Raw genomic sequence first — 53,121 nt, forward strand, 5'->3', positions numbered from 1 at the left:
TACCTGTTTTTGTTGAATTTTGGATAAAGAAAAGCCCATTGAATCAAACCATTCAATGGGCTGCGACACTTAGGAGGTGCCGTTCTAAGTACAGATTGGTGGAGTCGGGGGGAGTCGAACCCCCGTCCGAAAAACCTACATCCGCGGTACTACATGTTTAGTCATCTCTATTAATTTAACTTTTTATTAAGCCGAGTGACAGGCCGAACAAAAGCGTGCTCGATTGAGTTTAGCACTTTCTCTACGAGCGAAGAGTCCATGCGATCCTGATATTTAATGACCATACAATATTAGAGACCCTCAGGCAGGGTTCTAAATGATGGCTAGCAAGCCTAAGCTGCTAGAGAGTAGTTAGAGTCGTTTGCAACTATAACAGTGCGGCTTTTTACGAGGCCAACCGCCCCTCGACATGCACCTAGGGTTTCGTGAATCTCGTCGAATCCTAAATCGACCCCAGAACTAAAATTCTACGCCATTAGTGTAGAATTGCAACATATTAACGAACTTTGTGCTTCATCATACGTTCTTTGTCTATTTTCCATTCACGATCTTTCACATCTGAGCGTTTATCGTGCTCTTTTTTACCTTTGGCCAGACCAATGTTGACTTTAACCCACGCCTGTTTCCAGTACATAGATGTTGCCACAATAGTATAACCTTGGCGTTCAACTTTACTTGCAAGTACTTCTAATTCACGCTTGTTTAATAACAGCTTACGAATTCGAGTCGGATTACAAACAACATGGGTTGACGCAGCTTCAAGTGGCATGATCTGCGCACCAGACATAAATGCTTCACCGTTCTTAATAAACACATAACTCTCGGTAATGTTTACTTTACCGGCGCGTAATGATTTAACTTCCCAACCTTGGAGTTCTAATCCTGCTTCCAAGCGATCTTCGATTTTATATTCGAAACTCGCCGTTTTATTTCTCGCGATGGTGTTTTCGCTTTTTTTTGGTTTTTTCTTAGCCATAATTTATCTTTATGCACCCATCATTGACGGAATTTAATGTTATAAATCTTATAACAAAATCGAATTTTATCCTAGTACTAGTCTTACTTTGCGCGGAATAACAAATGAATTTTATGCAGATAAATGCTAAAATCGCCTACTTATTACTACTGGCGGAAAGATATTGAGCTATTAGTAAGCGATTTAATTTTTTGATTGTTGTTTTCAATATAGGGACTCGTATGCCACGGATAACGCGCAGCGCACTGTTAATGTATAGCGCTGACCAAATGTTTAATTTAGTTAACGATGTTAATGCATACCCAGATTTTTTACCCGGTTGTACTGGTACACGCATTTTAGATGAACATGATAATCAAATGACAGCGGCTGTTGTTGTCGCTAAAGCCGGTATCAGCAAAACATTCACCACTAAGAATACCTTGATACCTGGGCAAGAAGTCAAAATGGACCTGGTTGATGGGCCATTTAAAAAATTGACTGGCGGTTGGACGTTTAAAGCGTTAGATGAAACCGCATGTAAAGTAACCTTGGATTTAGAGTTTGTATTTAGCAGTAAATTAGTGGAAGTTGCGTTTGGACGTATTTTCACTGACTTAGTGAATAACATGGTGCAATCTTTTACCGAGCGTGCAAAAGAGGTTTATGGTGTCGACCAAAATTAATGTTGAAGTGATTTATGCCTTACCGAAAGAACAAATTACCTTCACGGTAAGTGTAGAACAAGGTGCAACTGCGCAGCAAGCGATTGAAGCATCAGGGATATTAGCTAAATACCCAGAAATAGAACTGAATAAGAACAAATTAGGCATTTACAGCCGTTTAATCAAACTTGATACTGTGCTGCAAGCCGGTGAACGGGTTGAAATATACCGACCGTTAATTGCCGATCCAAAAGAGATGCGTAAACGCCGAGCGGTGAAAGCTAAAGAAGAAGGGCGACTGCATGAAAAGACTGGTCAAAAAATAAAATAATGCCATAGGCATAATAAAAATCACAATCTAGCGCAGGTTGTGATTTTTATCATCTAACATTGTCGATTAGCTTGATCTCTCGCTCTCGCTCGCTTTATCTATCTAGCGGTGTGGCAAAGTTCGGGTTTAGTGGGTAATCACCAACCACAGTTTTCAAGTTATCACCTGCAAACGTTAATACCAGCTGTTTAGTTGTTACTTCGCCTCGGCCTGACGTGAAATGATACAAATAATTCCACACATCATGGTCGAACGAATCAACTAACATTGGGCTACCAAGTACAAACGTTACTTGTTCTTTAGTCATATCCACACGTAATTTGTCTACTTGGCGATCTTCAACATAGTTACCTTGTGGGATATCTATTTTATAAACCATTTTTTCTAGAATTGAGCAGCCCGATAAACTAAAGATAGCTAAGCCTGCAATAAGTAAGTGTTTTAAGCGCATAAGTATTTTGCTAATTAAGTCCATATAGAAAGGTAAATAATAACTCGGCTGGCGAGTGAAGTAAATCGGTGTATTTAGCCGACTTACTTAACGATACGCTGATTAGAAGGTAAAAGCAGGCTTTAGTTCCCTGCGTTATGGCTATTGTGAGAGGTTACACTAACATTTCGGCTGCGTTATTGAGGGTTGATGCTGTGATCTTATCGCCGCCGAGTAACCGTGCTAACTCTTCAATACGCATTTCCTTCGTTAAGGCTTTCATACTGGTTTCGGTGGTTTTACCGTCGGTGGTTTTACTCACAAACATTTGCTGATGCCCTTTTGATGCTACTTGCGGTAAATGGGTGACACACATGACTTGGGTTTTATCGCCTAATTGGCGCAATAGCTTGCCGACAATGGATGCTGTTTTTCCAGAGATACCCACATCTACTTCATCAAAAATTAATGTTGGGGTTGAGATCTTTTGTGCGGTGATTACTTGGATGGCTAAGCTGATACGTGATAGTTCACCACCCGATGCTACTTTACCAAGTGCTTGTAAGGGTTGTCCTGGGTTGGTTGATACCAAGAAATTAATGTTGTCTAAACCTTGTGGGTTAGGGGTTTTATGTTCACTGCTTTCAAGGGTCATCTCAAAACAACCGTTCTCCATGCTCAGTTCATGCATACTGGCGGTGATCAGCTTGTTTAACTGTTTGGCGTATTTTTGGCGGCTAAGCGATAGCTTTTCTGCTTGTTGATGATACTTGGCTTGTGATGCTTGTAATTCAATTTTAATGCTGTCGATACGTTCATCATCACCGGCGATATTGTCGAGCTCTGCTTTTAACATGTGATGGTGTGTGGCTAAATGGTCTGCTGGTACTTGATGTTTACGGGCGAGTTCGAGGGCTTTACCTAAACGTTCATCTAAGTATTCAAATTGTTGCGGATCACGGTCAAGGTTATCGGTATAGCTGCGTAACTCGTTACCGGCTTCTTCAACCAGTACCACAGCATCTTGTAAAGTATCTATGATCGATTTTAATTTCGGGTCCATGTCGAGCAAGTTTTCTAAACGATGTGTAACGACTTGCAACATGTTGCAGATCGCATTGTCTTCATTTTCATACAGAGTATCGACACAGCTCATACACTCTTGTACTAACTCAGTGCTGTTTGCTAACAGCTTGTGTTCTGCTTCTATTTGACTGTACTCACCCTCAGCAAGGGCAAATTCGTCAAGTTCTGATACTTGATATTGTAATAGTTGCTGTCTCGCCGCACGCTGTTGTTGATTTTGTAGTAGTTTTTTTTCTTCATTAGATAAATTGTGCCAAGTGCGGTAACTATCACGTACGTTGGTTTGTAATTTTTGATGACTGGCATAGCCATCCAGGATCGCTAATTGAATTTCAGGCTTTAGCAAGGCTTGGTGTGCGTGCTGGCCGTGTACTTGCACCAAAAATTGCGACAGGGATTTAAGCTGCTGTAAGGGCACAGGTATACCATTGATATAACCCTTAGAGCGACCTTCTGCGGTGATAACACGGCGCAGGATACATTCATCTTCATTATTTAATTCGTGCTCGACCAACCATTTATAAGCGAGAGAATTTGCTTCAACGGTAAAGATCGCGCTTATTTCCGCTTTCTTTTCACCGGGACGAACGGTACTGGCGTCAGCTCGAGAGCCTAAAGCAAGACCCAATGCATCGATAGCAATGGATTTACCGGCACCGGTTTCACCCGTTACTGTGGTCATTCCCGATTTCAGTTCAAGTTCTAAAAATTTAACGATAGCAAAATTATGAATAGTGAGTTGCGTTAGCATACGTATCCTGTTTATTTTATCAGGCTGGTTTTATATACAGTATATATGTGCAAGCTGGTAAGTGTAAATACTTTGCGTTTAGTTGCGTGGTTTATTTTTAATTTGTGATCTAGATTGGGACGATATTGTGGTGAGAGAGGATAAGGCTTAACGGCGAGTTAAGCCTTATCCTGCTGCGTTCAGGTTAGAATAATTTACTGCCCCAACCTAATTTTTCACGTAAAACGTTAAAGTAATCATAGTTTTTTGGATGGATCAAATGCAGGTGGTTTTTATCACGTTTGATGATTATTTCATCTCCTGGCAGTACACCAATGTGGACATGACCATCACAACTGACCATCATATTTTCTTCATTGTTGAGCGACACAACCAATCTCACTGTGCTATTTGCACTTATTACGATAGGGCGACTAGATAGCGTATGTGGGAACATCGCCATTAAGGTAATCGCTTCTAAATTTGGCGATACAATGGGGCCACCTGCGGACAATGAGTAAGCCGTTGAACCTGTTGGCGTTGATACGAGTAAGCCATCGGCACGTTGACTGAGCATAAAGCTATCATCGATATACACTTCAAACTCAATCATTGCTGGGATCTTACCCGGATGTAAGATTGTTTCATTAAATGCCAAGTTGGTGGCTTTTAACATGCCATAACGGTAAATCGAGGTATTTAATAAAATACGTTTTTCCGAAATGTATTCGCCTTTTAGGACGCCTAATAAGTGTTCATCAAAAGCTTCGGGGTCGAGATCGGTTAAAAAGCCTAAATTACCACGGTTAACACCAATTACGGCGATATCAAAGCGTGATAATACGCGGCCAGCACCCAGCATATTACCGTCGCCCCCGACAACCACGGCTAGATCAGCTTCTTCACCTAAGTTCATCAGTGGACGAGATATGACATCTTTCATGCCAAGATCTTGAGATACGCGACTATCAACAATCACGTTATATTGATGTTTGGTCAAAAAATTGTGTAGGGCAATAAGGGTTTTGGTTGTTTCTGGATGCTTGGGTTTTCCGATTAACCCGATAGTTTTGAATTCTCTCTTCATTGCCATGATTCCACTAAGTAAGTATAAAGCCAGTATATACTTAAGCGAGTTCAAGATTCAAAGTATAAACGCGATATATATGGTGCTTAGTAAGTCATTTAACTTCTATTTTTGGCACTATTTTACGTTAGAGATTAACAAGAGATGAATTTGACTTGAATCTCGTGTTAGGATCCCCATTATATTTCGGTATAACCCATTAATTGTAATATAGTGTACTTATATAAAGTATGCTGAATTGAATGTCGGAGAAAGTAATGAGCAGCGAAGAGCAAAAAGTACAGGCTGAAAAGCAAGTTGAAGAGCAGTCAGTAACAGAAGCTGAAGTACAGCCTGTCGTTGAAGGTGTTACAGCTGAAGAAGTGACAGTTGAAGAAGCGACTGTGGAAATTGATGAGTCTGTTGCACGCATCGCTGCATTAGAAGCTGAACTTGAAAAAGCAACAGCATCAGCAGCGGAATTTAAAGATGTTGCATTACGTGCTAAAGCTGACGCTGATAATATACGTCGCCGTGCTGCGATTGATGTTGATAAGGCAAAAAAATTCGCGTTAGAAAAATTTGCCAATGAACTGCTGCCTGTTATTGATAACATGGAGCGTGGTCTACTACATGTTGATAAATCAAATGAAACATTACTACCGCTGATTGAAGGTATTGAGCTAACCGCTAAATCACTGGAAGCTGCATTAGAAAAATTTGGGGTTAAATCTGTTAATCCTGAAGGTGAAAAATTCAACCCAGAGTTACATCAGGCAATGAGCATGATTGAAAGTACTGACGTTGAACCAAATACAGTGATTTCTGTGATGCAAAAAGGTTATGAACTCAATGGTCGTCTAATTCGACCTGCCATGGTTATGATCTCAAAAGCGGCTGCAACACCAACAATTGATACGCAAGCTTAATTGCTAATGTCGTACCAATCACAATAAATAGATGATCAAATATTTAATGCCATTGGTATAAGCAACATCTGCATATGAAAATAGAGCCATCTGGCTCTATTTTTTTATCTTTTTTTTGTATTGAATAGTCGTCAGGCTATTTACATTAATACCAATGGCATTAAATATAATATTAACCTGCCGGATAGAAGGCACCTAAAATGGCTAAGCGACTTGCGCCTGTCACCGCAGGTAAGTTACCAGGCTGCTTATGCATATGCTGTTTTGCTAACCAAGCAAACGCAATTGCTTCAACCCAATCAGGCGCAATGCCAATCTCGGCAGTTGTCATTACCGGGCTGTTGGGTAACAGCTGGGCTAAATCCGCCATTAATAATGGATTAGCAGCGCCGCCACCACAAATATACACTTCAGTGCTTATACTAACCTCGCCACTGCTATTAACGCGACCACTTTGGAGCAATTTAGTGACTTCATTGGTTATTGATACGGCGGTAAAACGGGTCAAGGTGCGTTGTATGTCCGCATCTGTATATTCTCGCGCACCGATTGTCAGATATTTGCCGAGCCAAGCTAAGTTAAACAATTCTCGACCTGTGCTCTTCGGCGGATTCAACGTAAAGTATTCATGCTGTAATAGTGAGGTTAATAAAGGTTCTATAATAACCCCTGAACTCGCCCATTGACCATCGATATCATAGTGACGGTCACTGTCACTGTTAGCGCTAAACCAAGCATCTAATAAGGTATTACCTGGGCCGGTATCATAACCAATACTGGGCTTAGCCTGTTGCCGACTCGGTAAGTAAGTAATGTTAGCCAAGCCGCCAATGTTAACAATAGCGCGGTTGATGGTCTGATGCTGAAATACCGCTTGATGAAACGCGGGGACCAAAGGTGCACCCTGACCGCCAAGTGCCATGTCTTTGCGTCTAAAATCAGCCACAGTATCAATATTGGTTAAGGTGGCGAGGATATTGGCATCACCGATTTGCAAGGTAAAGCCATGTTCTGGGTGATGGCGTATGGTTTGGCCGTGTGAACCAATGGCGGTAACATCACTGGCAGTATAAGACGTTTTGGCCAGTAACTGCTGACAGGCGAGTGCGAAGGCTTGAGCAAGTGGTTGTTCTATGATCGCGAGCGCCGATATCTCATTATTGTTAGGACGACATAATTGATGTAGCTGTGCAGTCAGTGTCGCAGGCATAGGCTGTAAATGCTGGGCGATCAGTTGGCACTTACCGTCTTCAAACTCAACTAACGCCGCATCAATACCGTCAATGCTGGTGCCTGACATCAGGCCGATATATAACTCACGTTTGTTGCGCATTGTTGATCCCTAAGTTCAGTGATATATCGTTATAGTGCGATTGAACTGTATAATTTCGCATTATTTTCCAATTGCTCTATGATGTCTTTTGCTTCGGAAACAAACTTGGTCTTTTCACTACCGCGTAATGACTCTGCTTTTGGTAGCGACACTGTTTTTGGATTTTTGTGCTTACCGTTCACTAAGAATTCATAATGTAAATGGGGGCCAGTTACGCGCCCCGTCGCCCCTACCGTACCAATTTTTTGATTCTGTTTAACCCGCTGGCCTTGTCTAACACTGCGCTTATTCATGTGCAGGTATTTAGTGACAATATTAGCGTTATGTTTAATAAATACATAGTTACCATTAAAGCGATTATAAGCCGATGCGATAACTTTACCGTCACCCGCAGATACAATCGGAGTACCTGTTCTTGCTGCGTAATCAATACCATTATGCGCACGTATTCGACCTGTTACGGGATGACGACGATTACGGTTAAAACTAGAGCTGATATATTTAAAGTTGACTGGCGCCCGTAAGAAGGCTTTACGCATAGAGCGTCCAGACGGGGTATAGTAGCTGCCATCTTTATGGCGTATCGCTTGAAATTTATCACCTTGGTTGATGAACTCTGCTGCAAGGATGTTACCTGTCGAAACAAAGTATCCATCAATATATTGTTCTTCATAAATAACCGCAAAACTGTCGCCTGCACGAATATCGAGGGCGAAATCGATATCCCAACCAAATATTGTGGCTAAGTTCATGATTTGTTTTGCAGGCATCTTGCCTTTAACTCCTGCATTCCAGAAGTTACTGGTGATCTCTGCGCGCGTGAATGTTTCTCTGATGTCTATTTTATTTTTAACGGTGTTGGTCGTGTAACCATCAGCTGTTTTATTGATGTATAACGATTCCGTGGGGCTATAAGGGTAAATAAGCTCAACAAATTGGCCATCATTATTCGTTGTGATGGTTAGTTTTTGCCCAGGGTAGATACTACGCAAGCGTTTTGCCGATGACAATTTGTCTATTTCATAGATGGTTTTTGTCGATAAATGGCTACGTTGACCAATTAACGATAGATTATCACCTGCGCGAACGATAATTTCCTCACTGGTTAATCGTGATTTAATCGGCTGATTTTCTGCCGAGGTAATGCGAGGTAATTTTAAACTGTAACGATCACCCACTTGGTAGATATAAAAAGAGTCTGCATCTGATGATAGTGGTGGGCTGGTAGATACAGGCAGGAGCAGCAGTGTAATGATCAAACCCAAAATAACGACAATGAAGGTTCGGTGTTGCTTTGGTAATTGCTTAAAACGGTTACCGAATGACATAAGAAAGCACTGCCTTGTGGGAATTTAAAATAAGTCACATATTCTAACAAATACTAAGGACTGTGCAAAAAATAATTTATAACGCTGTGCTTCTGGTTTTAAATGCATCAACAAAAGTAGCCGGGAAACAGTATTTGTAATTAAATTAACGGTATTGCCAGTGGGCAACGGTTTTCAATTGTTACGCTATCCAGTAGTATAGAGTGATTATATTTAGGTAATAAGTGTGGAGCTTGAAATTATGACGCAAATCAATGATGCGTTACGCGAAATTAAACGTGGTACAGAAGAAATCCTAGTTGAAGAAGAGCTAGTAGCAAAACTTAAAGAAGGTCGTCCGCTAAGAATTAAATTAGGTGCTGATCCAACTGGTGCTGACCTGCATTTGGGCCATACTGTTATCTTAAACAAGTTACGTCAATTCCAAGACCTTGGTCATGAAGTTATCTTCTTGATTGGTGATTTCACTGCAACTGTCGGTGATCCGTCAGGCAAAAACTCAACACGTCCACCATTAACACGTGAAGATGTACTGGTTAATGCGAAAACATATACCGACCAAGTATTCAAAATTTTAGATGAATCAAAAACCCGCATTGAGTTTAACTCAACGTGGTTAAATGAATTAGGTGCTGCGGGCATGATCCGTTTAGCGTCGCAGCAAACTGTTGCGCGTATGCTAGAGCGTGATGACTTCAAAAAACGCTATGCGTCTGGTCAAGGTATCGCGATCCACGAATTTATGTACCCATTATTACAAGGTTATGATTCAGTTGCACTGAAAGCTGATGTTGAACTTGGCGGTACAGATCAAAAATTCAACCTATTAATGGGTCGTGAATTACAAAAAGCGGAAGGTCAAAAACCACAGACTGTGATTATGATGCCACTGCTTGTTGGTCTAGACGGCGTGAAGAAAATGTCTAAATCATCGAACAACTATATTGGTGTAACAGATACGCCAAATGACATGTTCGGTAAGATCATGTCGATCACGGATGAATTGATGTGGAACTACTTCGAATTATTATCATTCCGTCCATTAGCTGAAATTGAAAAATTCAAAGCTGATATCGCGGCTGACGCTGTTAATCCACGTGATGTGAAAATTTCATTAGCCAAAGAAATCATTGCCCGTTTTCATGATGAAGCGGCTGCAGAAAGCGCGCATAATGATTTCACTCAGCGTTTTTCTAAAAATGCGATCCCAGATGAAATGCCAGAATTTGAATTTGCAGAGAGTGATGCAATGGCTATCGCGAATTTATTAAAAGAAGCGGGTCTGGTATCGGGTACATCAGAAGCGATGCGCATGATCAAGCAAGGTGCGGTTAAAATTGATAGCGTAAAAATAGATGATACTCGACTTGTTCCTACTGCGGGTACCGCGGTATACCAAGTTGGTAAACGCAAGTTTGCTCGTATTACATTAGCTTAATATTGACTCGCTAGTCGTTATAAGCAAATGCTTAAAAAGCCCGTTATGATTGTGGTCATAACGGGCTTTTTAACGATTAACTTACGTACTACTCACGGTGATGTTTTAAAACAAACATAGGTAAGCGTAAATGCCAATGCACTGCGGCCATTCGGAGTGTAAATACCCCCGTCATGGCGAGTAACATCGCTAAACCTTCAGTGATGCCAATGAGTAATGCGCCAGTATAAACCACGCCACCAAGCACAGACGCAGTCGCATAGATATCTTTCTGTAATACCATAGGCACGCGACTGGCTAACAGATCTCGAATAATACCACCTGCAACACCGGTGATCACACCCATCACTACCGCTGTCATCCCCGGCGCGCCATAAGCTAAGGCTTTCTGTGTACCCAGTACGGTGAATAAGGCTAAGCCTGCTGCATCGGCAAGAGGTAATAATATTGGTGGCATGCGATGATTACGGTTAGCAAACAAAATGGTTAACATAGACGTCAGAATAATAACGGTGAGGTAAACGGGGTCGTGTACCCAAAATGCAGGGCCGACATCTAAGATTGTATCACGTATTGTGCCACCGCCAATTGCGGTTACCGCAGCCAATACAGTTGCGCCAAATGGATCCATACGCATCTGTCCAGCGACTTGCACGCCTGATATTGCAAACACGGCGGTGCCCGCTAGATCGAGTAAATAAATAATATCCATGTTCATCATCAGAAAACTTATTGATCCTTGCTCTATACCCGAACTAATTCAAGATGCTATCAGAGACTAGCAGGGATATCAGAACAAGGCGCAATATGTAGATAATGGTTATTCCATTTTTAAATATTGCAACGCTGAGCTGTCATTCCTGCTTGCTGATTATGCATCTTGAAGCAGCTTGGGTATATCTGTCCATAATTAAGAAGTGCAGAGTATACGGATAGAGAAAATTATTTCTTGTAGCTATATCGAAATTCTAACAAATAAAGTTGCAGAATATAAATAAAATTTGAACTATTGATGAGATAAAGTTCAAGGATATATCCCTGTTCGTTGCTGAGATAGCATCTTGAAGTAGCTTGGATATAAATATTATATTTCAGATGAAATAAAGCGGGAAGTGATAGAAATGGGGTTATCTACAGGCATAAAAAAACAGCATAGAGAAGTTTTCGACTATTTATAATATATCATTATAAAACAAGAAACTTTTCCATGCTGTTTTTGGAACTTTAAAACTATAGGCTAGCGATTGATGGTAGAACACCACTTGTGATAGCTAAAGTAGTTAAAACAGTAAAAACTGCTACAAATTCTTTCATGATAATGTCCTTGGGGTTACTGTATTGACTACATTATGCACACATTTTATTCACTTGGCTAGCTTTTTATAAGAAAACTGTAACTTTTAGTGCTTTGGGCTCGCTTGGAGACTGAAGTGCTGATTAGTGTGATTATTTCTATTGTTGTTGGTCGATTACCTAGAAGTACGTCCTATTGTTGTTTTTGAAGGGTATAAATCACATGTAAAAGTGTTGTTTTAGTTGTCACGATCGTAACTTTGCTCGGGTTGGGTGAAATGAGGTGTAGTTTGCGTGTTAAGTTGAATTTTAAGGCGAATGGACAATGCTCAAATATAGATCTCATTAATAAGATTAAATGTGTTTAATGGTTTGAATAGGGTGAAGTGTCGTCATATTCGTATTACAATAGTGGCATTATGATTGTAAACATTGTCGGCGCTGTAAAATGCAGTAATGTCATGATAATGAATTGATTGAAAGGCTATAAGCATTATGAGTAATATGATCCCAATGACTGCACGTGGTGCAGAAAATTTACGTATCGAATTAGAACATTTAAAAACGGTTCGTCGACCTGAAATTGTAAGTTCGATTGCGGTAGCGCGTGAGCACGGCGATTTGAAAGAAAACGCGGAATACCATGCTGCACGTGAAGAGCAAGGTTTCTGTGAAGGCCGTGTTCAAGATATCGAATGGAAACTGTCTAACTGTCAGATTATTGATGTGACAAAAATAGCAAATAATGGTCGTGTTATTTTTGGTTGTACAGTTAAGATTTACAATACTGAAACAGAAGAAGAGATTACTTACAATCTAGTGGGTGACGATGAAGCGAATATTAAAGAAAATCGTATTTCAATTAACTCACCAATTGCACGTGGTTTAGTGGGTAAAAGTGTCGATGATGTGACGATGGTGAAGACACCTGGCGGTGCGATTGAATTTGAAATTGTATCGGTAGAATATATCTAACTATCGACACACTGCATAAAGATACACATACGCATTACAGTGTACTATGACCCATGACCCAGTTTAAATGCTGGGTATAGTCGAGCTGGGATTCCTTGCCCAGCTGGATACTCACAAAGCTATTATTTCTTTGGCAGTATGATTTTCTTTTCATCACTTGTACGATAAATGACCAAGGTGTGGCCAATACTCTGTACTTTTTCTGCGTTAGCTTCTTTAACAATAGTATCCATTACTAATGCTTTTTGGTCACGGTCTTCAGACGCAACTTTAATTTTGATTAGTTCATGATGTGCTAGTGCTACTTCAATTTCAGCCATGACACCTTCAGTTAAGCCGTGTTGGCCTAGTAAGATGACAGGTTTTAATGAATGTGCTAAACCTTTTAGGTGTTGCTTTTGTTTGTTGCTTAATGCCATATTTTAAATTTCTTATTACTTAGGGTTGAAAAAGAGTAATTTTAGCTTCATCTTCATCTTAATACCATGCCATTATGGTAATGGTTTAAAAAAATATTATAAACAGGCTTTCAGATGACCCCGACACCGAAGAAAAAAAGTACCCAAAAGGGCAGTTCTAAAAATTGGCTGCTAGAGCATCACAACGATAAATATGTTAAAGATGCTAAAAAACAAGGGTTGCGTTCACGTGCGACTTTTAAGCTTGAAGAAATCCAAGCTAAAGATAAATTATTACAACCGGGTATGAATATTGTTGACCTTGGTGCTGCTCCTGGTGGCTGGTCACAATTTGCTGTTAAGCACTTAGGTGACAAAGGTCGTGTTATTGCTTGTGATATTTTACCTATGGATCCCATTGCAGGGGTTGATTTCTTGCAAGGTGATTTTCGAGATGAAAAAGTATTATCAGCATTACTGGCGAAAGTCGGTGATGGTAAGATTGATGTGGTTGTTTCTGATATGGCCCCCAATATGAGTGGTAATATCGGTGTTGACCAGCCTGCTTCAATGTACTTGGTCGAACTTGCATTGGAAATGTGTCGTGAAGTACTTAAACCAAATGGCAGTTTTGTGGTCAAAGTATTTCAAGGTGAAGGTTTTGAGCAATACATGAAAGATGTACGTAGTATGTTTAATGTCGTTAAAACTAGAAAACCGGATTCATCACGTGCTCGTTCACGCGAAGTTTTCATCGTTGCGAAAGGTTATAAAGGCTAAATTATTGTAACCTATTACAAATGATAATATCACTGCTGTTATTGAAGAATAAAATCTAGATTTGGTCTCAATAAACATTTAATTATGTTAATAAATAGTCAAGTCTTGATATATTTAAGCAGACAGTAGAGAATATCTAAAGGGTTCTGCAAGCTTGCATTTTAATTGTAAGGCTCACAGGATGAAAATTTAAAATGTAAGTTGTTGTTAAACTGTCTATATTTAGAATATATTGAGTATTTCAACTGTTTTTTTTCAGGGAACTTAAGACCCGGAGAGGCTAGATTTTGAGTGATATGGCAAAAAATCTGATTTTATGGCTGGTTATTGCAGTCGTATTAATGTCAGTATTTCAGAGTTTCGGACCAAATGAGAGTTCAAGTAATCAGTTAGATTACAGTTCATTTGTGCAACAAGTTAGAAATAAACAGGTTAACGAAGTTAAGATCAACGGACGTACTATCCGTGGTGTTACCCAAGGTGGACAGAAGTTCGTTACTTTCTTACCAGCGGAAGATCCACAGCTATTAAATGACCTGTTAAACAATAACGTTAAAGTATTTGGTGAGCCTGAAGAAGAAGCAAGTTTATTGACTTCTATCTTCATCTCTTGGTTCCCAATGTTATTACTGATCGGTGTTTGGGTATTCTTTATGCGTCAAATGCAAGGTGGCGGCGGTAAAGGCGCTATGTCATTCGGCAAAAGTAAAGCACGCTTAATGAGTGAAGACCAAATTAAAACGACGTTTGCAGATGTTGCTGGTTGTGATGAAGCAAAAGAAGAAGTTGCTGAATTAGTGGATTACTTAAAAGATCCAAGTCGCTTCCAGAAACTCGGCGGTAAAATACCAACAGGTATCTTATTAGTTGGTTCTCCGGGTACAGGTAAAACCTTACTTGCTAAAGCGATTGCCGGTGAAGCAAAAGTACCATTTTTCACTATCTCAGGTTCTGATTTCGTTGAAATGTTTGTGGGTGTCGGTGCATCTCGTGTGCGTGACATGTTCGAACAAGCGAAAAAATCATCACCTTGTATCATCTTCATCGATGAAATTGATGCTGTAGGCCGCAAACGTGGCTCTGGCATGGGTGGCGGTCATGATGAACGTGAGCAAACGCTAAACCAAATGCTGGTTGAAATGGATGGTTTTGAAGGTAATGAAGGTGTCATTGTTATTGCTGCGACTAACCGTCCAGACGTACTTGATCCTGCATTATTACGTCCTGGTCGTTTTGACCGTCAAGTAACTGTAGGTCTACCGGATATCCGTGGTCGTGAACAGATCTTGAAAGTCCATATGCGTAAAGTGCCAATCAGCGATGATGTTGAAACTGTACTTATTGCGCGTGGCACACCGGGTTTCTCTGGTGCCGAATTGGCTAACTTAGTTAATGAAGCTGCATTATTTGCTGCACGTCATAATAAACGTACCGTATCTATGGCTGAATTTGAAAAAGCCAAAGATAAGATCCTCATGGGTGCCGAGCGTAAGAGCATGGTCATGAGCGAAGAAGAGAAAACGATGACCGCTTACCATGAAGCGGGTCACGCTATTGTTGGTCGCTTAGTACCGGATCATGATCCTGTTTATAAAGTGAGTATCATTCCACGTGGTCGTGCGTTAGGTGTGACTATGTACTTACCTGAACAAGATCGCCTTAGTCACTCGAAACGTCATTTAGAAAGCATGATCTCAAGCCTTTACGGTGGCCGTATTGCTGAAGAAATTATCTTTGGTAAAGACAGCGTATCAACGGGTGCATCAAATGATATTGAACGTGCCACGGATATTTCTCGTAAAATGGTCACGCAATGGGGTCTATCTGAAAAATTAGGTCCAATGAAATTTGCTGATGAGCAAGGCGAAATTTTCCTTGGTGGTGGAGGCTCTCAGCAGGCAAGTATGTCTGATGATACCGCCAAAATGATTGATGATGAAATTCGTTATTTAGTTGAAAGCAACTATAAACGTGCGCATCAGTTATTATCGGACAATATGGATGTTCTTCATTCAATGAAAGATGCATTGATGAAGTATGAAACTATTGATGCCAAGCAAATTGATGATCTAATGGCGCGTGTTGAAGTGCGAGCGCCTGCAGATTGGGGTGAAGGCTATGGTAAAATGGATAACGACAGTACTAAAGATAGCGACACTACCAAAGACGTGAAAAAAGAAAGCAACGTTGATAATGAAGAAGATAGCGAAAAAGAAAGTGATAAAAAAGATACAGAATAAGCCTCGCTTACTCAGTATTACTTTATAGCTATTAATTCATGATAGAATAAACCTCGAGTATAACTCGGGGTTTTTTTTTAGGGATAGAAACGATAATGCAGTTACAATTAACGACCAATAGTGGCAGTGTTAAAACACTTGATCTAAGCCAGGCTGTGGTGATGGGGATTTTGAATGTAACACCAGACTCATTTTCTGATGGCGGTCAGTATCACGCGTTAGATGCGGCATTCGAACAAGCAAAAAATATGGTTGCGGATGGCGCTAAGATCATTGATATTGGTGGTGAATCAACACGTCCAGGTGCTTGTGCTGTTAGTTTAGAGGAAGAGCTTTCCCGTGTTATTCCTATCATTAAGCTCATATCAACACAGCTTGATGTTGTCATTTCTATCGATACCAGTAAAGCGCAAGTGATGCGTCAAGCGATAGCGGCGGGCGCTCATATCATTAATGACGTGAGAGCGCTGCAGGAAGACGGGGCATTACAAGCCGCTGCGGACCTTGCTGTACCTGTGTGTATTATGCACATGCAAGGCCAGCCTAGTACCATGCAACATGCACCGTCTTATCAAAATGTGACAACAGAAGTGGTGGCATTTTTACAGCAGCGTATTGATGATTGTGTTAATGCGGGCATTAAGCGTGAACATATTATCCTCGATCCCGGTTTTGGCTTTGGTAAGACGTTAGAACAAAATTACCAATTACTGGCTGATACGTCGGTCTTTCATCAATTTGACCTACCTGTGTTGATTGGTGTTTCACGCAAGTCAATGATAGGTAATTTGTTGCAGTGTGATGAATCACAGCGATTAGCGGGTAGTATTGCCTGTGCTACTGCCGCTGCAATCGATGGTGCGCAAATATTACGTGTCCATGATGTGCGAGCAACTGCGGATGTTTTAGCTATCGTGGCACAGCTTGCTAAACACAGTGTTAGTAAGCCGGCTATTTTAAAATAAAAGTAATAATAACTAACAGTTTGAATTGAAATTAGATTGGTTGAGTGATATCTCGACCAGTAATAGAAGAGATTAGGGATTAAATATGTCAAGAAAGTATTTTGGTACTGATGGTATTCGCGGCCTTGTTGGTAAGGCGCCAATTACACCTGAGTTTGCACTTAAACTAGGTTGGGCTGCAGGTAAGGTACTTGCAAAACAAGGCACAAGGAAAGTACTGATTGGTAAAGACACCCGTATTTCTGGTTATATGCTGGAATGTGCGTTAGAAGCGGGTTTATCAGCGGCGGGGCTTGATGTCGCGTTTATGGGGCCAATGCCAACGCCGGCAGTTGCCTATTTAACACGTACATTCCGTGCGGAAGCGGGTATTGTGATCAGTGCATCACATAATCCATATCACGATAACGGTATTAAGTTTTTCTCTGCAAACGGTACTAAGCTAGCGGACGAAGTTGAATTGGCGATTGAAGCGCAATTAGAAAAAGAATTAACCTGCGTTGAGTCAGCTCAATTAGGTAAAGCAGTCCGTATTGAGGATGCCGCGGGTCGTTATATTGAATATTGTAAAAGTACCTTCCCATCACGCGCAAGTTTGAAGGGTCTGAAAATTGTGCTCGATTGTGCCCATGGTGCAACTTACCATATCGCACCAAGCGTATTTACAGAGCTCGGCGCAGAGATCGTTACTATCGGTGTTGAGCCAAATGGTTTGAACATTAATGATGGTTGTGGTGCAACTGCGCCGGAAGCACTCGTCGCACGTGTACTTGCCGAAAAAGCCGATTTAGGTGTGGCTTATGACGGTGATGGTGATCGTCTGATGATGGTTGATCATACTGGTTATGTAATTGATGGTGACGAAGTTCTTTACATTATCGCACGTGATGCACTGCGCAACGGCGAATTAAAAGGCGGCGTTGTTGGTACATTAATGGCGAACATGGGCTTAGAGCTAGCACTTAAGTCACTGGGTATTCCGTTTGCACGTAGTGCGGTTGGCGATCGCTATGTGGTCGAAATGATGCTTGAGAAAGGTTGGCGTATCGGTGGCGAAAATTCAGGCCATATTATTTCTCTGGATCACACCACAACAGGTGACGGCATTGTATCAAGCTTATTAGTATTAGCTGCACAGATTAATAGTGGCTTAACGCTGAAAGAATTACGTTCTGGCATGAGCAAATTCCCACAAGTGTTGGTTAACGTTCGTTTTAATGGTGATTCAGATCCATTATTAGCCGAATCGGTACAACAGGCTGTTAAGGATGTCGAGCTGGAACTTGCCGATCGCGGTCGGGTGTTATTGCGTAAATCGGGTACCGAGCCACTTATCCGTGTGATGGTTGAAGGTGAAGATGAAACGCATGTATTAGCATTAGCAAACAAAATTGCGGATGCCGTGAAAGCGACGTTCTAAACCGGTTTAGAACTGCGCTTTAGGCTTATTAGCGTACGGCAACTGGTGTTGTTTTGTGCTAAAGCCTTTTATTCATTGTTTTTTTTGATAATCAGCTTGCAACTAAGGTGGAGGTTAGATAATATCTCCTCCGCTTTACCACTTAACCTTAATTAGTTTTAAAGTGACTAAATATAATTTAAGTGTCCCTTACCTCGGGTAAGGATGTTCGATAAAGCTATATTAAACCTTTTGAGATTTAGGTATTAAAATGTACGAAGTTATTATTGTTATTTACTTAATTGTTGCACTTGCCATCATCGGATTCGTTCTAATGCAGCAAGGCAAAGGCGCTGATATGGGTGCTAGCTTTGGTTCTGGTGGTTCAAATACAGTATTTGGTGCTGGCGGTTCAGGTAACTTTTTAACTCGTGTTACTGCGATCCTTGCTGTGGTGTTTTTTGCTTTAAGTTTACTGCTTGGTAACTTATCTTCGCAATCGGATACTGATGTGATTTTAGATGCTGAAAAACCAGCAATCACAAGTGATATTCCAGTTGCACCAGTAAGCAATAGCGACATACCTCAATAAGAATTACCTCAATAGAATAAAGCCGTGGTGGTGAAATTGGTAGACACGCCAGCTTGAGGGGCTGGTGTCCGAAAGGACGTGCGGGTTCAAGTCCCGCCCACGGCACCAAATAAGAGAAACCTTAGTAGTTAATACTAAGGTTTTTTTTTATCTGGTTTTCACCTAAACGGTGAGCATCAAATCGAGCTAACGAAATATTGTTAGTCTTCTACTCTCTGATATAGCATCTTGGCGTAGTTTGGGTATATTTTAGTTTGATTGCAAAATGATTTAGCGTTATTCATTACCTCCGCACAGCCGATTCACTATTTATATGAATTTAGCCTTGCATATTGTAGTTGCAATGGCCTATAATCAGCGCAATAAGATAGTTGTCGCGGGATGGAGCAGTCTGGTAGCTCGTCGGGCTCATAACCCGAAGGTCGTTGGTTCAAATCCGGCTCCCGCAACCATTTTTTTATACCTGTTGATAAGGCTAGTCAACAGTGTGCAAATAGCATTACTTAAATTTAATTTTATCTCTGGTAAATGTAATTTACGTAATACTATTGGCTTCTTGCTTGTTATTCATTTAATAAGCGTCACGCAAGTGACATACAAGGTCTAGTAGTAAGAAGCCCCGCCTTATAGTCGGGGCTTTTTATTTTTTAAATTACGGGCATTTGCCCTTTTTTTGTTTTTAGGGGGTTGTTTTGGCGAGTCTAGAACAAACACTAACTGATTTGTTAGAACCAACAGTTGAAATGTTAGGTTTTGAACTTGTTGGTATTGAGTTTACACGAGCTGGTAAACACTCGACATTACTTGTTTATATCGATCATGAAAACGGTATTTTCGTTGATGATTGCTCGAAAGTAAGTCACCAACTTAGCGCTATTATGGATGTTGAAGATCCAATCAGCACAGAGTACTTCTTAGAAGTGTCTTCACCTGGTATGGAACGTCCATTATTTAAAGTTGCACATTACCAAGAGTACTGTGGTTCTGAAATTAAAGCATTATTACGTATGGCTGTGAATGGTCGTCGTAAATTAAGAGGCGTAATCAAAAGTGTTGACGGTGATATGATCACGGTAACCATTGATGGCAAAGACGAAGTCTTAGCACACGCAAATTTTCAAAAAGCAAATATTGTTCCAAAATTTGACTAACGAGGCGTCCGGGAATGAATAAAGAAATTCTGTTAGTTGTTGATGCAGTTTCTAACGAGAAAGCACTACCTCGTGAGAAAATTTTCGAAGCTATGGAAATTGCACTAGCTACAGCAACTAAAAAAAGATATGAAGGCGAAATCGAAGTTCGTGTTGAAATTGACCGTAAAACTGGTAATTTCGAAACGTTTCGTCGCTGGCTTGTAATTGATGACAAAGGTGAACCACTAGAAAATCCTTTCTCAGAAATTACCCTGGATGCTGCTAAATATGATGATGAAACCATCGAAGTTGGCGGTTACATTGAAGATACAATTGATTCAGTTGTATTTGACCGTGTAACAACGCAAACAGCTAAGCAAGTAATCATCCAAAAAGTACGTGAAGCAGAGCGCGATTTAATCGTTCAGCAATACGCTAAACATGAAGGTGAGCTAATCACTGGTTTAGTAAAACGTGCTAACCGTGAAACAGTAGTATTAGATCTGGGTAACAATGCTGAAGCAGTAATGTTCCGTGATGAGATGATACCACGTGAATCATTCCGTACTGGCGACCGTATTAAAGGTTTACTGAAAGAAGTAAAACCTGAAGCGCGTGGCACACAGCTATTTATTAGCCGTTCTTGTAACGAAATGCTTATCGAATTATTCCGCATCGAAGTGCCAGAATTCAACGAAGAGATGCTTGAACTTAAAGCCGCTGCTCGTGATCCTGGTTCTCGTGCTAAAATCGCGGTTAAATCGAACGACAAACGTATCGATCCTGTTGGTGCTTGTGTTGGTATGCGTGGCGCACGTGTACAAGCTGTATCAAGTGAACTAAACGGCGAACGTGTTGATATTATCCTTTGGGATGATAACCCTGCACAGTTTGTTATCAACGCAATGGCACCTGCTGAAGTTGCTTCTATTATTGTTGACGAAGATCAGCACTCAATGGATATTGCTGTTGAACAAGACAATCTAGCACAAGCAATTGGCCGAAATGGTCAAAACGTACGTTTAGCGTCTCAACTGACTGGTTGGGAACTAAATGTAATGACAGTTGCTGAAGCGAATGAAAAACATCAAAAAGAAAACGATCGTCTGATGAATATCTTCACTGATAAATTAGATATCGATGAAGATATGGCAGAGCTACTGATCGACGAAGGCTTCTCGTCATTAGAAGAAATCGCTTATGTTCCTGTAAACGAATTCTTACAAATCGACGGTATCGATGAAGATCTTGTTGATGAATTACGTTCACGTGCTAAAAACGCATTAACAACGTCTGCACTTGCTGCAGAAGAGTCGCTAGAGAGTGCCGAGCCAAGTGCCGATTTATTAGCACTTGAAGGCTTAGAAAAACACCTTGCTTACGTACTTGCCAGCATCGGAGTGATAACTCTGGAAGAGCTAGCAGAACAAAGCATTGATGATTTAAGTGAAATTGAAGAGTTAACGGACGAACGTGCTGGCGAATTAATTATGGCGGCACGTAATATCTGTTGGTTCAGTGATAGCGAATAATAACGCGAAGAGAGGGATCGAACTACATGGCAGATGTATCAATTACAAAATTGGCCGAAGATATCGGTACTACTGTTGATCGCCTAGTACAACAATTCTCTGATGCTGGTATAGCAAAAGCGAACGATAGTACGGTAACGGAAGGTGAAAAGCAGTCACTACTTGTGCACTTAAGTGAGCAGCATGGTAGTGATACGGCTGAACCTAGTCGCTTAACATTACAACGCAAAACCAAAAGCACGCTTAGCGTAGCAAGCGGTGGCGGTAAGCAAAAATCAGTTGCAGTAGAAGTACGTAAAAAACGTACTTTCGTTAAACGTACTACAGCTGAAGATGAAGCGAAATTAGCAGAAGAAAAAGCGGCGCAAGAAGCGGCTGAACTGAAAGCACAGGCAGAAGCGAAAGCACAAGCAGAGGCAAAAGCAACCGCTGATGCTGAAGCAAAAGAAAAAGCGGACGCAGAAGCAAAAGAAAAACGTGATGTTGCAGAGAAAGCAAAACGTCAAACGCAACAGAAAACTACAAAATCAAAAGAGGCAGATGATATGGCGAAGCGCGAAGCGGAAGCGTTGAAGCAGAAGCAAGAGCAGGAAGCCACTCGTAAAGCTGAGCTGGAAGCTCAACAAAAAACTGAAGAAGCACGTAAATTAGCAGAAGACAACTCAGGCCGTTGGGCTGAAGAAGAAGCTGCACGTGAAAAAACAGATAAAACTGCGGATTACCATGTAACAACATCAACTCATGCACAAGCTGCTGAAGATGATGCTGATGCACAGGCGCAAAAAGGTGAACGTAAGAAAAAACCTGTTGCACCAGTTGAAGCTGCAAAACCAGCACCAAAAGGTAAAGGTAAAGCGCGTAAAGCAAAAGGCAAAGGCCGTAAACCTGATAACCGTTATAGCCGTCATCAAGGTAAATCAGTTAACGCGCCAGAAGCGATGCAACAAGGTTTTAATAAGCCAGTTGCTAAAGTTGAACGTGATGTTCGCATCGGTGAAACGGTTAGTGTTAGTGAATTAGCACAGAAAATGGCGATCAAAGCGACTGAAATCATCAAATATATGATGAAACAGGGCTCTATGGTTACTATTAACCAAGTACTTGACCAAGAAACTGCGCAACTTATTGCAGAAGAAATGGGTCATAAAGTTATCTTAGTTAAAGAAAATGCTCTAGAAGAAGCTGTATTGGCTGAAGCGCAAGGTGGCGGTACTAAAGTTACTCGTGCACCTGTTGTTACTATCATGGGTCACGTTGACCACGGTAAAACATCACTACTAGATTACATTCGTCGTGCTAAAGTAGCTGCTGGCGAAGCCGGTGGTATTACTCAGCATATCGGTGCTTATCATGTAGAAACTGAAAATGGCATGATCACTTTCCTTGATACTCCTGGTCACGCGGCGTTTACGTCTATGCGTGCTCGTGGTGCTAAAGCGACTGATATCGTTGTGCTTGTTGTTGCGGCTGATGATGGTGTTATGCCACAGACAATCGAAGCTATCCACCATGCGAAAGCAGCGAAGGTTCCACTGATCATTGCTGTGAACAAAATGGATAAAGAAGGTGCGGATCCAGATCGTGTTAAAAATGAACTAGCACAACATGACGTTATTCCAGAAGACTGGGGCGGCGAAAACATGTTTGTACACGTATCTGCTAAAGCAGGCACGGGTATTGATGAGCTACTTGAAGGCATCTTGCTACAAGCTGACATCTTAGAACTTGAAGCTGTTGCTACTGGTCCTGCTGCAGGTGTGGTAATTGAATCCCGTCTTGATAAAGGTCGCGGTCCTGTTGCAACAGTACTTGTACAACAAGGTGAGCTGAAGCAAGGCGATATCGTTCTTTGTGGTCTAGAATATGGCCGTGTTCGTGCAATGCGCGATGAAAATGGTAAGCCAATCGACAGTGCGGGTCCTGCTATTCCAGTGGAGATCTTAGGTCTTTCTGGTGTACCAAAAGCGGGTGACGAAGCGACAGTAGTGCGTGATGAGAAGAAAGCACGTGAAGTTGCGCTTTACCGTCAAGGTAAATTCCGTGATGTTAAGCTGGCTCGTCAACAGAAATCGAAACTTGATAACATGTTCGCGAACATGGAAGCTGGTGAGATTTCTGAACTGAATATCGTGCTTAAAGCTGATGTTCAAGGTTCACTTGAAGCACTTTGTGAGTCACTGGTTAAACTTTCAACTGACGAAGTTAAAGTTGTAATCATCACGCGTGGTGTAGGTGGTATCACTGAAACTGACGTAACACTGGCTGCTGCATCTAACGCAATCGTACTTGGTTTCAACGTACGAGCAGACGCAAAAGCACGTGATGTTGTAAGCAACGAAAGTGTTGATTTACGTTACTATAGCGTTATCTATGACTTGATTGATGAAGTTAAACAAGCGATGAGCGGTCTGCTTGCGCCTGAGTTCCGTCAAGAAATCATTGGTCTTGCTGAAGTACGTGATGTATTCAAATCACCTAAAATCGGCTCTATCGCTGGTTGTATGGTTACTGAAGGTGTTATTAAACGTAGCGCTCCAATCCGTGTATTACGTGAAAATATCGTTATTTACGAAGGTGAACTTGAATCATTACGTCGCTTTAAAGATGACGTACAAGACGTTCGTATGGGTATTGAATGTGGTATCGGCGTTAAGAACTATAACGACGTACGTGTTGGTGACCAAATCGAAGTATTCGAAACTGTTGAAATTAAACGTACTCTGTAACGGTTAATAACTCGGTTCGATTAAAATAACTTTATGGGGGCCTTTCGGTCCCCATTTTCCTTTTGAGGAATTTAAAAATGGCAAAAGAATTCAGTCGTTCTCGTCGTGTTGCACAGCAATTACAACAAGAAGTTGCACGTATTTTACAGCGTGAAGTTAAAGATCCCCGTATCGGTATGGTAACGGTATCGAGCATTGATTTGTCTCGTGATCTGTCGTATGCAAAAGTGTATGTTACTTTTTTCAATATCGATAACGATGAAGATCGTGTCAAAGAAGGTATCGCCGCATTAACAGCAGCAAGTGGTTATATCCGCTCGTTAGTGGGTAGTGCTATGAAGCTACGTATTGTGCCTGAACTGCGTTTTATCTATGACAACACACTGGTTGAAGGTATGCGTCTGTCAAGCCTAGTAACTGAAGTACGTGCTAAAGACAAAAAGCTGCAAGAAGAATTTGGTACCAAAGGTGATGACAAAGACACTACTGAAGGAGAGTCTTAGTCATGTCTGCACGTCGTCGTCGATGGAACGGCCGTGATGTACACGGTGTATTCTTGTTGGATAAACCGACCGGTATCAGCTCAAACGATGCCTTACAGCGTGTTAAGAAAATTTTCTTTGCTGCGAAAGCGGGTCACACTGGTGCCTTAGATCCACTTGCTACCGGTATGCTACCGTTATGTTTTGGTGAAGCAACCAAGTTTTCACAATTCTTGCTTGATTCAGACAAACGTTACATCGTTACTGCAAAGCTGGGTGAACGTACTGATACATCTGATTCACATGGTGAGATCGTGCAAACGCGTCCCGTTAATGTGAGTGATGCTGAGTTGCTAATTGGTCTTGATACTTTCCGTGGTGACACGGAGCAAGTACCGTCAATGTTTTCGGCATTGAAGCACGAAGGTAAACCTTTGTACTGGTATGCGCGTCAAGGTATCTTTATCGATCGTCCAGCACGTCCTATTTCAGTTTTTGAACTTAAATTATTAAGGTTTGAAAATGATGAAGTTGACTTAGAGATTCACGTGAGTAAGGGTACTTATATCCGTACTATCGTTGATGACCTAGGGGAGCTACTAGGCTGTGGTGCACATGTCTCTATGCTACGTCGTATTGGTGTTAGTGCTTATCCAGCTGAACGTATGATGACGTTCGAACAGCTGGAAGCGATGGTTGAACAAGCGAAGGCAGAGGGTATTGAGCCGAAAGACGTGCTTGATCCCTTACTCATGCCACTTGATTCAGCGGTAAGTCACTTACCGGAAGCGAACATGAGTGAAGAGACTGGTGGTTTTGTATTACACGGGCAACCTGTTGTCATTCCGAATACACCAGAATCTGGCTTAGTCCGTATGACGGTAGGTGATGAGCGTACTTTCATTGGCGTTGGTAGTATTGATGACCAAGGGCGAGTCGCTCCGAAGCGTATTGTAAATTACGAAACGCAGGCGCGCGAACCAAAATAATTCATTATTCAGTGATGATTAATGGCGGCAATAAAAGGCATAATTACCTAGGTAATAGTGCCTTTTTTATACGTCTTTTTCGGCGTATTATTTGTTTATCTATTGATCGATGAAAATGATTGCAGGAATTATCTGACCTCTGTATACTCCGCGGTTCTTCTTATAGCTGAACGAGTGGTCGGCTATAAGCTATTTATCTATATTGGAGACTCCACTATGTCATTAAACGCTGAAGCTAAAGCAGCTATCGTTGCAGATTTCGCACGCCAAGAAGGCGACACTGGTTCAACTGAAGTTCAAGTTGCACTACTAACTGCACAAATCAACCACCTTCAAGGTCACTTCAAGAAGCACATCCACGATCACCACAGCCGTCGTGGTCTATTACGTATGGTTGCTAGCCGTCGTAAACTTCTTGATTACCTAAAACGTACTGAAAACGTACGTTATGCAGACCTTATTGCTCGTCTAGGTCTACGTCGTTAATCGACAATTAATTTGACGTCTACGGACAACAGATTATAAGAAAGGAGCCAAATTGGCTCCTTTTTGTTTTTTAATGTGCCTGCAAACTTTCCCTCTTCAAATTATTTTCCAACTTATTTCACTATTTCCAATACTTACATTGCCCTTTAATTTTTTTATGCAGTATACTTAGCGACGAAATTAAAGAGACATTAAAGATTAAGGACAAAGAGTGAATCCTATCGTAAAATCGTTTAAGTATGGTCAACATACAGTTACATTAGAAACAGGTGTTATTGCACGTCAAGCAACAGCAGCTGTAATGGCAAGCATCGGTGATACTTCTGTTTTAGTAAGTGTTGTTGGTAAAAAACAAGCTGAAGCTGGTCGTGATTTCTTCCCGCTAACAGTGAATTACCAAGAACGTACTTACGCAGCTGGTAAGATCCCTGGTGGCTTCTTTAAACGTGAAGGTCGTCCAAGTGAAGGCGAGACATTAACTTGTCGCCTTATCGACCGTCCAATCCGTCCACTATTTCCTGCTGGCTTCAAAAATGAAGTACAAGTAGTAGCTACTGTTGTATCTGTTAACCCAGAAATCCAACCTGATTTGGTTGCATTAATTGGTGTTTCAGCTGCATTAAGTATCTCTGGTATGCCGTTCAATGGCCCAATTGGTGCTGCACGTATCGGTTTCCAAAATGACGAATACATTCTTAACCCATCAACATCTGAGCTAGTAGAAAGCCAACTAGACCTTGTTGTAGCCGGTACTGAAAATGCAGTATTGATGGTTGAATCTGAAGCTGAAATTCTTAGCGAAGAGCAAATGTTAGGCGCGGTTATGTATGGCCACGAGCAAATGCAAGTTGTTATCGAAGCGATTAAAGAATTTGCAGCAGAAGTTAATACACCAAAATGGGATTGGACTGCACCAGTAGTAAACACTGAGCTTAAAGCGAAAATCGCAGAACTAGCATCAGGCGACCTTGCACAAGCATACCAAATCCAAGAAAAAACTGAACGTTACGCTAAAGTTGGTGGCATTAAGTCAGCAGTAATCGCTAAACTTCAAGAAGAAAATGCAGAGCTAAACACGCGTGAAGCGGGTGATTTACTTGCGTCTTTAGAAAAAAACATCGTACGTAACCGTATTCTAGATGGCGAGCCACGTATTGATGGTCGTGATCCTGAAATGATCCGTGCACTAAGCGTAATGACTGGCGTTCTACCACGTACACACGGTAGCGCACTATTCACACGTGGCGAAACGCAAGCGTTAGTAACTGCAACACTAGGTACAGAACGTGATGCACAACGTATCGACAGTCTAACTGGCGAAACGATTGACCGTTTCCTAATGCACTACAACTTCCCTCCTTACTGTGTTGGTGAAACTGGTATGGTTGGTTCGCCTAAACGTCGTGAAATTGGTCACGGTCGTCTAGCGAAACGTGGTGTTTTAGCGGTTATGCCAAACGCAGATGAATTCCCGTACACAGTACGTGTTGTATCTGAAATTACTGAATCTAACGGTTCAAGCTCAATGGCTTCTGTATGTGGTACTTCGTTAGCACTTATGGATGCTGGTGTACCAATCAAGGCTTCTGTTGCGGGTATCGCAATGGGTCTAGTACTTGACGGCGACCGTAGCGTAATACTTTCAGACATACTTGGTGATGAAGATCACTTAGGTGACATGGACTTTAAAGTTGCTGGTTCAAGTGCTGGTATCACTGCACTACAGATGGATATCAAAATTGAAGGTATCACTAAAGACATCATGCAGAAAGCGCTTGTACAAGCAAAAGCTGCACGTCTACACATCTTAAGTGTGATGGATCAAGCTATCGCAACTAACCGTGATGACGTATCTGAATTCGCACCGCGTATTCATACAATCAAAATCAGCACGGATAAGATCAAAGACATCATCGGTAAAGGTGGCGCAACAATCCGTGCTCTTACTGAAGAAACTGGTACTACGATCGAAATCGAAGATGATGGTACAGTGAAAATTGCAGCGACAAGTAACGAACAAGCACAAGCTGCAATCGAACGTATTCACCAATTAACAGCGGAAGTTGAAGTTGGTCAAATCTACGAAGGTAAAGTTGTACGTCTAGCTGACTTCGGCGCTTTTGTTAACATCTTACCGGGTAAAGACGGCTTAGTTCATATCTCGCAAATTACGCAAGAACGTGTGAACAAAGTTGCAGATCACCTGTCTGTAGAACAAGTAGTTAAAGTTAAAGTTCTAGAAGTAGACCGTCAAGGTCGTATCCGTCTAAGTATTAAAGAAGCAATGGACGCTCCTGCAGCGCCTGCTGAGCAACCAGTTAGCGAATAACTTGTTGTTTATTTAGATTGATTATTTTAAGGAGCGTTGATACGCTCCTTTTTTATATCTGTAATAAAATAAGTGGTTTAATTATGAAAAGATGTCTAAGTTTATTCATTTCTGTAGCCTTACTTTCTGGCTGCAGCGCATTATCAGGGCCTTTCTCTGCAGATATTCGCACGCCCTCTGAGTTAGTCCTTGCTGAACCACTACAAGTTAATTATCAAACCGAAATTATGTTGATGCGTTATAGTCAGCTTATTCTTGATGCCAAAGACGATCGTAGTCGTCAAGCGCGCTATTTTTATGAACGCGGTCTACTGGCTGATAGCATGGGATTACGTTCACTGGCTCACGCTGACTTTCAACGTTCATTAACCTTACAACCTGACTTTGTGCCTGCTTATAATTTTATTGGTTTGTATATGACCCAAACCGAGCAGTTTGACGAAGCATTTGATGCTTATGATTCAATTGCCCAGTTAGATCCTGACAATAATTATGTATTACTCAATCGTGGTATTGCGCTGTATTATGGCGAACGCTATACATTAGCGATTGATGATCTTGTTAGTGCCTATAATGAAGCGCCTAACGACCCATTTAGAACGCTATGGTTATATTACCCAGAATACCAAGTTAATGCTGATGACGCGTTAAAATCAGTTCAAGGGCGTTATAATCAACATATTGATGACATTTGGTCATGGAATATCGTTGCGCTCTATAGCCAAGCGATAAATGAAACGGAATTATTGGACAAGTTACTTGATGGGTTAGATGAAAATGATCCGAGTTATAACAAAATACTCGCGCATCGTTTAACCGAAACCTACTTTTATCTTGGTAAATATAAAGTATTGATGAATGATGATCGCGCGGCGGCAAGTTATTTCAAATTAGCATTAAGCAATAATGTCTATGAATTTATCGAGCATGGTTATGCACGTCTAGAGTTATTGAGATTAGCAAATAATAGTTAACCAGAACCTCCTTCTAGCCTCCCCCTTACTCTTAACTACAAAATAAAGGGGAGGAGCAGTCTAGCTCGTCACCGTATCTAATCCGGCAATCTGATGCCAATAACCATTACATTCACGATCTAACTGCAAGTCGAACTTAATGTCTTGCTCTGCCGCTTGTTTAAATTGATCGAGCGTCTGAAACGCTGAATCACCCAGCGGACTCACGCGTACCACATCGACTAAATCGTGCATGCTTGGCACATCATTTAACAGATTATATTTGTAACCTGACATGGTTTGAATGCCATTAATGGTAAACAGTTCTTTATTGTCCTGGCTATAGACGGGTTTGCCATTGGCGTGATTAATACAACAAAGTTCGCAATCATCTTTTGCTCTGTTTTCTGAACGTGCAGTAAAACAGCGTGCTGAGTAGGCCAGTGGTAAGTGACCATGGACAAATACTTCGATTTCAAATTGATCACGGATATTGAGTATTCTGCTGTCTTCTTGTAATTGTACTAACCAATCGCGTGACAATTCTACAGGCATTACCCAACGCTGCATGCCTTTATTCACGAGTAGCTGCAATGCTTGCGCGTTATAGACATTAAGCGCGTGGCCACAGACGAAGGGGGTTTTTGCTTCCGCTAATAAATTGATCGCGCCAAAATCATTCGCTTCCACAATAAAGTCACCATTCTCACAGTATTTACGCAGTATATTGACCTCGGATGGCGCTTCGAGTAATGCCATGGTTGAGATCACCACTTGCTTACCAGAATCGGCAATCTCTTTCGCTAGTCCTAACCAGTCTTTGGGTTTCAGTTCACGGCGTTTGCTGCAAACTGTTTCACCAAGATAAATAATATCAGCCTGTGAATTCATTGCGGTTGCGTAGAAATCTTCAACTTGTTGTTTTGGCCAATAATATAAGATTGGCCCTAATGCGTATTTCATGTTTATTCTCGCTGCTGACTGTGGTTGCAGTTTAAGTTGTTACCCGTAATAGTGTTTGCAAATATAGGTTATTGCCAATCCCTGTGGTAGGCGCCTAGCGTGGTACTTGTGCCTTCAGAAAGCTGATCGAGTTGTCTATTCCAAGCGGCTTCAACCCGATATTCTTCTGGGTTTTGTTGGTAACGATCAAGTGCTGCGCGCCATACTTTAGTCACTTGTTCGGTATAAGCTGGGCTACGCTGGCGACCTTCAATCTTCACTGCGGCAATATTGGCTTGTGCTAGTTCCGGCACTAATTCAAGCGTATTTAAGCTGGTTGGTTCTTCTAAAGCATGAAAAACTTTGCCATCAACGTTGAAGCGACCTTTACAAAGTGTCGGGTAGCCGGTCTTTTCTTCCGGTTGGTAACGATCAATCAATATGCCGTTTAAACGTGATTCTAAGCCTTGCTCTGTCTCTTGCCAGCGGACATATTTTGCTGGAGAGCAAGCGCCAACCGTATTCGGTGATTCGCCAGTTAAATAGGATGATAAATAGCAGCGACCTTCGGCCATGATGCATAAGCTACCAAAGGCAAACACTTCTAATTCAACATCGGTATTACGCGCTAGTTGCTTTACTTGATGGATCGACAATACGCGCGGTAATACCACCCGACTGACATTAAAATTATTGGTATAAAAGTTAATTGCCTCAACATTCGTTGCCGAGGCTTGCACGGATAAATGCAATTCTAAATCGGGATGTTTTTTGGTGGCATAATCAAGCACAGCAATATCTGAAATAATGGCTGCATCGACGCCCATGTCTGCGCAGCGGTCAACGGCGCGTTCCCAACGTTCTAGTTTACCTGGGTGCGCAAAGGTATTGATCGCAACGTGTAAGTGGCGATTGTGACTGCGGATATAGTCGACAGCTTTATCGAGTTTTTTATCGGTAAAGTTTAATCCGGCAAAATGGCGGGCATTAGTATCGTCTTTAAAACCGATATAAACAGCGTCAGCGCCATGATCGACAGCGGTTTTTAGGGCCGGTAAATTACCAGCAGGGCAGAGTAATTCCATTGTTATAATATCTTGAACGATGAATATTGGTAAAAATTGTAAGGCATCGATGTTTTATTGGATTTGATTTAGGGCAGGATTATCTGAGTTAATTTACTTTAAATTGACTTTGCTTAGGATGTGTTCGCCCATGGCGCGTTAAAATAGTTTTTTTATGCAAGGACTAGACCCTGATGTTACATACTCTACACCGTAAGTTGGTACATACTGTACCTGGATTATTAGCGATCCCAGCTAAAGTATTGCCTTTTTCACTGCAAGAGATAGTACTATCACAGGTATTGAATAGAGTATTCGCCGAAGCGCTAGCGGATGATGAGTTTGAGTTTCTTGAGCAAAAATGGTTACAGGTTGAAATTACCGACTTAGGCATTAATTGGTTTATTAGTTGCGTAGACAATAAGTTGGTTATTGCACCAAATGCAGCCTCGGTAGATGTTAGCTTTAAAGGTAACATAAATGAATTAGTGCTAATTACTGCACGTAAAGAAGACCCGGATACGTTATTTTTTCAGCGCCGTTTAAAAATCGAAGGCGATACCGAACTCGGTCTGGAAGTAAAAAACATGCTGGATAGTTTTGATCTGGATGAACTACCAAAAGCGGTAACAACATTATTGGCTTATGTTGCTGAGTTTATTCAGCAAGGTTTAGCTGAGCCAGTATTAAGTAATTCAGTGAAAGATAAAGTAATAGCATAAACATAGACTGAATACTCAACGTTGTCATTTACGTCATGGCGAAGTGGGTATTCGCTTCATACTCACTCCTCTCTTGCTCTTTAGTATCATGCCTTAGTATGGTTATAGTATTGCTTTGTGCGATCGCTATAGACCTTATGGATGCTTCCCTCATATCATCAATAGATTAATGTATATCCAAGCATGTTGAAATAACTTAGGTATAAATGCCATACGGATATAGGCATAACTCAGTCGTGAGTGTCTTTCATGCAAGGAGCATAAGGTGAGACTAGTTGTTATTAGTGGTAGTACTCGAAATCGGTCGACAACCATCAAGGTTGCACAGTCTGTATTACAATTAGCCCAGCAGTCCCAATTGTTTAAGAAAGTGAATTTATTGGATTTTGTTAAAGTTGCTTTGCCTATTTGGGATAAAGCGTTAAAACATGAAATTGCCGATTGGCAAGACGAATGGCAAGAAACTGCTGAATTAATGCGACTCGCAGATGCAATTATCATTGTTAGTCCTGAGTGGGAAGAAGAAAGTCTAGACAACTTCTATGCCTTTTGTGAAAGTGACAATTTATCTTTATTACCCAGTGTGGTACTACGTGTTGGTAGTAATTGCCGTGGGGCTTATTCACCAACAGAGCTATCGATGGCCAATTTTAGTAAAAATCGCACTTGCTTGATCTTGGAACATTTTATTGTCGCGACTATCGATTCGGTGAATAATTGCAAAGAAACTTATTATCCATTTGAAACACCATTAGTAGAACGTATACTGGCTAATTTAGGCTTGATGAAGCAGTTGGTTGATAATGGCGGTTTATTATCTGCAACACGGTTACATCTCGCTTAGTTTTTATCTAGTGTTGATCTAGTTTAGCTGAGGTGTTGGATGTTATCAAAATTCCCCCAATTTGTTACTACGCGTTTAGTCATCCGAGTGGCGATGGCGAGTGATGCTGAAAAATTATGCCAGTATTATGCTCGTAATCAAGTACATCTTGCACCTTGGGAGCCGATACGGAGTGACGCTTATTATACGTTGCGTTGGTGGAAATTACGTATTCAGCAAATTCATGCGGAATTTAATGATGCTAGTGCGATCAACTTTATCGCGTTGACGCCGGATAAATCTGAGATCGTGGCGGTTGCCAATTTTAGTAATATTATTCAAGGTGTGTTTAAGTCCTGTTATCTCGGTTATTCAATTTCCAAAGCTTATGAAGGGCAGGGGCTGATGGTCGAGTTTTTGCAAAGCTGTTTAGCTTTTATGTTTGAAAATATGGGACTTAATCGCGTCATGGCCAATTATATTCCCGCCAATGAACGTAGTGGCGCATTATTACAGCGACTTGGTTTTGAGCGAGAAGGCTATGCTCGAAAATACCTTAGAATTGCCGGAAGCTGGCAAGACCATGTATTAACGGCATTACTGCATGAAGATTGGTCTGCGAAAAACGGCGAGCTATAAGCTCGCTATTTTTGTCTTTATATTTGGATTTATTAGCGTGCGGCTTTAGTCGCTTCTTGGATCATGACAAATTTTTCCCATAATGCTTCCTCTGTTTCGACATAATTCGGATCGGTAATTATGCAGTTAATCGGGCAAACAGTTTTACAGGTCGGTTTATCATAATGGCCCACGCACTCGGTGCATAATAGCGGGTCGATTTCATAAATCTTTGCGCCAAAGGTAATTGCGCCATTCGGACACTCCGGATCGCACATGTCACAGTTAATACACTTATCATTAATTAATAATGCCATAAGGTTATGTCTTCTTTCCTAATGGATTATTTATGTGGGTTACGCGTATCTTCACTGTTATTAAAGTTACGCATTAACAATGCGTGATCCAGTGAGACTTCTTCTGGTACTGGCAAGTAAACAATGTGGCCAGAACCTGGCGCAACTCCCATTGCCTCACCTTTACGGTTTTCCAATGCTTCTAGCTTGAAGGTCATGTTGCCTTGTGGCGTCATTAATTCTAATGAATCACCCACTAAGAACTTGTTCTTCACGATCACTTCAGCAAGGCCTTTATCGTTACGACCATTGAATTCACCGACAAATTGCTGGGTGTCACTGATTGAATAACCGTAATCGTAGTTTTGGTATGCATCGTGAGTATGACGGCTTAAGAACCCTTCGGTATAACCACGGTGTGCCAGGTGCTCTAGTGTACCTAATAGCGATGGATCAAAATCACGACCGGCAACAGCATCATTAATCGCTTGCTTATATACTTGTGCGGTACGCGCACAGTAGTAGTACGATTTAGTACGACCTTCAATTTTTAATGAATGTACGCCCATTTTAGTCAGACGTTCAACGTGTTGGATCGCACGTAGGTCTTTTGAATTCATGATGTAAGTACCATGCTCATCTTCAAATGCAGGCATATATTCATTTGGACGACCTTGTTCTTGTAACAAGAATATTTGGTCAGTCGGTTTACCTTCACCTAAAGTCGGCTCTGGTGACTCAGTTTCTGGTGACTTAGTTTCAGGTATATAGATTTCTGGCTTAGTTGCCACAATATCACCGTTTTCATTTTCAGTGGCTTCATGGGCATCGTATTTCCAGCGGCATGAGTTAGTGCATGAACCTTGATTTGGATCGCGTTTGTTGATGTAACCAGACAGCAGACAGCGACCAGAATAAGCCATGCACAGTGCGCCATGCACAAACACTTCTATTTCCATGTCAGGGCAGTGGAAACGAATATCTTCAATTTCATCCAGGGATAATTCACGCGATAAGATCACCCGCTTGATACCTTGGGTATACCAGAATTTTACCGTTGCCCAGTTTACTGCGTTCGCTTGTACAGACAGGTGAATAACCATATCTGGGAAAGCTTCACGCACCATCATGATCAGACCGGGATCAGACATGATAATTGCATCGGGCTGCATGGCGATGATCGGAGTTAAATCACGGATGAAGGTTTTTAATTTTGAATTATGAGGTTGGATATTACAAACCACATAGAATTGTTTACCAAGCGCATGTGCTTCGTTGATACCAATTTCTAGGTTTTCTAAGCTAAATTCATTGTTACGAACACGTAGGCTATAGCGTGGTTGGCCAGCGTAAACAGCATCTGCACCGTAAGCGAAAGCATAACGCATGTTCTTTAGTGAACCTGCAGGGGAAAGTAATTCTGGAGTAAACATGTCAACCTCAATTTTTGTCTGAGTTCAAGTCAGGGAATACCCTAAGGGCATCAAGGTTCGCGATTCTACGCCTTGAGTCATATTCTCACGTTGATCTGGATCATAATTTATTTAATCGTGTTTGATAGGTGTCACGGATAGTTACAAGGGAAGGTTGGTAAAATAGTGATGTTAAAGTCGGAAACAAAAAAGCTCAGAACAGGTCTGAGCTTTTTACAGTGATGGCTAATTGTTTACCGCCATCGGTTGTTTGTCATATTAGTTAAACACAATCATCAGGCCAGGTAGTGCGAAGAAGGCACCAATCACATAACCAAAGGCGATGAATTTATTTTCTGTACCTTGGCGTGCTAATGCTTCTGCACACTTAATTGGGATCTCACGTAGTACTGGGATACCGTAAATAAGCGCGACTGCGAATACGTTAAACATAACGTGTACCAGTGCAATCGTCATTGCTACTTCGGCGGCGTCACCACTGATTGATGTAGCTGCCAGTAATGCGGTAATGGTGGTGCCGATATTCGCCCCCAACGTGAATGGGAAAATCTGACGGGTGGTAAATACACCACTCCCTGCTAGTGGGATCATTAGGCTGGTTGTTGTTGATGATGATTGCACCATCACGGTTACCACTGTACCCGATAGGATACCTCCGACTGGACCGCGGCCAATGGCATTGTGTAATACGGTTTTAGCGCGACCAACCATCACAGCTTTTAATACTTTACCTAGGAAGGTCACCGAGAAACCTATCATGAAGATACCGATGAATACCATGACCAGACCAGCTGTATTACTTTCTATCGGTAATGAACCAGCCAGTTCTTTAATTTGGTTTACTACCGGTTTGGTTAACGGTTTAATAAAGTTAAATTCTTTAATGCTTAAGCTGTTACCCCCCACAAAGAAATGAGCGAGGAAGGTTGCCATTTTTTCAAGCATACCAAAGGCAATTTCCAGTGGTAGGAAGATAGCAACGGCAAGAATGTTAAAGAAATCATGTACAGTTGCAGCACTAAATGCACGCTGGAACTCTTGTTTGTCACGGATATGACCCATGCTGACAAAGGTATTAGTGATTGTCGTGCCCATATTGGCACCCATCACCATCGGAATTGCGATTGAAATTGGTAAACCACCGGCAACAAGACCCACAATGACCGACGTCACGGTACTTGAAGACTGTACTAATGCTGTGACTAGGATACCCAATAATAAAGCGACAAATGGGTTAGTTGCGAAAGCGAATATTTGTTCTGCACCAGCGCTACCACCGGAGAACATTTTGAAGCCTCCGCTGACTGTAGATACTGCTACCAATACGAAGTAAACCAATGCGGCTACACTTACCCAGCTGAATGTTTTTTGCATTGTGCTTGGGTTTAATTCAATTGCTTCGTTGTTTTTCATCTCTAGGTACCGTTTTATCTGTATCGAATGACAGATTTGTTTCAGTTAGTTGACGAGGTGGATTAAAACAAACTTGTGTGACAGAAATATTACAGTGGTTTTTTAATGTCATAAAAAATCACTATTAATATTTAAGCTTATGTTTTTAAATGATTACTGATTCATTTTTATTTCATTGTTTTTTGTTAAAGGTCTTAGTTACTGGCTTGAATGGCTTCTTTTAGTCGTTGTTATGCACAAAAAAATAGCAATTGTGACAGTGTTGTCATGTAAATTGTGTGGTTAGGATAGGGGAATAAGGCATAAAATCGGGGGGGGCAGCATACCGATGTGGGTACACTGCATCGTTATACTGTTACTTATTTTGCGGTTGTCGCTTCTTCGCCGCCTAATGCTGTGATCAGGTCAGGGATAAAGCGCATTAACTCGCCAGTCATTAAAGCAAAGTCAGCATCAAATTTAGCGGCGTAATCATCGGTTGCCACATCATCATTTTGTTCTCTGATGAGATCACTAAATTTAAGACGTTTTACCGACATGTCTTCGCCAAGTAAGAAAGACAGTGACTCACTCCAGTCTAGGGCTAATTTAGTGACTAATTTATCTGCGTTAAGGTGGTGTTTGATCTCGTCACTGGTTAAGTCTTGTTCTTTACAACGGATAATGCCGCCATGTTCAAGTGCAGAGCGTAATTCAGCTTCATCACCTAATTCAAAACCCGGTGCCGCACTGCCGTTATTTAACCATTCTGTCATGGTTATATCTGCTGGCGTGGTTAAAGCAACAGGCACAACAGGTAGGCTGCCAACACACTTACGTAATAAAGCAATGAGGTCTTCGGCTTTTTTAGCGCTTGATGCATCAACCACTAATAAGTTTTGTGAAGGACAGATCCAAGCAAATGTTTGGCTACTACGCGGAAATGCACGTGGTAATAGTTGATGGACGATATCTTCTTTTAGTGCATCTTTTTCTTTTTTCTTTAGACCACGGCCTTGTTCTGCTTCAATGGTATCAACTTTTTCTTGTAGCATGTCTTTGACAACGGATGCTGGTAATACTTTGTCTTCTTTTTTCGCACAGATCAGGATGTTGTCTGTAATGCCATGCGTTAAAGCCTGACCTGATTTACCCAGTGGTTTTATCCAACCGAACTTGGATAAATCCTGGCTACCGCAAGGGGTAAAAGGAAAATCAGCTAACTTGGTTTCAAGTTGTTCAATATCTAATTCAAATGGACGAGTGAAACGATAAATTAGTAAGTTTTTAAACCACATTATAGCAGGACCTTGGTATCAACTGTTTGGATAACCAGTATACTCAAGGATGTTGGAAATACAAGTTTGGCACTTGGCTAAACATGCAGCAATCAACATTTTCACCCAATTCTGATTGGTGTTATTTAAAAGTATAAATGAATAATGGAAAAGCTAGTTTTGATTCATCATATCAGCACTTAATTAAATGTTATATTTATACCTTATTTATGACGTTTATTAGCTAGGAAGCTAATTTTTAATAAAAAATTCATTAATGTAATAATTCTGAAACATATTGAGCTGATAATTGCTTTCAGTTAAAGTCGGAAGATAAATGGTATAAGGATATTTAAAGTGTCTAAGCGAATTTTAGTAGTTGAAGATGAACTAGCGATCCGTGAAATGCTGTGTTTTGCGTTAGAGCAAAAAGGATTTGAGGTTGTCGAAGCCGGAGATTATAACGAAGCGGTAGACCGCCTGGTCGAACCTTACCCTGATTTAATTTTATTAGATTGGATGTTACCGGGTGGTAGTGGCATTAAGTATATTAAACACCTGAAATCTCAACCGCATTTATCCGCGATCCCTGTGGTGATGTTAACCGCACGTGGTGAAGAAGAGGATAAGGTTAAAGGTTTGGAAGTGGGCGCGGATGATTATATTACCAAACCATTTTCACCAAAAGAATTGATTGCCCGGTTAAATGCGGTAATGCGTCGGGTTGCCCCAATGACACAAGATACTGTGATTGATATCGATGGTTTACAACTTGATCCTGTGGCTCATCGCGTCTCAGCGAATGATACCGTGATTGATATTGGACCCACTGAATTTAAATTATTACACTTTTTTATGACCCATCCAGAACGCGTATATAGCCGAGAACAGTTATTAGATAATGTTTGGGGGTTGAATGTGTATGTTGAAGACCGTACGGTTGATGTGCATATCCGTCGTCTACGTAAAGCATTAACACCGAGTGAACATGACAAATATGTACAAACAGTGCGTGGTGCAGGTTATCGCTTCTCGATACGTTAATCATGAGAGTTGAAGTTTCAATATGAATAAGACGAACATTTTTGTCAGTGGTTTATGGCGACTGATGTATTGGTATATCCCGTTTTTTCTTGTTGGTTTAGTTATTGATAACATAACATTAAGTTTACTCATCGCGGCTGTAATAAATGTTGTTTGGCTATATCGTAGTCAATATATATTACATAAGTGGTTATGGGTTGCGCGCAGTGCTACACCACCAGAAGGTAAGGGCAGTTGGGAATCCATTTTCAATGGTATCTATCGTTTGCAGCGTCGACATAAACGTAAACGTAAAGAATTACGTATGGTTATTCGGCGTTTTCGTGAAGGTGCTGAAGCCTTGCCGGATGCGGTGGTGGCGTTAGATACTGATTTTTCTATTATGTGGTGTAATAAATTAGCGCAACAAATGATTGGCTTGAAATGGCCTGAAGATGCCCATCAACATATTGGTAATTTGATCCGCACGCCGGATTTTATTCAATATTTAAACTCCAAAGATTATCGAGAACCGTTAGAGATCACTTCGCCAATCCATCATGCCAAGACGTTAGAAATTCGGGTGATGACTTATACTGATGATCAATCGATGCTGGTGGCTCGTGATGTCACCGAACTGCGTCAATTGGAACAAGTTAGACGTAATTTTATGGGTAATGTTTCTCATGAGTTACGTACGCCACTGACCGTGTTAAAGGGTTATCTGGAAATGCTAGAACCGGACGAGGGGGATAAAATGTTTGCCCGTGCGCATAAAGTGATGTCTGAACAAACTGCGCGTATGGATTCATTGGTGAATCAGCTGCTCGCCTTATCGCGTATTGAAGCGGCACAGGCGGTCGACTTTGAAAAGCAAGTTGATATTCCGTTTATGCTGTCGATGTTAGAGCAAGAAGTCTTAATTTTAGGGGCGGATAAAGCCTTAAAGGTGGAATTCTATATCGAACATGGTCTGTTTGCTTGCGGAGACGAATCGCAATTACGCAGTGCGGTATCTAACCTGATCTACAATGCGGTGCGCTATACCCCAGACAACGGGAAAGTGCTGGTTGAATGGAAGAATACTTCAGCGGGTGGTTTATTTAGTGTGACCGATAACGGTGACGGCATTTCTGCCGAGCATGTGCATCATTTAACTGAGCGTTTTTATCGTGTTGATGATGCGCGTTCCCGTGATTCCGGAGGTTCCGGTATCGGTTTGTCGATTGTGAAGCATGTATTAAGCAATCATGACAGCGTGTTGGAAATTGACAGTAAAGTAAACGAAGGGAGTTGTTTTAGCTTTACGCTACCCTTGGTCATTTATGTAAAACGTCACTAACGTTACAGCCTTCAACCTCGTTATTAAGCCCATCCTATTGTGATGGGCTTTTTTAGCATAATTTGATGGATATTTTGAGCATTAATAACGCACTGTCATCAAACCGTCATGTTTCATTCATATTATTGTCATCAGTTTATTGAATACTTGTAGTCACAGAAACGAGATACATGCTTATATCACTTGTAGTCGTAGACACTAAATACAAAGCTTATATACCTTGTAGTCATAGACACAAAATAAAAAATTATACTTGGAGAAGTAAAAATGAATATTAAACAAATTGTTGTAGCATTAGGGATATCAATGACAGCAATCGCTTCACAAAGCGCATTTGCAGCAGGTCTAGACCCTAAATTACCAGAATATAAAAAAGTAAGCGGAATCTCAGGTAATCTATCTACAGTTGGTTCAGATACATTAGCAAACATGATGACGTTGTGGGCTGAAGAATTCAAATATACTTACCCGAGTGTTAATGTTCAAATTCAAGCCGCTGGTTCTTCGACTGCGCCTCCGGCACTTACTGAGGGTACTTCACAATTCGGTCCAATGAGCCGTAAGATGAAGTCTAAAGAAATTGAAGCGTTTGAAAAACGTTATGGTTACAAGCCTACCGCCATCCGTGTTGCTATCGATGCACTTGCGGTATTCGTCCATAAAGATAATCCGATTAAAGGTTTAACCATTGCTGATGTCGATGCAATCTTCTCAAGCACACTAAAATGTGGTGAAGCTAAGCGTGTTGAACGTTGGGGTGAACTTGGGTTACAAGGTTCTTGGGCTGAGCGTGATATCCAATTGTTTGGTCGTAACTCAGTATCTGGTACCTATGGTTACTTTAAGAAGAAAGCACTGTGTAAAGGCGATTTTAAAAATAACGTCAATGAGCAACCGGGTTCAGCATCTGTTGTACAGTCGGTATCATCATCGTTAAATGCGATCGGTTACTCTGGTATCGGTTACAAAACATCTGGTGTACGTGCAGTCGCACTGGCGAAAAAAGGCACGAACTACATTGAAGCATCACTCGATAACGCGGCATCAGGTAAATATCCACTGTCTCGTTACCTATACGTTTATGTTAACAAGAGCCCAAATAAGTCATTATCACCAATGCAAACTGAGTTCTTAAAATTCATGTTATCGAAACAAGGTCAGAAAATCGTAGCGAAAGATGGTTACGTTCCACTACCGAACTCAGTAACATCAAAAGACCTTAAGAAAGCGGGTATTACACTGTAATATTGGTTACTTAGGTTAAATGATAAAAAGCCCGCTATGTAGCGGGCTTTTTGCTGCCTGTTTATTGCTATGTCTGAGTTTGGATATCTTGCTCACGAAATGATACATTGCTCACATTTTGTCACCATTTTGGTGCAAAATTTTCCATGTCGGTCTATAACAATTTTGAAGTGTAGCTGTAAGTTGATGATAATTAGTTGTTTTGTTATCTTTTGTTAAGTTGGCCTTAGTATTGCTATGTTCTAGATAAGATAAAATTTTTTAAACTTTGTTTTATATATCTTAGAGGGAATTTTTATGGGACAAGAAAAATTTAATATATTGTCTTTTACAGGGAAGATGAAAACATTACATCTATCATGGATGGCTTTTTTTATTACGTTTGTGGTTTGGTTTAATGCTGCACCGTTAATGTTGGCGATTAAAGACAGCATGGGACTTACCACGGAAGAAGTGAAAACCTTACTGATTCTAAACGTTGCTTTAACCATCCCTGCTCGGGTGATTATTGGTATGTTGACCGATAAATACGGACCTCGAATTGTTTATTCTACGTTATTAGCAGTCTGTTCAATTCCATGCTTTATGTTTGCGTTGGCGACCACATTTGAACAATTGGCGATAGCGCGTTTCATGATGGGTTTGATTGGTGCTGGCTTTGTGGTTGGTATCCGTATTGTCAGTGAATGGTTTCCAGCTAACGAACTCGGTACTGCAGAAGGTATCTATGGTGGCTGGGGTAACTTTGGTTCCGCTGCTGCGGCATTCACATTACCAACGGTAGCATTATTGTTTGGTGGTGAAGATGGCTGGCGTTATGCGATCGCCATTACCGGTTTAATGAGCCTGCTATTCAGTGTGGTGTACTACTTTAATGTCACTGATACACCAAAAGGTGCGACTTATTTCCGTCCGAAAAAAGGCGGCGCAATGGAAGTCACCAGTAAAAGTGATTTTTATTTGCTGCTGTTTATGAAGTTACCTATGTATCTCACGCTGGGTCTATTAGCGTGGAAATTATTACAGATTAGTATGTTCACCGAGACAACCACTAATGCGATTTATATTGGCTTAGCGGTACTGTATGTTTTTGATTGCTGGAAAACCTACCAGGTAAACAGTGATATTTTTGTTAACGATGTACCTGAGATCGAACGGTATAAGTTTAAACAAGTAGCGGTACTGAACGTATTATATTTTTCTACATTTGGTTCAGAATTAGCGGTTATTTCTATGCTGCCGTTATTCTTTGCGGAAACATTTGGATTAGGGATGGCGGAAGCGGGTATGGTCGCTGCGTCTTACGCCTTTATGAACCTGATGTCACGTCCAGGTGGAGGTTGGATCAGTGATCGCTTTGGTCGTAAGAAAACCTTATTGATTTTAACCGCTGGTTTAGCCGTTGGTTATTATGCGATGTCACAAATTACGGCAGCGTGGTCATTACCATTAGCTATCGCCACCGCCATGGCATGTTCATTCTTCGTGCAAGCTGGTGAAGGTGCGGTATTTGCTGCTGTACCTATGATTAAACGTCGCCTAACGGGACAGATCGCAGGCATGACAGGTGCTTATGGTAATGTCGGTGCGGTATTCTATTTAACGCTGTATTCAATCGTATCAACGCAAATTTTCTTTTACGCCATTGCGATCACTGCGGTTATTGGTTTTATGGCCTTATTCTTCATGGAAGAGCCAAAGGGTCATATTGCAGAAGTCGATGAAGACGGTAAAGTGACGTTAATTAATGTGTCATAAATAGCGTTAATAACAGTTAAGCGTTATTGAAGTGCGGCGTCATTATCATGGTTTGGTAATGGCGCCGTATTGTTTGTGTGCTTATCTAGCTATGACCTATGCTTTGGTGATTTCAGCAATCAAGGTAGGTGAAATTTTTGCTAGGTCAATATTAAACATCTCAAGGTCTAGGCTATCAGGCAGTGCTAGCTTCAGTTTTGCATAAAATTGATTATTATCCGATTGCCATAAGTCTTTACAGTGGGTCGTTATCGCTTTTAATTCAATGCCGTGCTGTGTGAGCACTTGAGATACTTCATTAATGATGCCCGGGCGATCACGGTCTTGAATAATGAGACAAGGTGACTGCTGCCAAATACTTTGATTCTTACCTTCAGCGAAATTAATAGTCAGGCCTGGGATCAGGCTTAATGCTTCGCATAAATCACGGTAATATTCATCTTCGACTGAAATTTGTAAAATACCTGCAAATTGTCCTGCTAGCTCACTCATGTTACTTGCTAGCCAATTGCCCTTATGCTCGGCGACGACTCGTGATAAATTGTTTATGAGACCTGATTTATCATCACCAATAAGCGTTACGATAAGTTGTTTAAGCATTACTAAGCCCTATGTAAGAAATTCCAGCTAAATGTTTCGTGTTAGCTATTTTCATCACTCAATATGATGCGCCATACTATATGCAAATAGCATGTATAAATATAGCATCAGCATCTAAATATCAGAGCTTAGTCCAGCTTATATTTCCAAGTTACTCCAAGATGCTATATCAGAGATATCAGAACAAGGCACAATCTGTAAATAATGGTTATTCCATTTTTTAATATAGATATAGATTATATTCAGCAGAGTTGCTTGATGTCATATAACTGTAATAAATATTACATATAATCGCATTGTGATTCATTACAGCTAAAGACGAGGAAGAGATGGCTGAACAGTTTTCTTTAACGATTGCGGGCTCCCGCAAACGTTTACTTAAAGATAAACTCGCAGAATATGGCATTAAAATGGGCGGTGGTGTTGTTCTGATGACACTGTTGCTAATATTTTTCTACCTACTGTATGTGGTTTATCCGGTTTTTGAATCTGCGAAAGTAGAATCTAAAGCACAATACAGTCAGTCTTTTGCTGGTACTACTTATGCTTTAGCAATGGAAGAGCAAAATGAAATCGCTTACCGCTATAGTGATTTAGGGATTAACTTCTTTAATACTTTAGATCCAAACATTGAGTTAATGCAATATGCATTACCACAGCCAGCGATCTCATTTGGTCAAAGCGGACCAACATCGTCAGCCGTGGTATTCGGTTTTAATGATGGTAATGCAATAGTTGCGGCTGCGGATTTTGATATCACTTATCCAGGTGATAAGCGTCTTATTACCCCTCAAATTAAATTTCCATTTGGCGAAGAGCAAATTGAAATTGATAATAAAGGGCAACCGTTATCGAAAATCGCCATTGAAGTTGAAGGTGAAGATGCGGCTATCGTCGCCGTGACGGCGGATAATCGCGGTATATTGCTACGTTATACTGCAGAAGAAAATTTCATGACGGAAGAGTTGGAATGGAGCAGCGAGATAATTGAACTGCCTTCAATGCCAAAGGATATTGAACAAGTATTGTTAACACCAAACTTCCGTTTTATCTTTATGCGCAGTGGTAACAAACTGTCTATCTATGATATTCGTGATACCGATAATATTTCGATTGTGGAAGTATTAGACATTAATGAAAAACAGCAAAACGTTACCCACGTTGCATTGTTAACTGGCGCTAGTTCATTACTGGTCGCGAATGATAACGGTGTAGTGAGTCAATGGTTTGAAGTGGCGAAAGATGGCGAGCGTAAGTTCACTAAAATTCGTCAGTTTGATGCACAAGCCAGTGTCATCGATATTACCACGGAATATTCTCGTAAAGGTTTCATGACGGTTGGGGTGGATAATAGCCTTACCATTTTTCACGCCACAGGTGAAACCAAACTATTACACCAAGATCTTGGTATGGGGTCTTTGAAGCATGTTGCAATTTCTCCTCGTGCAAATGCCTTCTTAGTTGAATCAGAACAAGGTTTTGGTTTTTACAAGCTAACCAATGAACACCCTGAAGTGACATGGAGCGCATTGTGGCAAGAAGTTTGGTATGAAGGCTATTCTGAACCCGATTACGTCTGGCAGTCAACATCAGCATCCGATGACTTTGAACCGAAACTAAGTCTAGTCCCAATCACATTCGGTACCATTAAAGCGGCATTTTATGCGATGTTATTTGCGGTGCCAATCGCGGTAGCGGGAGCGATTTATACTGCTTACTTCATGAACTCGGGTCTGCGTAAAGTGATTAAACCTACGGTTGAAATTATGGAAGCATTACCCACGGTGATTCTGGGTTTCCTTGCTGGTCTATGGTTAGCCCCGTTTGTAGAGATGCATTTACCGGGGGTGATGATGATTGCCGTGCTCTTGCCATTTTCAACAGTGTTGGTGGCGGCCATTTGGCATTTCTTACCGCAAAAAATCATTAACCGTATCCCGCAAGGCGCGCATGTAATTATTTTAATACCTGTGCTACTGCTCGTCGGTTACTTCTCGGTATTAGCTAGCCCGCTTGTTGAAGACTTAGTTTTTGATGGTGATGCACGTGCTTATATTAATGATATCTTTGGCTTCGACCAACGTAACTCTTTAATTGTTGGTATTGCGATGGGGTTTGCGGTTATTCCGACTATCTTCTCAATTGCGGAAGATGCCATTTTCAGTGTACCAAAGCATTTAACCCAAGGTTCATTAGCGTTAGGTGCTACCAGCTGGCAGACGCTGATTAACGTTGTATTGTTAACCGCTAGTCCAGGTATTTTTTCCGCTGTGATGATGGGCTTAGGCCGTGCGGTTGGTGAAACCATGATTGTATTAATGGCCACCGGTAATACCCCGGTAATGGACTTCAATATCTTCTCGGGTATGAGAACGTTAGCGGCCAATATTGCGGTAGAAATGCCGGAATCAGAGGTGGGCAGTTCGCACTACCGCGTCCTGTTTTTAGCCGCATTCGTCCTCTTTATTCTGACGTTTATATTCAACACGATTGCTGAATACGTGAGACAGCGTTTACGTGAAAAATACAGCGCGATTTAATCTAAGGCTTGTAACTAGGATATTAAAATGAAAAATTGGTTTCGCTCAGGATCGCCTTGGATATGGATGACAGGTGGTGCTGTAAGTATAAGTTTGATTGCCGTTCTTGGTTTGTTAATGTTGATCGCATGGCGTGGTCTCACTTACTTCTGGCCAAGTACGATACATGAATTTAATGTACAGCTTGAAGATGGCTCTAGTCGCATAGTTATTGGCGAGATCTATGATCGTGAAGTTGTGCCTATTCAACGTCTACTTGAAGCGGGAGTGAAGATCGACCCAACATTAGAAACGGTAGAGCGTATCTTGGTGAAAACCGGTAACCGTGAATATGTTGATCTCGATTTTAGCTGGTTACTTGGACCCGCAATTACGCAACAATCAACACCCGCGGCGCTGGCTGTGTTTGAACGTTTCACTAACGGTAACTTTTATGGCTACCCTGTGGCTGTCGAAGAAGACGGGGTAACCAAAACGTTAACTTCTGCCGAGCAATTAGACGTCTTGATTGAGCGTGCGGTTGAACTAAACAACAAATCGCAAGGTTTGCAGAAAGGTGAAATCAGTTCGGTGAACTACGAATTAGAACGTATTCGGTTAAAATTACGTAGCTACGAATTAAAAGATGAACTGACCAGTGAAATTGAAACGAAATACCAAAAGATTGCGGATACATTGCGTGCCAAATATCAAATTTATGAAGCGCAATTATTCAGTTATCGTGACCAAGCTAATCGTGATGCGGTGATTGTCAGAGACATGCGTGGTGTGGAAGTGCGCATTGCATTATCAAATGTGCTGGAAGTAACGTACCCGAACGACATGGGCATTGTGAGTAAAATCACTCACTGGTTTGGTAATATTGGTAGCTTTATTAGCAGTGACCCACGTGAAGCAAATACCGAAGGCGGTGTGTTCCCCGCGATCTTTGGTACTATCTTCATGGTGATGTTGATGGCTGTTATCGTCACGCCATTAGGGGTGGTTGCGGCTATTTACTTACACGAATATGCCCCTAAAAATGGGTTGACGAAAATGATCCGGATTGCGGTGATTAACCTCGCCGGTGTCCCATCAATCGTATACGGTGTATTTGGTTTAGGTTTCTTTGTTTACATGCTCGGTGGTTCAATTGATGATCTATTCTATCCTGAATCATCACCATCACCGGTATTTGGTTCGCCAGGGGTATTATGGTCGGCATTAACACTGGCTATCTTAACGCTACCCGTGGTGATTGTATCAACGGAAGAAGGTTTATCCCGTATACCGACATCATTACGTCAAGGTTCGTTAGCACTGGGTGCAACAAAGTTTGAAACGTTATGGCGTATTATTGTGCCAATGGCGAGCCCTGCTATTATGACTGGTCTGATTCTCGCTGTTGCTCGTGCAGCTGGTGAAGTTGCCCCCTTGATGCTGGTGGGTGTGGTTAAATTAGCACCAACCTTACCGGTTGATATGAATTTCCCCTATATTCACGTTGAACGTAAGTTTATGCACTTAGGTTTCCACATTTATGATGTTGGTTTCCAGAGTCCAAACGTAGAAGCGGCAAGACCATTAGTTTATGCCACGTCGTTCTTGTTAGTCACGGTTATTATCGGACTTAATTTAACGGCCATTGGTGTGCGTAACCATTTACGTGAAAAATTTAAAAATCTAGAGCTATAGGAAAGAAAATGATTGATATGAGTTCAAATCTTACTGATGGAATAAGCCTAGATGTTGCTAACTTATCAGTAGCAGATACGGCATTAGAAATTAAAAATTTAGACTTATTTTATGGCGACAAACAGGCATTGTTTGATATCAGTATGAAAATACCGAAAAAACAAGTCACCGCCTTCATTGGCCCATCGGGTTGTGGTAAATCAACATTATTACGTTGTATTAACCGCATGAATGATTTAGTTGATATTTGTCATATTACAGGTGATATTAATTTACGGGGTAAAAATATTTACGACCGTGATGTTGATGTCGCGACACTGCGCCGTAACGTTGGTATGGTGTTCCAGCGTCCGAATCCCTTTCCTAAATCTATATATGAAAATGTGATTTATGGTTTACGCTTACAAGGCATCAAGGACAAACGTCATCTGGATGACGCTGCTGAATCTTCATTACGTGGTGCGGCGATCTGGGATGAAGTAAAAGACCGGTTACATGATAATGCCTTTGGATTATCTGGTGGTCAGCAACAGCGTCTAGTGATTGCTCGTGCGATTGCGATTGAACCTGAAATCTTATTACTTGATGAACCCACATCAGCACTGGATCCGATCTCGACATTGGTGATTGAAGAGCTGATCACGGAACTGAAGAAAAAATTTACGGTTGTTATCGTCACCCATAATATGCAACAAGCGGCACGTGTATCAGACCATACAGCCTTCATGTATATGGGTAAATTGGTCGAATATTCAGATACGAATACCTTGTTTACCACACCAGCTAAAAAGCAAACAGAAGATTACATTACGGGTAAATACGGTTAATTAAGATGTGCTTATATTTAATAAAGAATTAGCGTTATTAGTTTAAAGGATAACAAATGGATAATTTAACATTAGGCCGTCATATTTCCGGTCAATTTAATGCAGAATTAGAAAGCATCCGTAATCAAGTCATGGTGATGGGTGGTTTAGTTGAAGAACAGTTAAATTCAGCAATTGAAGTATTAACGTCACAAGATTTAGACATGGCGAACAAGATCATTGATACCGATAAAAGTGTCAACTCAATGGAAGTGGCTATTGATGAAGCTTGCACGCGTATTATTGCTAAGCGTCAACCTGCAGCAAGTGATTTACGTTTAGTGATGGCGATTATTAAAACCATTACTGATTTAGAGCGTATTGGTGACGTAGCGGATCGTATTGCCCGTACTGTCATTGAAAACCGTAACAAAAAATCACCACCACTGGTTAGCGTGGAAAATATGGGGCGTCATACCGTAAAAATGTTGCATGATGTACTGGATGCATTTGCCCGCATGGATGTGGATGCGGCATTTAAAGTGTATCAAGAAGATGCCAAAGTTGACCGTGAATACGAAAGTATCATTCGTGAATTGATGACGTATATGATGGAAGATCCACGTTCAATCCCACAAGTGCTGAATGTATTATGGTGTGTGCGTGCTCTTGAGCGTGTTGGTGACCGTTGTCAGAATATTTCTGAATACATCATTTATTTTGTAAAAGGTAAAGATATTCGTCATATTAACCATGATGAAGTCAGAGACTTATTAGCAAAATAAGCGCGTTATATTCCGCATACTAGTTAGTGATGTAAGCCTTGTTTATCATTTGATAAGCAAGGCTTTTTTATTTTTAGTGATTGAATATAAGATCGGCGAATGCATAACATTTCAGATCTATTTTACTTTACAAGTCTAACCAGCATGCGACTATATTAGCCATGAGCTTGTGTTTCATCAATTAAGGATATAGTCATGTATTCCGTGCTGACGGCTGCCGATGGCCGAAAAATAAAACTGTTTGCTTGGTTACCAGATCAAGAGGTTCGTCACGTGATGGTATTAAGCCACGGCATGGCAGAGCATATACAACGCTATGAAACGTTTGCGTTAGCCTGTAATGCGGCTGGTATTGCAGTTTATGGTGCGAATCATCGTGGTCATGGCGCAGATGCGCCAGTATTAGGTCATTATGCAGATGATCATGGTTGGCAGAAAGTGATCGGTGATTTAGACCTTATTATTGATGAAGTCGCTAAGCGTCATACTGTACCGTTAGTATTATTTGGCCACAGTATGGGCTCTTTCATTGCTCAGCAATATGCCATTTTACAGGGTAATAAACTCAATGGTTTGATACTGAGTGGTTCTAATTATCAACCCCCGATCATGTATAAACTGGCGACCTTGGTCAGTCACATTGAAAAAATGCGTATTGGTGCCCGTTCGCCAAGTCGTTTTTTGGATTTTGTGTCATTTGGCGCGTTCAATAGTAAATTCAAACCGACGCGGACAGCATCAGATTGGTTAAGTCGTGATCCAGTGCAAGTAGATAGATACATTCATGATGATTATTGTGGTTTCCCCTGTAGTCCCCAATTTTGGCTTGATTTCATGTCGGGTTTAATTACCATCAGTCAAAAATCAGAGATAGCTAAAATTCCCAATCAATTGCCGATTTATATTTTTAGTGGTGAGCAAGATCCGGTCGGTTTACAAGGTAAAGGTGTATTAGCATTAAAACAACATATTGTTAACAGTGGTTGTGAGCAAGTGCAATATAAGCTTTATCCCGGTGGTCGCCACGAGATGTTAAATGAAGCCAATGCCAATGAGGTATTTAACGATGTAACGGATTGGGTTACATCAACAATTGTCTAATTAGAAAGGGTCAAACTAGCTTCATTTGAAAGTGCATTTCGCTTCAGTTTTAGTTGTTTTTTGCTAAAGTGAAACGCTTTAATTTGACACCGTGTCATCAATGTGAAATTTGTTGCATTTAATGCGAAGTTGTTGCAATGTGTAGGTTGAGAGAGCAATTCGTACACATGTTTAAAACAATGGGACGTTATGCTTCCAGCGTTTAGGTTGTGATGAATTGTGGTCAATACATATATTTCAACGGAGTGAAGCTATGACTGCCAATACCCAGTCTAATGAAACAGGTTCTCTGATTTTCCATGGGGAAATCAATCAAGAACAACAACAGATCCTAAATCCTGCAGCAGTTGCTTTGTTGACTGAGTTAGTAGAAAAGTTCGCTCCTCAAGTCGATGAGTTACTCAACCAACGTGTAAAAAAACAAGCACGTATGGATGCTGGTGAGCTTCCAGACTTCTTACCTGAAACTGCCCATATCCGTGAAGGCGATTGGAAAATTCAAGGTATCCCAGCAAAACTTCAAGATCGTCGCGTAGAAATTACTGGTCCAGTTGACCGTAAAATGGTGATTAATGCCTTAAATGCACGCGTTAAAGTATTCATGGCTGATTTTGAAGATTCATTCGCGCCAACATGGGCTGGTGTATTAGATGGTCAAGTAAACTTACGTGATGCTGTAAATGGAACGATTGAATATACCAATCCAGCGAACGGTAAACATTACTCTTTAGATGACGATCCCGCGACGCTTATTTGTCGTGTGCGTGGTATACACCTACCAGAAAAACACATTACCTTTAACGGTAACATTGTACCGGGTTGTTTAGTTGATTTTGCACTGTTCTTCTCTAATAACTACGAAGCGCTATTAGCCAAAGGTGCCGGTCCTTATTTCTACATTCCTAAACTACAAAGTCATCATGAATCAAAATGGTGGAGTGAAGTATTTAGCTATGCAGAAGATAAAATAAATCTAGATCGCGGTACGATCAAAGCAACACTACTGATTGAAACTATTCCTGCAGTATTCGAAATGGAAGAAATTCTATATAGCATGAAAGAGCACATTGTTGCCCTTAACTGTGGTCGTTGGGATTACATCTTTAGCTACATCAAAACATTACGTAAGCATCCTGATCGCGTACTACCAGACCGCCACTCAGTAACTATGGATAAATCTTTCCTTAGCGCTTACTCACGTTTATTAATCAAAACATGTCATAAACGTGGTGCCCTTGCGATGGGCGGTATGGCTGCATTTATTCCAGCTAAAACAGCCGAAGAAAATGATAAAGTATTATCTAAAGTAACCGCAGATAAGACCCTAGAAGCAAAAAATGGTCATGACGGTACTTGGGTTGCTCACCCTGGCTTAGCTGATACTGCGATGGGTGTAATGAACGAATACATTGGTGCAGGTAATGCTAACCAAATTAACGTTTTACGTGAAGACGATGCACCGGTTACGGCTGCTGAGTTACTTGAACCTTGTTCTGGCGAACGTACTGAAACGGGCATGCGTTTAAATATCCGTATCGGTGTACGTTACCTAGAAGCATGGATCTCGGGTAATGGTTGTGTGCCTATTTACGGTCTAATGGAAGATGCGGCAACCGCTGAGATCTCTCGTGCGTCAATTTGGCAGTGGATCCAACACGGCAAAACACTGAGCAACGGTAAAGTTGTCACAAAAGAATTGTTCTGCCAATTATTACAAGAAGAACTTGTGGTCATTCGTGATGAAGAGATTGGTGTTGAAGCTTACGAGAACGGCCGTTTTTCTGAAGCATCTAAACTGTTTGAAGAGCTAACAGTCAGCGACCATCTTGCTGAATTCTTAACGCTATCTGGTTATGATTTCTTAGATTAGAATTTTTGGAGTATGACGAGGTTAGGTTATCTCGTCATGTTCTTGTTGTATCAAGTATTAAAATAATTATTAAGGGAATAAAAATGTCTATATACAAAAATGATATTGATTCAGTTGCTACGCTAAAAGCGGAACAAGGTTCTAAATGGGCAGCGATCAATCCAGAATACGCAGCGCGTATGCGTACTCAAAACCGTTTCAAAACAGGTCTTGAAGTGGCACAGTTTACTGCTGATATCATGCGTGC

At 41.1% G+C, this 53,121-nt stretch carries 46 protein-coding genes, 2 tRNA genes, 1 other RNA gene and 1 pseudogene; 34 read left to right on the forward strand and 16 right to left on the reverse strand.

Going from position 1 to position 53,121, the window contains the following annotated elements; all coding sequences use genetic code 11:
- Window positions 1-96 precede the first annotated feature (96 nt).
- Window positions 97-455: a transfer-messenger RNA gene (ssrA, locus tag HRT96_RS19575) on the reverse strand.
- A gap of 41 nt (window positions 456-496) precedes the next feature.
- Window positions 497-976: an SsrA-binding protein SmpB gene (gene smpB, locus HRT96_RS19580; RefSeq protein WP_293131477.1), complete on the reverse strand. Its 480-nt coding sequence runs from the start codon at window positions 974-976 to the stop codon at window positions 497-499.
- A gap of 221 nt (window positions 977-1,197) precedes the next feature.
- Here smpB and HRT96_RS19585 point away from each other — a divergent pair, with 221 nt between their 5' ends.
- Window positions 1,198-1,641 carry an SRPBCC family protein gene (locus HRT96_RS19585; protein ID WP_293159990.1) on the forward strand — a complete coding sequence of 148 codons (444 nt, stop codon included), beginning with the start codon at window positions 1,198-1,200 and terminating at the stop codon, window positions 1,639-1,641.
- Window positions 1,622-1,951, forward strand: coding sequence for an RnfH family protein (locus HRT96_RS19590; protein WP_293159992.1), 330 nt, complete (start codon window positions 1,622-1,624; stop codon window positions 1,949-1,951). The genes HRT96_RS19585 and HRT96_RS19590 overlap by 20 nt, the downstream gene beginning before the upstream one ends.
- A gap of 94 nt (window positions 1,952-2,045) precedes the next feature.
- Here HRT96_RS19590 and HRT96_RS19595 read toward each other — a convergent pair whose 3' ends face one another.
- The 3 genes from HRT96_RS19595 to nadK form a co-directional block, all read right to left on the reverse strand.
- Window positions 2,046-2,402 carry an outer membrane protein assembly factor BamE gene (locus HRT96_RS19595; protein ID WP_293159994.1) on the reverse strand — a complete coding sequence of 119 codons (357 nt, stop codon included), beginning with the start codon at window positions 2,400-2,402 and terminating at the stop codon, window positions 2,046-2,048.
- Between the two features lie 154 nt (window positions 2,403-2,556).
- Window positions 2,557-4,218: a DNA repair protein RecN gene (gene recN, locus HRT96_RS19600; protein ID WP_293159996.1), complete on the reverse strand. Its 1,662-nt coding sequence runs from the start codon at window positions 4,216-4,218 to the stop codon at window positions 2,557-2,559.
- Between the two features lie 184 nt (window positions 4,219-4,402).
- A complete protein-coding gene (gene nadK, locus HRT96_RS19605; RefSeq protein WP_293159998.1) occupies window positions 4,403-5,284 on the reverse strand; it encodes an NAD(+) kinase in 882 nt (293 codons plus the stop codon).
- Between the two features lie 257 nt (window positions 5,285-5,541).
- Here nadK and grpE point away from each other — a divergent pair, with 257 nt between their 5' ends.
- Window positions 5,542-6,192, forward strand: a complete 651-nt coding sequence (gene grpE, locus HRT96_RS19610; RefSeq protein ID WP_293160000.1) for a nucleotide exchange factor GrpE — start codon at window positions 5,542-5,544, stop codon at window positions 6,190-6,192.
- 172 nt (window positions 6,193-6,364) lie between these two features.
- Here grpE and HRT96_RS19615 read toward each other — a convergent pair whose 3' ends face one another.
- Together HRT96_RS19615 and HRT96_RS19620 are read right to left on the reverse strand one after the other, a co-directional pair.
- Complete coding sequence (locus HRT96_RS19615) at window positions 6,365-7,525, reverse strand: anhydro-N-acetylmuramic acid kinase (RefSeq protein ID WP_293160002.1); 1,161 nt, start codon at window positions 7,523-7,525, stop codon at window positions 6,365-6,367.
- 29 nt (window positions 7,526-7,554) lie between these two features.
- Window positions 7,555-8,853, reverse strand: coding sequence for a peptidoglycan DD-metalloendopeptidase family protein (locus tag HRT96_RS19620; RefSeq protein WP_293160004.1), 1,299 nt, complete (start codon window positions 8,851-8,853; stop codon window positions 7,555-7,557).
- A gap of 241 nt (window positions 8,854-9,094) precedes the next feature.
- Between HRT96_RS19620 and tyrS the strand changes: the two genes are divergently transcribed.
- Window positions 9,095-10,291, forward strand: a complete 1,197-nt coding sequence (gene tyrS, locus HRT96_RS19625; protein WP_293160006.1) for a tyrosine--tRNA ligase — start codon at window positions 9,095-9,097, stop codon at window positions 10,289-10,291.
- A gap of 88 nt (window positions 10,292-10,379) precedes the next feature.
- On the opposite strand, the gene HRT96_RS19630 is transcribed toward tyrS, so the two are convergent.
- Window positions 10,380-11,003, reverse strand: coding sequence for a trimeric intracellular cation channel family protein (locus tag HRT96_RS19630; protein WP_293160064.1), 624 nt, complete (start codon window positions 11,001-11,003; stop codon window positions 10,380-10,382).
- Between the two features lie 1,076 nt (window positions 11,004-12,079).
- Between HRT96_RS19630 and greA the strand changes: the two genes are divergently transcribed.
- Window positions 12,080-12,559, forward strand: coding sequence for a transcription elongation factor GreA (gene greA / locus HRT96_RS19635; RefSeq protein WP_293160008.1), 480 nt, complete (start codon window positions 12,080-12,082; stop codon window positions 12,557-12,559).
- Window positions 12,560-12,681: 122 nt separating this feature from the next.
- On the opposite strand, the gene yhbY is transcribed toward greA, so the two are convergent.
- Entirely contained in the window at window positions 12,682-12,978 is a 297-nt protein-coding gene (yhbY, locus tag HRT96_RS19640) for a ribosome assembly RNA-binding protein YhbY (protein WP_211674116.1), read from the reverse strand.
- 114 nt (window positions 12,979-13,092) lie between these two features.
- Here yhbY and rlmE point away from each other — a divergent pair, with 114 nt between their 5' ends.
- From rlmE to nlpI, 15 genes are all read left to right on the forward strand, one after another.
- Window positions 13,093-13,737 carry a 23S rRNA (uridine(2552)-2'-O)-methyltransferase RlmE gene (rlmE, locus tag HRT96_RS19645; RefSeq protein WP_006031635.1) on the forward strand — a complete coding sequence of 215 codons (645 nt, stop codon included), beginning with the start codon at window positions 13,093-13,095 and terminating at the stop codon, window positions 13,735-13,737.
- A gap of 296 nt (window positions 13,738-14,033) precedes the next feature.
- The gene (ftsH, locus tag HRT96_RS19650; protein WP_293160010.1) at window positions 14,034-15,977 is read left to right on the forward strand and encodes an ATP-dependent zinc metalloprotease FtsH; all 1,944 of its coding nucleotides are present in this window, start codon (window positions 14,034-14,036) and stop codon (window positions 15,975-15,977) included.
- Window positions 15,978-16,072: 95 nt separating this feature from the next.
- Window positions 16,073-16,942 (forward strand): dihydropteroate synthase, encoded by an 870-nt coding sequence (gene folP / locus HRT96_RS19655; RefSeq protein WP_293160012.1) that lies wholly within the window; start codon window positions 16,073-16,075, stop codon window positions 16,940-16,942.
- Between the two features lie 85 nt (window positions 16,943-17,027).
- Complete coding sequence (gene glmM, locus HRT96_RS19660; protein ID WP_293160014.1) at window positions 17,028-18,362, forward strand: phosphoglucosamine mutase; 1,335 nt, start codon at window positions 17,028-17,030, stop codon at window positions 18,360-18,362.
- Window positions 18,363-18,612: 250 nt separating this feature from the next.
- On the forward strand, window positions 18,613-18,933 hold the full coding sequence (secG, locus tag HRT96_RS19665) for a preprotein translocase subunit SecG (RefSeq protein WP_293160016.1): 321 nt from the start codon (window positions 18,613-18,615) through the stop codon (window positions 18,931-18,933).
- A 21-nt stretch (window positions 18,934-18,954) separates the two neighbouring features.
- Window positions 18,955-19,041 (forward strand) — tRNA-Leu (locus HRT96_RS19670).
- A 267-nt stretch (window positions 19,042-19,308) separates the two neighbouring features.
- A tRNA-Met gene (locus HRT96_RS19675) sits at window positions 19,309-19,385 on the forward strand.
- A gap of 240 nt (window positions 19,386-19,625) precedes the next feature.
- Window positions 19,626-20,084: a ribosome maturation factor RimP gene (gene rimP, locus HRT96_RS19680; protein ID WP_293148676.1), complete on the forward strand. Its 459-nt coding sequence runs from the start codon at window positions 19,626-19,628 to the stop codon at window positions 20,082-20,084.
- 14 nt (window positions 20,085-20,098) lie between these two features.
- Window positions 20,099-21,598 (forward strand): transcription termination factor NusA, encoded by a 1,500-nt coding sequence (gene nusA / locus HRT96_RS19685; RefSeq protein WP_293160018.1) that lies wholly within the window; start codon window positions 20,099-20,101, stop codon window positions 21,596-21,598.
- A gap of 26 nt (window positions 21,599-21,624) precedes the next feature.
- On the forward strand, window positions 21,625-24,324 hold the full coding sequence (gene infB, locus HRT96_RS19690) for a translation initiation factor IF-2 (protein ID WP_293160020.1): 2,700 nt from the start codon (window positions 21,625-21,627) through the stop codon (window positions 24,322-24,324).
- A gap of 77 nt (window positions 24,325-24,401) precedes the next feature.
- A complete protein-coding gene (rbfA, locus tag HRT96_RS19695; RefSeq protein WP_293134307.1) occupies window positions 24,402-24,827 on the forward strand; it encodes a 30S ribosome-binding factor RbfA in 426 nt (141 codons plus the stop codon).
- A 2-nt stretch (window positions 24,828-24,829) separates the two neighbouring features.
- Complete coding sequence (truB, locus tag HRT96_RS19700) at window positions 24,830-25,795, forward strand: tRNA pseudouridine(55) synthase TruB (RefSeq protein WP_293160022.1); 966 nt, start codon at window positions 24,830-24,832, stop codon at window positions 25,793-25,795.
- A 216-nt stretch (window positions 25,796-26,011) separates the two neighbouring features.
- The gene (rpsO, locus tag HRT96_RS19705; protein WP_006031625.1) at window positions 26,012-26,281 is read left to right on the forward strand and encodes a 30S ribosomal protein S15; all 270 of its coding nucleotides are present in this window, start codon (window positions 26,012-26,014) and stop codon (window positions 26,279-26,281) included.
- Between the two features lie 211 nt (window positions 26,282-26,492).
- Complete coding sequence (gene pnp / locus HRT96_RS19710; RefSeq protein ID WP_293160025.1) at window positions 26,493-28,610, forward strand: polyribonucleotide nucleotidyltransferase; 2,118 nt, start codon at window positions 26,493-26,495, stop codon at window positions 28,608-28,610.
- An 83-nt stretch (window positions 28,611-28,693) separates the two neighbouring features.
- Complete coding sequence (nlpI, locus tag HRT96_RS19715; protein WP_293160027.1) at window positions 28,694-29,584, forward strand: lipoprotein NlpI; 891 nt, start codon at window positions 28,694-28,696, stop codon at window positions 29,582-29,584.
- 60 nt (window positions 29,585-29,644) lie between these two features.
- Here the strand turns inward: nlpI and HRT96_RS19720 are convergent, their stop codons facing one another.
- Complete coding sequence (locus HRT96_RS19720) at window positions 29,645-30,526, reverse strand: U32 family peptidase (protein ID WP_293160029.1); 882 nt, start codon at window positions 30,524-30,526, stop codon at window positions 29,645-29,647.
- 68 nt (window positions 30,527-30,594) lie between these two features.
- Window positions 30,595-31,590, reverse strand: a complete 996-nt coding sequence (locus HRT96_RS19725) for a peptidase U32 family protein (protein WP_293160031.1) — start codon at window positions 31,588-31,590, stop codon at window positions 30,595-30,597.
- 173 nt (window positions 31,591-31,763) lie between these two features.
- Here HRT96_RS19725 and HRT96_RS19730 point away from each other — a divergent pair, with 173 nt between their 5' ends.
- The 3 genes from HRT96_RS19730 to rimJ all read left to right on the forward strand — a co-directional run bounded on the left by HRT96_RS19730 (window position 31,764) and on the right by rimJ (window position 33,753).
- Complete coding sequence (locus HRT96_RS19730; RefSeq protein WP_293160033.1) at window positions 31,764-32,291, forward strand: SCP2 domain-containing protein; 528 nt, start codon at window positions 31,764-31,766, stop codon at window positions 32,289-32,291.
- A 265-nt stretch (window positions 32,292-32,556) separates the two neighbouring features.
- Window positions 32,557-33,135 carry an NAD(P)H-dependent oxidoreductase gene (locus HRT96_RS19735; protein WP_293160035.1) on the forward strand — a complete coding sequence of 193 codons (579 nt, stop codon included), beginning with the start codon at window positions 32,557-32,559 and terminating at the stop codon, window positions 33,133-33,135.
- Between the two features lie 39 nt (window positions 33,136-33,174).
- A complete protein-coding gene (rimJ, locus tag HRT96_RS19740; protein WP_293160036.1) occupies window positions 33,175-33,753 on the forward strand; it encodes a ribosomal protein S5-alanine N-acetyltransferase in 579 nt (192 codons plus the stop codon).
- Window positions 33,754-33,785: 32 nt separating this feature from the next.
- Here rimJ and HRT96_RS19745 read toward each other — a convergent pair whose 3' ends face one another.
- The 4 genes from HRT96_RS19745 to rdgC form a co-directional block, all read right to left on the reverse strand.
- On the reverse strand, window positions 33,786-34,049 hold the full coding sequence (locus tag HRT96_RS19745; protein WP_293160038.1) for a YfhL family 4Fe-4S dicluster ferredoxin: 264 nt from the start codon (window positions 34,047-34,049) through the stop codon (window positions 33,786-33,788).
- Window positions 34,050-34,075: 26 nt separating this feature from the next.
- Window positions 34,076-35,461 carry a tRNA 5-hydroxyuridine modification protein YegQ gene (yegQ, locus tag HRT96_RS19750; RefSeq protein WP_293160040.1) on the reverse strand — a complete coding sequence of 462 codons (1,386 nt, stop codon included), beginning with the start codon at window positions 35,459-35,461 and terminating at the stop codon, window positions 34,076-34,078.
- Window positions 35,462-35,719: 258 nt separating this feature from the next.
- Entirely contained in the window at window positions 35,720-36,874 is a 1,155-nt protein-coding gene (locus HRT96_RS19755) for a Na/Pi cotransporter family protein (protein WP_293160042.1), read from the reverse strand.
- 359 nt (window positions 36,875-37,233) lie between these two features.
- Window positions 37,234-38,151, reverse strand: a complete 918-nt coding sequence (gene rdgC, locus HRT96_RS19760) for a recombination-associated protein RdgC (RefSeq protein WP_293160044.1) — start codon at window positions 38,149-38,151, stop codon at window positions 37,234-37,236.
- Window positions 38,152-38,487: 336 nt separating this feature from the next.
- On the opposite strand from rdgC, the gene phoB reads away from it, so the two are divergent.
- From phoB to HRT96_RS19780, 4 genes are all read left to right on the forward strand, one after another.
- Window positions 38,488-39,174, forward strand: coding sequence for a phosphate regulon transcriptional regulator PhoB (phoB, locus tag HRT96_RS19765; RefSeq protein WP_293160047.1), 687 nt, complete (start codon window positions 38,488-38,490; stop codon window positions 39,172-39,174).
- A 22-nt stretch (window positions 39,175-39,196) separates the two neighbouring features.
- Entirely contained in the window at window positions 39,197-40,495 is a 1,299-nt protein-coding gene (gene phoR / locus HRT96_RS19770; protein ID WP_293133075.1) for a phosphate regulon sensor histidine kinase PhoR, read from the forward strand.
- A 267-nt stretch (window positions 40,496-40,762) separates the two neighbouring features.
- Window positions 40,763-41,740: a phosphate ABC transporter substrate-binding protein PstS family protein gene (locus HRT96_RS19775; RefSeq protein ID WP_293160049.1), complete on the forward strand. Its 978-nt coding sequence runs from the start codon at window positions 40,763-40,765 to the stop codon at window positions 41,738-41,740.
- A gap of 297 nt (window positions 41,741-42,037) precedes the next feature.
- Window positions 42,038-43,498 (forward strand): NarK family nitrate/nitrite MFS transporter, encoded by a 1,461-nt coding sequence (locus tag HRT96_RS19780; protein ID WP_293160052.1) that lies wholly within the window; start codon window positions 42,038-42,040, stop codon window positions 43,496-43,498.
- 96 nt (window positions 43,499-43,594) lie between these two features.
- Here HRT96_RS19780 and HRT96_RS19785 read toward each other — a convergent pair whose 3' ends face one another.
- Window positions 43,595-44,098, reverse strand: a complete 504-nt coding sequence (locus tag HRT96_RS19785; RefSeq protein WP_293160054.1) for an ACT domain-containing protein — start codon at window positions 44,096-44,098, stop codon at window positions 43,595-43,597.
- A 329-nt stretch (window positions 44,099-44,427) separates the two neighbouring features.
- Here HRT96_RS19785 and HRT96_RS19790 point away from each other — a divergent pair, with 329 nt between their 5' ends.
- The 7 genes and pseudogenes from HRT96_RS19790 to HRT96_RS19820 all read left to right on the forward strand — a co-directional run.
- A complete protein-coding gene (locus tag HRT96_RS19790; RefSeq protein WP_293160056.1) occupies window positions 44,428-46,638 on the forward strand; it encodes an ABC transporter permease subunit in 2,211 nt (736 codons plus the stop codon).
- Window positions 46,639-46,665: 27 nt separating this feature from the next.
- The gene (pstA, locus tag HRT96_RS19795; protein ID WP_293160058.1) at window positions 46,666-48,312 is read left to right on the forward strand and encodes a phosphate ABC transporter permease PstA; all 1,647 of its coding nucleotides are present in this window, start codon (window positions 46,666-46,668) and stop codon (window positions 48,310-48,312) included.
- 8 nt (window positions 48,313-48,320) lie between these two features.
- On the forward strand, window positions 48,321-49,139 hold the full coding sequence (gene pstB / locus HRT96_RS19800; protein WP_293133057.1) for a phosphate ABC transporter ATP-binding protein PstB: 819 nt from the start codon (window positions 48,321-48,323) through the stop codon (window positions 49,137-49,139).
- Window positions 49,140-49,195: 56 nt separating this feature from the next.
- A complete protein-coding gene (gene phoU / locus HRT96_RS19805) occupies window positions 49,196-49,903 on the forward strand; it encodes a phosphate signaling complex protein PhoU (RefSeq protein ID WP_006033185.1) in 708 nt (235 codons plus the stop codon).
- A gap of 195 nt (window positions 49,904-50,098) precedes the next feature.
- Window positions 50,099-51,004 (forward strand): alpha/beta hydrolase, encoded by a 906-nt coding sequence (locus HRT96_RS19810; protein ID WP_293160060.1) that lies wholly within the window; start codon window positions 50,099-50,101, stop codon window positions 51,002-51,004.
- A 253-nt stretch (window positions 51,005-51,257) separates the two neighbouring features.
- Window positions 51,258-52,874: a malate synthase A gene (gene aceB / locus HRT96_RS19815; RefSeq protein WP_293160062.1), complete on the forward strand. Its 1,617-nt coding sequence runs from the start codon at window positions 51,258-51,260 to the stop codon at window positions 52,872-52,874.
- Between the two features lie 83 nt (window positions 52,875-52,957).
- Window positions 52,958-53,121: pseudogene (locus HRT96_RS19820) on the forward strand (isocitrate lyase); the annotation flags it as partial.

The sequence above is a fragment of the Moritella sp. genome (assembly GCF_013215705.1).
Lineage (GTDB): Bacteria > Pseudomonadota > Gammaproteobacteria > Enterobacterales > Moritellaceae > Moritella.

Excerpts from the sequence above, each read along its gene's own strand:
- smpB (WP_293131477.1), bottom strand. The coding sequence starts at position 976 with ATGGCTAAGAAAAAACCAAAAAAAAGCGAAAACACCATCGCGAGAAAT.
- HRT96_RS19585 (WP_293159990.1), top strand. The coding sequence starts at position 1,198 with ATGCCACGGATAACGCGCAGCGCACTGTTAATGTATAGCGCTGACCAA.
- HRT96_RS19590 (WP_293159992.1), top strand. The coding sequence starts at position 1,622 with ATGGTGTCGACCAAAATTAATGTTGAAGTGATTTATGCCTTACCGAAA.
- HRT96_RS19595 (WP_293159994.1), bottom strand. The coding sequence starts at position 2,402 with ATGCGCTTAAAACACTTACTTATTGCAGGCTTAGCTATCTTTAGTTTA.
- recN (WP_293159996.1), bottom strand. The coding sequence starts at position 4,218 with ATGCTAACGCAACTCACTATTCATAATTTTGCTATCGTTAAATTTTTA.
- nadK (WP_293159998.1), bottom strand. The coding sequence starts at position 5,284 with ATGAAGAGAGAATTCAAAACTATCGGGTTAATCGGAAAACCCAAGCAT.
- grpE (WP_293160000.1), top strand. The coding sequence starts at position 5,542 with ATGAGCAGCGAAGAGCAAAAAGTACAGGCTGAAAAGCAAGTTGAAGAG.
- HRT96_RS19615 (WP_293160002.1), bottom strand. The coding sequence starts at position 7,525 with ATGCGCAACAAACGTGAGTTATATATCGGCCTGATGTCAGGCACCAGC.
- HRT96_RS19620 (WP_293160004.1), bottom strand. The coding sequence starts at position 8,853 with ATGTCATTCGGTAACCGTTTTAAGCAATTACCAAAGCAACACCGAACC.
- tyrS (WP_293160006.1), top strand. The coding sequence starts at position 9,095 with ATGACGCAAATCAATGATGCGTTACGCGAAATTAAACGTGGTACAGAA.
- HRT96_RS19630 (WP_293160064.1), bottom strand. The coding sequence starts at position 11,003 with ATGGATATTATTTATTTACTCGATCTAGCGGGCACCGCCGTGTTTGCA.
- greA (WP_293160008.1), top strand. The coding sequence starts at position 12,080 with ATGAGTAATATGATCCCAATGACTGCACGTGGTGCAGAAAATTTACGT.
- yhbY (WP_211674116.1), bottom strand. The coding sequence starts at position 12,978 with ATGGCATTAAGCAACAAACAAAAGCAACACCTAAAAGGTTTAGCACAT.
- rlmE (WP_006031635.1), top strand. The coding sequence starts at position 13,093 with ATGACCCCGACACCGAAGAAAAAAAGTACCCAAAAGGGCAGTTCTAAA.
- ftsH (WP_293160010.1), top strand. The coding sequence starts at position 14,034 with ATGGCAAAAAATCTGATTTTATGGCTGGTTATTGCAGTCGTATTAATG.
- folP (WP_293160012.1), top strand. The coding sequence starts at position 16,073 with ATGCAGTTACAATTAACGACCAATAGTGGCAGTGTTAAAACACTTGAT.
- glmM (WP_293160014.1), top strand. The coding sequence starts at position 17,028 with ATGTCAAGAAAGTATTTTGGTACTGATGGTATTCGCGGCCTTGTTGGT.
- secG (WP_293160016.1), top strand. The coding sequence starts at position 18,613 with ATGTACGAAGTTATTATTGTTATTTACTTAATTGTTGCACTTGCCATC.
- nusA (WP_293160018.1), top strand. The coding sequence starts at position 20,099 with ATGAATAAAGAAATTCTGTTAGTTGTTGATGCAGTTTCTAACGAGAAA.
- infB (WP_293160020.1), top strand. The coding sequence starts at position 21,625 with ATGGCAGATGTATCAATTACAAAATTGGCCGAAGATATCGGTACTACT.
- rbfA (WP_293134307.1), top strand. The coding sequence starts at position 24,402 with ATGGCAAAAGAATTCAGTCGTTCTCGTCGTGTTGCACAGCAATTACAA.
- truB (WP_293160022.1), top strand. The coding sequence starts at position 24,830 with ATGTCTGCACGTCGTCGTCGATGGAACGGCCGTGATGTACACGGTGTA.
- rpsO (WP_006031625.1), top strand. The coding sequence starts at position 26,012 with ATGTCATTAAACGCTGAAGCTAAAGCAGCTATCGTTGCAGATTTCGCA.
- nlpI (WP_293160027.1), top strand. The coding sequence starts at position 28,694 with ATGAAAAGATGTCTAAGTTTATTCATTTCTGTAGCCTTACTTTCTGGC.
- HRT96_RS19720 (WP_293160029.1), bottom strand. The coding sequence starts at position 30,526 with ATGAAATACGCATTAGGGCCAATCTTATATTATTGGCCAAAACAACAA.
- HRT96_RS19725 (WP_293160031.1), bottom strand. The coding sequence starts at position 31,590 with ATGGAATTACTCTGCCCTGCTGGTAATTTACCGGCCCTAAAAACCGCT.
- HRT96_RS19730 (WP_293160033.1), top strand. The coding sequence starts at position 31,764 with ATGTTACATACTCTACACCGTAAGTTGGTACATACTGTACCTGGATTA.
- rimJ (WP_293160036.1), top strand. The coding sequence starts at position 33,175 with ATGTTATCAAAATTCCCCCAATTTGTTACTACGCGTTTAGTCATCCGA.
- HRT96_RS19745 (WP_293160038.1), bottom strand. The coding sequence starts at position 34,049 with ATGGCATTATTAATTAATGATAAGTGTATTAACTGTGACATGTGCGAT.
- yegQ (WP_293160040.1), bottom strand. The coding sequence starts at position 35,461 with ATGTTTACTCCAGAATTACTTTCCCCTGCAGGTTCACTAAAGAACATG.
- HRT96_RS19755 (WP_293160042.1), bottom strand. The coding sequence starts at position 36,874 with ATGAAAAACAACGAAGCAATTGAATTAAACCCAAGCACAATGCAAAAA.
- rdgC (WP_293160044.1), bottom strand. The coding sequence starts at position 38,151 with ATGTGGTTTAAAAACTTACTAATTTATCGTTTCACTCGTCCATTTGAA.
- phoR (WP_293133075.1), top strand. The coding sequence starts at position 39,197 with ATGAATAAGACGAACATTTTTGTCAGTGGTTTATGGCGACTGATGTAT.
- HRT96_RS19775 (WP_293160049.1), top strand. The coding sequence starts at position 40,763 with ATGAATATTAAACAAATTGTTGTAGCATTAGGGATATCAATGACAGCA.
- HRT96_RS19780 (WP_293160052.1), top strand. The coding sequence starts at position 42,038 with ATGGGACAAGAAAAATTTAATATATTGTCTTTTACAGGGAAGATGAAA.
- HRT96_RS19785 (WP_293160054.1), bottom strand. The coding sequence starts at position 44,098 with ATGCTTAAACAACTTATCGTAACGCTTATTGGTGATGATAAATCAGGT.
- HRT96_RS19790 (WP_293160056.1), top strand. The coding sequence starts at position 44,428 with ATGGCTGAACAGTTTTCTTTAACGATTGCGGGCTCCCGCAAACGTTTA.
- pstA (WP_293160058.1), top strand. The coding sequence starts at position 46,666 with ATGAAAAATTGGTTTCGCTCAGGATCGCCTTGGATATGGATGACAGGT.
- pstB (WP_293133057.1), top strand. The coding sequence starts at position 48,321 with ATGATTGATATGAGTTCAAATCTTACTGATGGAATAAGCCTAGATGTT.
- phoU (WP_006033185.1), top strand. The coding sequence starts at position 49,196 with ATGGATAATTTAACATTAGGCCGTCATATTTCCGGTCAATTTAATGCA.
- HRT96_RS19810 (WP_293160060.1), top strand. The coding sequence starts at position 50,099 with ATGTATTCCGTGCTGACGGCTGCCGATGGCCGAAAAATAAAACTGTTT.
- aceB (WP_293160062.1), top strand. The coding sequence starts at position 51,258 with ATGACTGCCAATACCCAGTCTAATGAAACAGGTTCTCTGATTTTCCAT.